Origin of the sequence: Cellulosimicrobium composti (genome assembly GCF_010287905.1) — a bacterium.
Lineage (GTDB): Bacteria > Actinomycetota > Actinomycetes > Actinomycetales > Cellulomonadaceae > Cellulosimicrobium > Cellulosimicrobium composti.
Genome location: NZ_JAAFAN010000005.1, coordinates 1 through 55754, shown reverse-complemented (window position 1 = coordinate 55754; position 55754 = coordinate 1). Strand labels below are relative to the sequence as shown.

Annotated in this window: 57 protein-coding genes and 1 riboswitch (1 of these 58 running past the window's edge); of the genes, 23 read left to right on the top strand and 34 right to left on the bottom strand. The window is 75.9% G+C overall.

The genetic code is table 11. The annotated features are described in order from the left end of the window. From GYH36_RS02390 to GYH36_RS02380, 3 genes are all read right to left on the bottom strand, one after another. On the bottom strand, nucleotides 1-128 hold the beginning of the coding sequence (locus GYH36_RS02390; protein WP_162288990.1) for a VOC family protein. 361 nt of this gene lie to the left of the window's left edge; only the first 128 of its 489 coding nucleotides appear in the window; it begins with the start codon at nucleotides 126-128; its stop codon lies beyond the left edge, outside the window. A 171-nt stretch (nucleotides 129-299) separates the two neighbouring features. Next, the gene (locus GYH36_RS02385; protein WP_024839704.1) at nucleotides 300-875 is read right to left on the bottom strand and encodes a Dps family protein; all 576 of its coding nucleotides are present in this window, start codon (nucleotides 873-875) and stop codon (nucleotides 300-302) included. Between the two features lie 190 nt (nucleotides 876-1065). After that, nucleotides 1066-2235, bottom strand: a complete 1170-nt coding sequence (locus GYH36_RS02380) for a DUF3866 family protein (protein WP_115942560.1) — start codon at nucleotides 2233-2235, stop codon at nucleotides 1066-1068. A gap of 159 nt (nucleotides 2236-2394) precedes the next feature. Between GYH36_RS02380 and GYH36_RS02375 the strand changes: the two genes are divergently transcribed. The 10 genes from GYH36_RS02375 (at nucleotide 2395) to GYH36_RS02330 (ending at nucleotide 14406) form a co-directional block, all read left to right on the top strand. Next, nucleotides 2395-3345, top strand: coding sequence for a helix-turn-helix transcriptional regulator (locus tag GYH36_RS02375; RefSeq protein ID WP_246209127.1), 951 nt, complete (start codon nucleotides 2395-2397; stop codon nucleotides 3343-3345). After that, nucleotides 3338-4342, top strand: a complete 1005-nt coding sequence (locus tag GYH36_RS02370; RefSeq protein ID WP_162288989.1) for a helix-turn-helix transcriptional regulator — start codon at nucleotides 3338-3340, stop codon at nucleotides 4340-4342. Before GYH36_RS02375 ends, GYH36_RS02370 begins: the two co-directional genes overlap by 8 nt. 10 nt (nucleotides 4343-4352) lie before the next feature. Then, nucleotides 4353-4679, top strand: coding sequence for a hypothetical protein (locus tag GYH36_RS02365; protein ID WP_162288988.1), 327 nt, complete (start codon nucleotides 4353-4355; stop codon nucleotides 4677-4679). A 44-nt stretch (nucleotides 4680-4723) separates the two neighbouring features. Further along, entirely contained in the window at nucleotides 4724-4987 is a 264-nt protein-coding gene (gene tatA / locus GYH36_RS02360; protein ID WP_024839699.1) for a Sec-independent protein translocase subunit TatA, read from the top strand. Nucleotides 4988-5023: 36 nt separating this feature from the next. Then, nucleotides 5024-5767 carry a twin-arginine translocase subunit TatC gene (tatC, locus tag GYH36_RS02355; protein ID WP_024839698.1) on the top strand — a complete coding sequence of 248 codons (744 nt, stop codon included), beginning with the start codon at nucleotides 5024-5026 and terminating at the stop codon, nucleotides 5765-5767. A gap of 43 nt (nucleotides 5768-5810) precedes the next feature. Next, on the top strand, nucleotides 5811-6884 hold the full coding sequence (locus GYH36_RS02350) for a diacylglycerol/lipid kinase family protein (RefSeq protein WP_162288987.1): 1074 nt from the start codon (nucleotides 5811-5813) through the stop codon (nucleotides 6882-6884). Nucleotides 6885-6946: 62 nt separating this feature from the next. Next, nucleotides 6947-9901, top strand: a complete 2955-nt coding sequence (locus GYH36_RS02345) for a DEAD/DEAH box helicase (protein ID WP_162288986.1) — start codon at nucleotides 6947-6949, stop codon at nucleotides 9899-9901. Nucleotides 9902-9999: 98 nt separating this feature from the next. Then, complete coding sequence (locus GYH36_RS02340; RefSeq protein ID WP_162288985.1) at nucleotides 10000-11640, top strand: amidohydrolase; 1641 nt, start codon at nucleotides 10000-10002, stop codon at nucleotides 11638-11640. A gap of 247 nt (nucleotides 11641-11887) precedes the next feature. Next, nucleotides 11888-13600: an apolipoprotein N-acyltransferase gene (lnt, locus tag GYH36_RS02335; protein ID WP_162288984.1), complete on the top strand. Its 1713-nt coding sequence runs from the start codon at nucleotides 11888-11890 to the stop codon at nucleotides 13598-13600. Nucleotides 13601-13617: 17 nt separating this feature from the next. After that, a complete protein-coding gene (locus tag GYH36_RS02330) occupies nucleotides 13618-14406 on the top strand; it encodes a polyprenol monophosphomannose synthase (protein ID WP_034603654.1) in 789 nt (262 codons plus the stop codon). Nucleotides 14407-14530: 124 nt separating this feature from the next. Here the strand turns inward: GYH36_RS02330 and GYH36_RS02325 are convergent, their stop codons facing one another. Further along, entirely contained in the window at nucleotides 14531-14875 is a 345-nt protein-coding gene (locus tag GYH36_RS02325; protein ID WP_021483180.1) for an RNA polymerase-binding protein RbpA, read from the bottom strand. A 349-nt stretch (nucleotides 14876-15224) separates the two neighbouring features. Here GYH36_RS02325 and GYH36_RS02320 point away from each other — a divergent pair, with 349 nt between their 5' ends. From GYH36_RS02320 to GYH36_RS02310, 3 genes are all read left to right on the top strand, one after another. Then, entirely contained in the window at nucleotides 15225-16412 is a 1188-nt protein-coding gene (locus GYH36_RS02320; protein ID WP_115942553.1) for an LLM class flavin-dependent oxidoreductase, read from the top strand. A 49-nt stretch (nucleotides 16413-16461) separates the two neighbouring features. Next, entirely contained in the window at nucleotides 16462-17100 is a 639-nt protein-coding gene (locus GYH36_RS02315; protein ID WP_162288983.1) for an FMN reductase, read from the top strand. A 143-nt stretch (nucleotides 17101-17243) separates the two neighbouring features. Beyond that, nucleotides 17244-17984 carry an SHOCT domain-containing protein gene (locus GYH36_RS02310; RefSeq protein WP_162288982.1) on the top strand — a complete coding sequence of 247 codons (741 nt, stop codon included), beginning with the start codon at nucleotides 17244-17246 and terminating at the stop codon, nucleotides 17982-17984. A gap of 16 nt (nucleotides 17985-18000) precedes the next feature. On the opposite strand, the gene GYH36_RS20210 is transcribed toward GYH36_RS02310, so the two are convergent. After that, a complete protein-coding gene (locus GYH36_RS20210) occupies nucleotides 18001-19011 on the bottom strand; it encodes an FUSC family protein (protein ID WP_162288981.1) in 1011 nt (336 codons plus the stop codon). Nucleotides 19012-19089: 78 nt separating this feature from the next. On the opposite strand from GYH36_RS20210, the gene GYH36_RS02300 reads away from it, so the two are divergent. Then, nucleotides 19090-19563 carry a hypothetical protein gene (locus tag GYH36_RS02300; RefSeq protein ID WP_162288980.1) on the top strand — a complete coding sequence of 158 codons (474 nt, stop codon included), beginning with the start codon at nucleotides 19090-19092 and terminating at the stop codon, nucleotides 19561-19563. A gap of 18 nt (nucleotides 19564-19581) precedes the next feature. Here the strand turns inward: GYH36_RS02300 and GYH36_RS02295 are convergent, their stop codons facing one another. Then, nucleotides 19582-20340 carry a DinB family protein gene (locus GYH36_RS02295; RefSeq protein ID WP_162288979.1) on the bottom strand — a complete coding sequence of 253 codons (759 nt, stop codon included), beginning with the start codon at nucleotides 20338-20340 and terminating at the stop codon, nucleotides 19582-19584. Nucleotides 20341-20636: 296 nt separating this feature from the next. On the opposite strand from GYH36_RS02295, the gene GYH36_RS02290 reads away from it, so the two are divergent. Next, on the top strand, nucleotides 20637-21161 hold the full coding sequence (locus GYH36_RS02290; protein WP_162288978.1) for a putative immunity protein: 525 nt from the start codon (nucleotides 20637-20639) through the stop codon (nucleotides 21159-21161). Nucleotides 21162-21180: 19 nt separating this feature from the next. Here the strand turns inward: GYH36_RS02290 and GYH36_RS02285 are convergent, their stop codons facing one another. Next, on the bottom strand, nucleotides 21181-21603 hold the full coding sequence (locus GYH36_RS02285) for a hypothetical protein (protein ID WP_162288977.1): 423 nt from the start codon (nucleotides 21601-21603) through the stop codon (nucleotides 21181-21183). Nucleotides 21604-21652: 49 nt separating this feature from the next. Further along, entirely contained in the window at nucleotides 21653-22537 is an 885-nt protein-coding gene (locus GYH36_RS02280) for an ArsR/SmtB family transcription factor (protein WP_312028471.1), read from the bottom strand. Nucleotides 22538-22687: 150 nt separating this feature from the next. Here GYH36_RS02280 and GYH36_RS02275 point away from each other — a divergent pair, with 150 nt between their 5' ends. The 4 genes from GYH36_RS02275 to GYH36_RS02260 all read left to right on the top strand — a co-directional run bounded on the left by GYH36_RS02275 (nucleotide 22688) and on the right by GYH36_RS02260 (nucleotide 25623). Beyond that, entirely contained in the window at nucleotides 22688-23134 is a 447-nt protein-coding gene (locus GYH36_RS02275) for a cupin domain-containing protein (RefSeq protein ID WP_162288975.1), read from the top strand. Further along, nucleotides 23131-23523 carry a DUF4267 domain-containing protein gene (locus tag GYH36_RS02270; protein WP_162288974.1) on the top strand — a complete coding sequence of 131 codons (393 nt, stop codon included), beginning with the start codon at nucleotides 23131-23133 and terminating at the stop codon, nucleotides 23521-23523. Before GYH36_RS02275 ends, GYH36_RS02270 begins: the two co-directional genes overlap by 4 nt. A 241-nt stretch (nucleotides 23524-23764) precedes the next feature. Next, complete coding sequence (locus GYH36_RS02265; protein ID WP_162288973.1) at nucleotides 23765-24175, top strand: hypothetical protein; 411 nt, start codon at nucleotides 23765-23767, stop codon at nucleotides 24173-24175. 386 nt (nucleotides 24176-24561) lie between these two features. Beyond that, a complete protein-coding gene (locus tag GYH36_RS02260) occupies nucleotides 24562-25623 on the top strand; it encodes a tyrosine-type recombinase/integrase (protein WP_155099074.1) in 1062 nt (353 codons plus the stop codon). Nucleotides 25624-25723: 100 nt separating this feature from the next. Here GYH36_RS02260 and GYH36_RS02255 read toward each other — a convergent pair whose 3' ends face one another. Next, nucleotides 25724-26311, bottom strand: coding sequence for a DUF6928 family protein (locus GYH36_RS02255; RefSeq protein WP_024839679.1), 588 nt, complete (start codon nucleotides 26309-26311; stop codon nucleotides 25724-25726). A gap of 167 nt (nucleotides 26312-26478) precedes the next feature. Here GYH36_RS02255 and GYH36_RS02250 point away from each other — a divergent pair, with 167 nt between their 5' ends. Together GYH36_RS02250 and GYH36_RS02245 are read left to right on the top strand one after the other, a co-directional pair. Then, nucleotides 26479-26748 carry a DUF7218 family protein gene (locus tag GYH36_RS02250; RefSeq protein WP_024839678.1) on the top strand — a complete coding sequence of 90 codons (270 nt, stop codon included), beginning with the start codon at nucleotides 26479-26481 and terminating at the stop codon, nucleotides 26746-26748. Between the two features lie 117 nt (nucleotides 26749-26865). Continuing rightward, the gene (locus GYH36_RS02245) at nucleotides 26866-28113 is read left to right on the top strand and encodes a phospholipase D-like domain-containing protein (RefSeq protein WP_203231500.1); all 1248 of its coding nucleotides are present in this window, start codon (nucleotides 26866-26868) and stop codon (nucleotides 28111-28113) included. 33 nt (nucleotides 28114-28146) lie between these two features. Here GYH36_RS02245 and GYH36_RS02240 read toward each other — a convergent pair whose 3' ends face one another. The 10 genes from GYH36_RS02240 to clsA all read right to left on the bottom strand — a co-directional run bounded on the left by GYH36_RS02240 (nucleotide 28147) and on the right by clsA (nucleotide 38734). After that, complete coding sequence (locus GYH36_RS02240; RefSeq protein ID WP_162288972.1) at nucleotides 28147-28989, bottom strand: MBL fold metallo-hydrolase; 843 nt, start codon at nucleotides 28987-28989, stop codon at nucleotides 28147-28149. 66 nt (nucleotides 28990-29055) lie between these two features. Continuing rightward, nucleotides 29056-32454 carry a pyruvate carboxylase gene (locus GYH36_RS02235; RefSeq protein WP_024839675.1) on the bottom strand — a complete coding sequence of 1133 codons (3399 nt, stop codon included), beginning with the start codon at nucleotides 32452-32454 and terminating at the stop codon, nucleotides 29056-29058. Between the two features lie 175 nt (nucleotides 32455-32629). Further along, nucleotides 32630-33217, bottom strand: a complete 588-nt coding sequence (locus GYH36_RS02230; protein ID WP_024839674.1) for a MerR family transcriptional regulator — start codon at nucleotides 33215-33217, stop codon at nucleotides 32630-32632. 204 nt (nucleotides 33218-33421) lie between these two features. Next, the gene (locus GYH36_RS02225) at nucleotides 33422-33895 is read right to left on the bottom strand and encodes a bifunctional nuclease family protein (protein ID WP_024839673.1); all 474 of its coding nucleotides are present in this window, start codon (nucleotides 33893-33895) and stop codon (nucleotides 33422-33424) included. A gap of 95 nt (nucleotides 33896-33990) precedes the next feature. Then, entirely contained in the window at nucleotides 33991-34752 is a 762-nt protein-coding gene (gene ftsR / locus GYH36_RS02220) for a transcriptional regulator FtsR (RefSeq protein WP_312028468.1), read from the bottom strand. Next, entirely contained in the window at nucleotides 34749-35231 is a 483-nt protein-coding gene (locus GYH36_RS02215) for an FHA domain-containing protein (protein ID WP_024839671.1), read from the bottom strand. The genes ftsR and GYH36_RS02215 overlap by 4 nt, the downstream gene beginning before the upstream one ends. A 176-nt stretch (nucleotides 35232-35407) precedes the next feature. After that, nucleotides 35408-36817, bottom strand: a complete 1410-nt coding sequence (locus GYH36_RS20205; RefSeq protein ID WP_162288971.1) for a DUF881 domain-containing protein — start codon at nucleotides 36815-36817, stop codon at nucleotides 35408-35410. A gap of 2 nt (nucleotides 36818-36819) precedes the next feature. Continuing rightward, nucleotides 36820-37152, bottom strand: a complete 333-nt coding sequence (locus tag GYH36_RS02205; protein ID WP_024839669.1) for a small basic family protein — start codon at nucleotides 37150-37152, stop codon at nucleotides 36820-36822. Further along, on the bottom strand, nucleotides 37149-38111 hold the full coding sequence (locus tag GYH36_RS02200) for a DUF881 domain-containing protein (protein WP_024839668.1): 963 nt from the start codon (nucleotides 38109-38111) through the stop codon (nucleotides 37149-37151). Before GYH36_RS02200 ends, GYH36_RS02205 begins: the two co-directional genes overlap by 4 nt. After that, complete coding sequence (gene clsA / locus GYH36_RS02195; RefSeq protein ID WP_024839667.1) at nucleotides 38108-38734, bottom strand: cardiolipin synthase ClsA; 627 nt, start codon at nucleotides 38732-38734, stop codon at nucleotides 38108-38110. The genes GYH36_RS02200 and clsA overlap by 4 nt, the downstream gene beginning before the upstream one ends. A gap of 409 nt (nucleotides 38735-39143) precedes the next feature. Here clsA and GYH36_RS02190 point away from each other — a divergent pair, with 409 nt between their 5' ends. Next, complete coding sequence (locus GYH36_RS02190; RefSeq protein ID WP_024839666.1) at nucleotides 39144-41042, top strand: DEAD/DEAH box helicase; 1899 nt, start codon at nucleotides 39144-39146, stop codon at nucleotides 41040-41042. Nucleotides 41043-41172: 130 nt separating this feature from the next. Here GYH36_RS02190 and GYH36_RS02185 read toward each other — a convergent pair whose 3' ends face one another. The 8 genes from GYH36_RS02185 to rpe all read right to left on the bottom strand — a co-directional run bounded on the left by GYH36_RS02185 (nucleotide 41173) and on the right by rpe (nucleotide 47770). Beyond that, nucleotides 41173-41661: a PH domain-containing protein gene (locus GYH36_RS02185; protein ID WP_081772210.1), complete on the bottom strand. Its 489-nt coding sequence runs from the start codon at nucleotides 41659-41661 to the stop codon at nucleotides 41173-41175. A 52-nt stretch (nucleotides 41662-41713) separates the two neighbouring features. Next, nucleotides 41714-42568: an ATP phosphoribosyltransferase gene (gene hisG / locus GYH36_RS02180; protein WP_024839664.1), complete on the bottom strand. Its 855-nt coding sequence runs from the start codon at nucleotides 42566-42568 to the stop codon at nucleotides 41714-41716. A 103-nt stretch (nucleotides 42569-42671) separates the two neighbouring features. Further along, nucleotides 42672-42935 (bottom strand): phosphoribosyl-ATP diphosphatase, encoded by a 264-nt coding sequence (locus GYH36_RS02175; protein WP_024839663.1) that lies wholly within the window; start codon nucleotides 42933-42935, stop codon nucleotides 42672-42674. A 74-nt stretch (nucleotides 42936-43009) separates the two neighbouring features. Further along, on the bottom strand, nucleotides 43010-43477 hold the full coding sequence (gene ribH, locus GYH36_RS02170; protein ID WP_162288970.1) for a 6,7-dimethyl-8-ribityllumazine synthase: 468 nt from the start codon (nucleotides 43475-43477) through the stop codon (nucleotides 43010-43012). Next, a complete protein-coding gene (ribB, locus tag GYH36_RS02165; RefSeq protein WP_312028467.1) occupies nucleotides 43474-44865 on the bottom strand; it encodes a 3,4-dihydroxy-2-butanone-4-phosphate synthase in 1392 nt (463 codons plus the stop codon). The genes ribH and ribB overlap by 4 nt, the downstream gene beginning before the upstream one ends. Continuing rightward, nucleotides 44862-45485, bottom strand: a complete 624-nt coding sequence (locus GYH36_RS02160; protein WP_162288969.1) for a riboflavin synthase — start codon at nucleotides 45483-45485, stop codon at nucleotides 44862-44864. Before GYH36_RS02160 ends, ribB begins: the two co-directional genes overlap by 4 nt. Next, nucleotides 45485-46609, bottom strand: a complete 1125-nt coding sequence (ribD, locus tag GYH36_RS02155; RefSeq protein ID WP_024839659.1) for a bifunctional diaminohydroxyphosphoribosylaminopyrimidine deaminase/5-amino-6-(5-phosphoribosylamino)uracil reductase RibD — start codon at nucleotides 46607-46609, stop codon at nucleotides 45485-45487. Before ribD ends, GYH36_RS02160 begins: the two co-directional genes overlap by 1 nt. 159 nt (nucleotides 46610-46768) lie before the next feature. Further along, nucleotides 46769-46892: riboswitch (FMN riboswitch) on the bottom strand. Between the two features lie 212 nt (nucleotides 46893-47104). Further along, nucleotides 47105-47770: a ribulose-phosphate 3-epimerase gene (gene rpe, locus GYH36_RS02150; protein WP_024839658.1), complete on the bottom strand. Its 666-nt coding sequence runs from the start codon at nucleotides 47768-47770 to the stop codon at nucleotides 47105-47107. A gap of 53 nt (nucleotides 47771-47823) precedes the next feature. Here rpe and GYH36_RS02145 point away from each other — a divergent pair, with 53 nt between their 5' ends. Further along, a complete protein-coding gene (locus GYH36_RS02145; protein ID WP_162288968.1) occupies nucleotides 47824-48405 on the top strand; it encodes a GNAT family N-acetyltransferase in 582 nt (193 codons plus the stop codon). 77 nt (nucleotides 48406-48482) lie between these two features. Here GYH36_RS02145 and GYH36_RS02140 read toward each other — a convergent pair whose 3' ends face one another. From GYH36_RS02140 to GYH36_RS02110, 7 genes are all read right to left on the bottom strand, one after another. After that, nucleotides 48483-49769, bottom strand: coding sequence for a type II toxin-antitoxin system HipA family toxin (locus tag GYH36_RS02140; RefSeq protein ID WP_162288967.1), 1287 nt, complete (start codon nucleotides 49767-49769; stop codon nucleotides 48483-48485). Beyond that, complete coding sequence (locus GYH36_RS02135) at nucleotides 49766-49993, bottom strand: helix-turn-helix domain-containing protein (RefSeq protein ID WP_162288966.1); 228 nt, start codon at nucleotides 49991-49993, stop codon at nucleotides 49766-49768. The genes GYH36_RS02140 and GYH36_RS02135 overlap by 4 nt, the downstream gene beginning before the upstream one ends. Before the next feature lie 123 nt (nucleotides 49994-50116). Next, complete coding sequence (locus GYH36_RS02130; protein ID WP_162288965.1) at nucleotides 50117-51820, bottom strand: RsmB/NOP family class I SAM-dependent RNA methyltransferase; 1704 nt, start codon at nucleotides 51818-51820, stop codon at nucleotides 50117-50119. Next, nucleotides 51817-52770: a methionyl-tRNA formyltransferase gene (gene fmt / locus GYH36_RS02125; protein WP_162288964.1), complete on the bottom strand. Its 954-nt coding sequence runs from the start codon at nucleotides 52768-52770 to the stop codon at nucleotides 51817-51819. Before fmt ends, GYH36_RS02130 begins: the two co-directional genes overlap by 4 nt. Before the next feature lie 63 nt (nucleotides 52771-52833). Next, entirely contained in the window at nucleotides 52834-53265 is a 432-nt protein-coding gene (locus GYH36_RS02120; protein WP_024839652.1) for a hypothetical protein, read from the bottom strand. After that, nucleotides 53262-53912 (bottom strand): HAD family hydrolase, encoded by a 651-nt coding sequence (locus GYH36_RS02115; RefSeq protein ID WP_162288963.1) that lies wholly within the window; start codon nucleotides 53910-53912, stop codon nucleotides 53262-53264. The genes GYH36_RS02120 and GYH36_RS02115 overlap by 4 nt, the downstream gene beginning before the upstream one ends. Beyond that, nucleotides 53909-55615: a primosomal protein N' gene (locus GYH36_RS02110; protein WP_312028466.1), complete on the bottom strand. Its 1707-nt coding sequence runs from the start codon at nucleotides 55613-55615 to the stop codon at nucleotides 53909-53911. Before GYH36_RS02110 ends, GYH36_RS02115 begins: the two co-directional genes overlap by 4 nt. Between the last annotated feature and the right edge of the window lie 139 nt (nucleotides 55616-55754).

Sequence of the window (55754 nt, the reverse complement as noted above, 5' to 3'; positions counted from 1 at the left end):
GTGTAGGCGATGCGCTCGGGGAGGCCCAGGACGTCGCGGTAGAAGGCGAGGGCGGCGTCGTAGTCCCCGGCCTCGACGACGAGGCGGAGCTGGCGGACGGCGGGCGGCGGGGTGGTCTCGTCGGTCATGCCCCGACTCTAGTGGTCTTGCGGAAAAAATAGTGTGCCAAGCACTTCATCCACATCATCACCACCGCGGACACCTCACCATCCGGCACGGACCACGAGGGGCCGCCACGGCGGTGCGTGACGGCCCCTCGCGACCCTGCCCGCGCTGGGGCGGCAGGGGAGCGGCTCGTGTCAGGGCTGGCCGGTGGCGGCTTCCTCGGCCTTGCGCGCGGCGCCCTTCTCGGTGCTCGCGCCCTCGGTGGACAGGTCGCCGCGCGTCGACTCGAGGTGCGCACGGACGAACCAGTGGAAGAGCTCGAGCTCGTGGAGGTGGCCGACGAGGAGGTCGTTCGTGACGTCGTCGAGCTCCTCGGTGGCGGTCGCGGCCTCGCGGTGCGCGGTGATGACGCCGACGTACACCTCGTCGAGCGCGCCGAGGTGCGCGATCGTCGACGCGCGGCCCAGCGAGTAGTCCTCCCAGCTGCGCGCGGCGACGAGCGCCCCGGGGGTGCCCTGCGGCGAGACGCCGAGGGTCGCGATGCGCTCGGCGGTCGCGTCGACCATCGCGCGCACGGCGTCGACCTGCGGGTCGAGCATCTCGTGCACCGCGATGAAGTGCGGACCGACGACGTTCCAGTGGATGTGCTTGAGCGTCAGCTGGAGGTCGTTGAGCGCGTGGAGACGCTCCTGGAGGATGCCGGCCACCTTCGCCCCTTCCTCCGGGGTGAGCGACGGGACCGTGTACTTGGGCAGGGGACGAGCGGCCATGGGTGCCTCCTCGGGTCGGGTGCGCGCGCCGCGTCGCGGCGGGGACGGCCGGCGGTGCCGTCCTGGCCCATCGTGGGGCGCCCGGGCGCTCCTCGCAGGACGAGCGCCCGACGCCGGGGACGCGGGCCGACCTCGCAGGAGGACCTCGCAGGGGCGACGGCGAGGAACCGTCGGCGCCCGTGCGGCCCGGTCAGGCGTGCCGCGACGCCTCGGCGTGCACCCCGGCGACGGCCGCCGCGACGAACGCGGCCGGGTCGGCGTCGAGTCCGCGCCCCATCGTCGACAGGCGGACGGGGGTCGCGCGCAGGGCGTCGACGAGGTCGGTCCCGGCGGGGACGTCGACGAGGTGATGACGCCCGTCCGGGGCTGCGAGCGACGCGGCCTGCCGGGCGACGCGGTGCGTGAGGTCCTGCCCCCACCCGGGGAGCGCCTCGACCTCGGGCGCGGGCACCGGCACGGGGATCTCGCTCGGGGCGAGCGCGACGCGGCCGTACGCGGTGAGCGAGTGGTGGGAGACGCCGAGGTGGCGGTCACGTGCGTCGGCGCCCGAGACGCGCAGCGAGGCGACGGGACGCCCGCCGAGAGCGCCGACCGCGTTGAGGGCCTCGCCCGCGGCGACGCCCGAGAAGCCCCAGCGCGTGCCGGTCCCGAGGTTGCCGGGCCCCTGGGCGACGACGACGAGGTCGGCGCCGACGACGTGGTGCGCGGCGAGCAGGCCGGTGTGCACCGTGACGGCCTCGAGGTCGCCGCCGAACGCCTGGCCGACGGTGACGCACGCGTCGATCCACCCCGCGTCGCGCAGCGTCGCGACGGTGCGGGAGAACGCGGCGGGGAGCGCGCCGCCGTCGGTCATGACGTACGCGACGCGCGGGGCCGGACGGTCCGCGAGCGCCGCGGCGTGCCGGGCGCCGGCGACGACGGCGGGCAGGGCGGAGTGGAGGTCGGCGACGACGACGGGGGTGCGGGCGAGGTCGTCGGCGTCGCGGAGGGTGTCGTGGTGGGGGGACTCCTGCTCGTCGACGCCGAGGACGAGGGCCTGCAGGGGCGTGTAGCGGGCCTTGACGAGGTGGCCGGGTCCGGGCGTGGGGTCGGGCGGGAGGGGGGTGCCGGGTCGGGCGGGGCCGACGACGAGGGCGTAGCCGCCGGTGCCGAGGCCGCGGGCGAGCGCGGAGACGTTGAGGAGGACGTGGTCGCCGGGGGCGGGGGTGCCGACGAGGTGGGTGTAGGCGAGGGCGCGCACGGTGGCGTCGGGGTCGTCGTCGCGCCCGGGGAGGGGTGCGTGGAGCCGGACGTGCAGCTCCTGGGCTCCGGTCCAGGCCTTCGCGTGCGACACCACGGTCGCGGTCCGCCACGTGATCACGCGGCACACCCTATCGACCGACTAGCGTGGTGCCCGATGTCCGCTCCCTCGCCCTCGTCCTCGTCGTCGTCCGCCGTGCCCGCGTCGGCGGGGTCGCCGACGAACCCGGCGGCGCGTCTGCTGAACCTGGTGATCGCGTTGGTGAACACGAACGCGTCGATGACGAAGCAGCAGATCCGGGCGAGCGTGGCGGGGTACGGGGATGCGCCGTCGCCGGACGCGTTCGAGCGGATGTTCGAGCGGGACAAGGACACGTTGCGCGAGCTGGGGATCCCGATCGTCACGGTGGACGCGGGTGGGCACGCGGACGAGGTGGGGTACCGGATCGACCAGGACGCGTACGCGCTGCCGGCGGTGGACCTGACGCCGGCGGAGCTGGGGGTGCTGGCGCTGGCGGCGCAGTTCTGGCAGGACAAGACGTTGCGGACGGACATCTCGCGGGCGTTGACGAAGCTGCGGGCGGCGGGTGCGGGTGAGACGGCGATGGACGTCGTGGCGGGTCTGGCGCCGCGGGTGCGTCCGGTGGGGGACGCGTACGGGACGTTGATGGACGCGATCTCGGCGCGGCGGGCGGTGTCGTTCACGTACCGGGCGGCGAGCACGGGTGAGGTGCGGTCGCGGCGGGTGCAGCCGTGGCGGATCGCGGCGCGGCGGGGCGGTTGGTACCTGGTGGGTTTCGACCTGGACCGGGGTGCGCCGCGGTCGTACCGGTTGAGCCGGGTGGAGGGGCGTGTGCGGGCGACTGGGCCGCGGGACGCGTTCGAGGTGCCGGTGGAAGTGGACGTGGACGCGGCGCTGGGGTCGCGGGACGCGGGGGGTGTGGCGCGGCTGGCGGTGGTGCCGGAGCGTGCGGGGGCGTTGCGGGCGCGGGGGACGGTCGTGGGGTCGGTGCCGGACGCGCGGGCGGGTGACGGTGCGGGTCGGGACGTGCTGGAGGTGCCGTACGACGTGCGGTACGCGATGGCGGACGAGGTCGTGGGGTACGGGGACGCGGTGCTGGTGCTGGGGCCGCCGGACCTGCGGGAGGCGGTGGTGCGCCGGTTGCGGGCCGCGGCGGCGCTCGTGCTGCCTGCGGGGTCGGGCTCGGCGGAGGTGGGGGAGCGTGGCTGAGCGCGCGGACGACCGGTTGGTGCGGCTGCTGGGCATCGTGGCGTACCTGGACGGTGCGGGGCCGGTGCCGGTGGGGGAGCTGGCGCGGCACTTCGGCGTGAGCGAGCGGCAGGTGCTGGACGACGTGGACGCCCTGTGGGTGTCGGGGACGCCGGGGTACTGGCCGGACGACCTCATCGACTTCGACGCGGACTCGTTCGAGCGTGGCGTGGTGCGGTTGACGGAGGCGCGCGGGATGACGCGCCCGTTGCGGTTGGGGACGCGTGAGGCGGTGGCGCTCATCGCGGCGTTGCGGGCGATGCGTGAGACGGCGGCGGTGCAGGCGGACCTGGAGCGTGCGGGCGTGGTGGAGTCGGTGCTGCGCAAGCTGACGGACGCGACGGGGGAGGCGGCGGCGGCGCTCGACGTGCAGCTCGCGCCGGAGGGGGACCGGCGGGTGGTGGCGGCGGTCACGAGCGCGCTCGTCGCGGGTCATCGCCTGCGGATCCGGTACGTCACGGCGGCGGACGAGGAGTCGGAGCGCGAGATCGACCCGGTGTCGCTGCACACGCAGGACGAGCACGCGTACCTCCTGGCGTGGTGCCACCGTGCGCGCGGGCGTCGCACGTTCCGCGTCGACCGCATCCTCGCCGCGACCGAGCTGGACCAGCCCGTGGAGGGGCACGACGTCGATCCCGACGTGGACTTCACCCCGACCGGCGACGCGCCGCTCGCGACGATCACGTTCGCGAGCCCGGCGCGCGCGGTGGCGGAGCAGGTGCCGGTGGAGTCGGTGCGGAACCTGCCGGACGGCGCGTTCGAGGTGCGGCTGCGCGTGACGAACCCGGTGTGGTTGCGTCAGCTGCTCACGGAGCGGGCGCGGCACGTGCTGGCGGTCGAGCCGGCGGCGGTCGCGCAGGACGTGCGCGAGGCCGCGAGCGCGGCGCTTGCGGCGTACGCGCACCTGCCGGCGGACCCCGTCGACGGGCCGGGCGCCGGTGCGCGGGCTGCTGGCTAGGGTGGGCGGCATGTGGTTCTGGGTCTGGACGGTGCTCGTGGTGGGCACGCTCGTGGGCGTGTTCTTCCTGGCCCGCCGGTTGTGGCGGTCGGTGAGGGGGCTGGGTCGCGAGCTGTCGCGTGCGTCGGAGGTGGCGGCGCGGATGGGCGCGCGCGCGGACGAGCTGTCGCGGGCGTTGGAGGAGGCGCAGCCGTCGACGGCGCCGACGCTGTTCGAGGACCCGGTGGTGCTGCAGGAGCGGGTGGACGTGCTGCGTGCGCGGCGCGTGGACCGCAGGGCGGACCGGCGTCGGCGCGACGAGTTGGTGTGGTCCCGCTGGCGCCGCTTCAACGCGTAGACTGCCGCGCGTAGCGCCGTCCCCCCCTGAGGAGGAGTTAGCCCATGGGCATGCTCAAGCCCTGGCACATCATCGTGCTGGTCGTCGTCATCCTGCTCCTCTTCGGCGCGCGCCGTCTGCCAGACCTGGCCCGGAGCGTCGGGCAGTCGCTGAAGATCTTCAAGAGCGAGGTCAAGGACCTGCGCGACGACGACGCGACGCCCCCCGCCTCCGGTGCCGCGGGCACGGGCTCGTCGACCTCGACCGGCTCGTCGACCGCCACCGGTGGGACGACCGCGCCCGTGCAGGACGACCCTCCGAAGGCGTAGGCGGTGTCACGTACGTCCCGTGACCCCGAGGGGCGGATGCCGCTCCGTGAGCACCTGCTGGAGCTGCGCAAGCGCCTGTTCCTCTCGGCGTGCGGTCTCGTCGTGGGCGCGGTCGTGGGGTGGTTCCTCTACGAGCCGCTGCTCGAGGCGTTGCAGGCCCCGCTGCTGAAGGCGGCGGAGGAGCAGGGGAAGGTCATCAGCCTGAACTTCTCGGGTCTGGCCTCGGCGCTCGACATGAAGGTGAAGGTCGCGCTGTTCCTCGGTGTGATCGTCACGTGCCCGTGGTGGTTGTACCAGCTGTGGGCGTTCATCACGCCGGGTCTGACGACGCGGGAGAAGCGGTACGCGTTCGCGTTCCTCGGTGCGTCGGTGCCGTTGTTCCTCGGTGGGGCGCTGCTCGCGTGGTGGGTGCTGCCGCACGCGGTGGACATCCTGGCGGGCTTCGTGCCGGAGGGGGCGACGAACCTGGCGGACGCGCAGGGGTACCTGAGCTTCGTCATGCGTCTCGTGCTGGCGTTCGGCCTGGCGTTCGTGCTGCCTGTCGTGCTGGTGGCGCTCAACGCGGCGGGCATGCTGCGTGCGTCGAGCATGGCGAAGGGCTGGCGGTGGGCGGTGCTCATCGCGTTCGTGTTCGCGGCCGTGATGACGCCGACGCCGGACGCGCTGACGATGATCTTCGTGGCGCTGCCGATCTGCGGCCTGTACTTCGCGGCGCTCGGCATCAGCTACCTCCACGACCGGCGCGTCGACAAGCGCGACGCCGCGCGGCTCGCCCTGTGACCGGTCGGGTCCGTCCGCGCCCTGCCGGGCGCGGCGCGCGGGCATGAGCACGGTCGCGCTCGTCGTCAACCCGACGGCGGGCCGGGGGCGCGGCCGTGCCGCGGGCGAGAGCACGGCACGCGCCCTGCGCGACGCCGGGTACGACGTCGTCGACCTGAGCGCCCCGAGCCTGCCCCTCGCGCAGGAGTCCGCGGACGCCGCCGTGCGCGGCGGCACGGGTGGCGGTTCCGCGGTCGGCGCGCTCGTCGTCGTCGGCGGGGACGGCATGGTGCACCTCGGGGTGAACGCGACCGCCGGGACCGGCGTGCCCCTCGGCGTCGTCGCGGTTGGCACGGGCAACGACTTCGCGCACGCCGTCGGCCTGCCGACCGGGCGCGCCGAGCGGTGCGTGGACGCGCTCCTCGCGGCCCTCGGCGCGGCGGGCGCCGACCCGGCCGTGCGCGCCGTCGACGCGGGCCGGGTCACGGGCGAGCACCTCGGGGCGCCGCGCTGGTACGCGGGCGTGCTGTCCGCCGGGATCGACGCCGCCGTGAACGCGCACGCGAACGCCGCCACGTGGCCGCGCGGCCGGGCCCGGTACGCGCGCTCCGCCCTCGCCGAGCTCTCCCGCTACCGCCCGTACGGGTACCGGGTCACGGTGCGCGGCGTCCCCGTGGGCGACGACGTGCCGGACGTCCTCGCGGGCGCTCCCCTCCTGCGCGACGGCCACCGCGCCGGGGCGGGCGCCGACACGCACGACGGCGGCACGCTCGTGTGGGAGTCGCCGGGCGCGCTCGTGTCGGTCGCGAACGGCCCGCGCTTCGGCGGCGGGGTGCGCATCGCGCCGGACGCCGCGCTCGACGACGGGCTCCTGGACCTCGTCGTCGCGGGCGCGTTCGGGCGGTGGGGTGCCACGCGCGTCTTCCCCGGCATGTACGCGGGGCGTCACCTCGCGCACCCGGCGGTCGGGACGCTGCGCGCGACGTCGGTGACGATCTCCCCGACCGCCGCCGGAGCGCCCCCGCCGCACGCGTTCGCCGACGGGGAGCACCTCGGCCCGCTGCCCGTGCGCGTGGACGTCGCCCCCGGCGCGGTGCGCGTGCTGCACGCGACCGGCACCGCCCCGCCCCGTCCCTGACCTGCCGGCGACGGACGGTCGCCGCGACCTGCGAGGGCGCCGCCGGACCGTAGGCTGGCCCCATGACGGCCGCCGACTCGCCCGCCGCCCGCTACGCCGCGTCCCGGGCCCGCCAGGCGGCGTCCCGCACGCGGCTCGCGGAGTTCCGCGCCATCCTCGACTTCCCGCTCGACGACTTCCAGGAGCGCGCGTGCGAGGCGCTCGAGGAGGGCCGGGGCGTGCTCGTCGCCGCCCCCACCGGCGCCGGCAAGACCGTCGTGGGGGAGTTCGCCGTGCACCTCGCCCTCGCCGGCGGTCGCAAGGCGTTCTACACGACGCCCATCAAGGCGCTGTCCAACCAGAAGTACGGCGACCTCGTGCGCCGTTACGGCGCGGACTCCGTGGGGCTGCTCACGGGCGACACCACCATCAACGGCAACGCGCCCGTCGTCGTCATGACGACCGAGGTGCTGCGCAACATGCTGTACGCGGGGTCGAGCACGCTCGACGGCCTCGCGTTCGTCGTCATGGACGAGGTGCACTACCTCGCCGACCGGTTCCGCGGGCCCGTGTGGGAAGAGGTCATCATCCACCTGCCCGACGACGTGCAGCTCGTGTCCCTGTCCGCGACCGTGTCCAACGCGGAGGAGTTCGGCGACTGGCTCGAGATGGTGCGCGGCGACACGACCGTCGTCGTCAGCGAGCGCCGACCCGTCCCGTTGTGGCAGCACGTGCTCGTCGCGTCGGCGAACCCGGCGGCGGGCGTCGCGCACGCGGGGGGCGGGCGCGCGCTCGGCGCGGACCTGCTCGACCTGTACGCGGGGCACGTGGACCCGACCGACCCGGGCGTGAACCCGCCGATCAACCCGGACCTGCTGGCCGCGTTCCGCGCGGCCCCGCGCACGAGCGCGTCGGGCCCGGGCGGGCGGCGCGGCCCCGGGGACCGCGGGTACCGGGGGCGCGGTGGGCGACGCCCCGGCCCGGACCGTGCCGTCGGGACGCGGCGCACCCCGGCGCGGTTCGCGGTCGTGGACGCCCTCGACGCGGACGGGCTGCTGCCCGCGATCTACTTCATCTTCTCCCGCGCGGGGTGCGAGGGCGCCGTGCAGCAGTGCCTCGCGGCGGGTCTGCGCCTGACGTCGCCCGCGGAGGAGGCCGAGATCCGGCGCGTCGCGGAGGAGCGGACGCAGACCATCCCGGCGGAGGACCTCGAGGTGCTCGGCTACTGGACGTGGACGGAGTCGCTCGCGCGCGGGATCGCGGCCCACCACGCGGGGATGCTGCCGGTGTTCAAGGAGACCGTGGAGGAGCTGTTCAGCCGTGGGCTGGTGAAGGTCGTGTTCGCGACCGAGACGCTCGCGCTCGGCATCAACATGCCTGCGCGCTCGGTCGCGCTGGAGAAGCTCGTCAAGTGGGACGGGACGGCGCACGTGGACGTCACTCCCGGCGAGTACACACAGCTCACCGGGCGCGCGGGGCGGCGCGGCATCGACGTCGAGGGGCACGCCGTCGTCGTCGACCACGCGGGCCTGGACCCCGTGCACCTCGCGGGCCTGGCGTCCAAGCGCCTGTACCCGCTGCGGTCGAGCTTCCGGCCCACGTACAACATGGCGGTCAACCTCGTCGCGCAGGTGGGGCGGGACCGGGCGCGGGAGGTGCTGGAGACGTCGTTCGCGCAGTTCCAGGCCGACCGCGGCGTCGTCGGGCTCGCGAAGCAGGCGCAGGCGCACGCGGAGGCCCTCGACGGGTACGCGCGCGCGATGACGTGCGACCGGGGCGACTTCGCCCAGTACGCGGCGCTGCGGCGACGCATCACCGCGCGCGAGGGCGACCTGTCGCGTGCCGCGAGCCGGGCGCGGCGCGCCGAGGTCGTGGCCGCGTTCGAGCGGCTGCGTCCGGGAGACGTCGTGGAGGTGCCGTCGGGGCGGCGCGCGGGCTTCGTCGTCGTGCTCGACCCGGGGGAGGGAGCCGGGTTCGACGGGCCGCGCCCCACGGTGCTCACGCAGGACCGGCAGGTCAAGAAACTCACCGTCGCCGACGCCCCGGGCGGCATCCGCACCGTGGCGAAGGTCCGCATCCCCAAGGCGTTCAACCCGCGCGTCCCGGCGCAGCGGCGCGACCTCGCGTCCACGCTGCGCAACGCCCTCGGGGCGCTCGACGAGCCCGGTACCCGGCCCGGCCGCACGACCCGCGCCCGCTCGGGCGCGGCGGACGACGCCGAGCTGTCGCGCCTGCGCGCCCAGCTGCGTGCGCACCCCTGCCACGACTGCCCCGACCGGGAGGACCACGCCCGCTGGGCGGAGCGGTGGGCGCGGCTGAAGAAGGAGCACGACCAGCTCGTGCGCCGCGTCGAGGGTCGCACGGGCTCGATCGCGCGCGTGTTCGACCGCATCTGCGACGTCCTCCTCACGCTCGGGTACCTCGCCCCCGGCGACGTCGAGGACGACCCGGCCGCGCCGCTCGAGGACGCGCTCGACGCCGAGGAGCCCACGGACGACGCCCGGGCGTCGCGCGGCGGGCTGCGCGTCACCCGCGACGGGCGGTGGCTGCGGCGCCTGTACGCGGAGAACGACCTGCTGCTCGCCGAGTGCCTGCGCCGCGGCGTGTGGGAGGACCTCGACGCGCCCGCCCTCGCCGCCGTCGTGTCCACGTGCGTGTACGCGGGGCGGCGCGACGACCACCACGGCGAGCCCGACGTGCCCGGCGGCCCGCACGGGAAGCTGGCCCGCGCGCTCGAGGCGACGACGCGCGTGTGGTCCGAGGTGGACGATCTCGAGGAGGAGCACGACATCGACGCGACGGGGCCGCTCGACGAGGGTCTCGTGACCGCCGTGCACCGGTGGGCCGTGGGCCGCAGCCTCGACGCGGTGCTGCGCGGCTCGGAGATCGCCGCGGGCGACTTCGTGCGCTGGTGCAAGCAGGTCATCGACGTGCTCGACCAGGTCGCGGGCGCCGCCCCCACGCCCGAGGTGCGGCGCACCGCCCGCCAGGCGATCGACCGGCTGCGCCGCGGCGTCGTCGCGTACTCCAGCGTGTGAGCCGCCGCGCGTGACGTGCGCGACACCCGCCGCGACCTGCGCGGACGCCGGACCGGGAGGGTGAGTTTCGTACGGTTGTGGCGGTATCGTGAAGGATTGTGGCCTCAACCCTGTACCGCGGTGGCGTGATCCATTCCTCGGCCGACCCCTTCGCCGAGGCCCTCCTCGTCGACGACGGCGTGATCGCCTGGATCGGCGCCGACGACACTGCCGACGGGCTCGCAGCCCGCGCCGACCGCGTGATCGACCTCGACGGCGCGCTCGTCGCGCCCGGCTTCGTCGATGCCCACGTCCACCTGTTCGAGGTCGGGCTCGCCCTCGCGGGCGTCGACCTGTCCGCGAGCGCCGGCGTCACGTCGCTCGCGGCCGCGCTGGAGGCGGTCGCGAAGGCGGCGGCCGCGTCCGGGGACGACGACGTGGTGCTCGCGTTCGGGTGGGACGAGCGCGCGTGGCCGGAGGGGCGCCCGCCGACGCGCGAGGAGCTGGACGCGGCCGCGGGCGGGCGTGCGGTGTACGCGGCGCGCGTGGACGTGCACTCGGCGGTGGTGTCGAGCGAGCTCGCGCGTCGGTGCGGCCTGGAGGGGCGCGCGGGCTGGGACGCGTCGGGCTGGGTGTCCGGGGAGGCGCACCACGTGGCGCGGGACGTGGCGCGCGACGTGTCGCCGGCGCGGCGCACGGAGCTGTACCGGTCGGCGCTGCGCGCGGCGGCGGAGCAGGGCGTGGTGTCGGTGCACGAGATGAGCGCCCCGTACATCGACACGCGTGCGGGGCTGCGCGAGCTGCTGGAGCTCACGGCGGACGCGGCCTCGGGGCTGGCGCACGTCGTGGGGTACCGGGGCGAGCTGTGCACGACGGTCGACGACGCGCGCGCGCTGCTCGCGGACGTGCCGGGCCTGACGGGGATCGCGGGCGACCTCAACGTGGACGGGTCGATCGGGTCGCGGACGGCGGCGATGCGCCTGCCGTACCAGGACGGGCCGGACCGGTCCGCCCGGGGGTCGCTCTACCTGAGCGCGGAGCAGATCGCGAACCACCTGTCCGCGGTCGGGGCGGCGGGCACGCAGGGCGGGTTCCACGTCATCGGGGACCGGGCCATGGACGAGCTGGTGCTGGGCCTGAAGGTCGCGGCGGAGGTGCACGGGCAGGGCGCGGTGCGTGCGGCGCACCACCGGGTGGAGCACGCGCTGTTCGTGGACGCGACGGCGCTGGCGACGCTGCTGCTGTTCGGGGTGAGCCTGAGCATCCAGCCGGCGTTCGACGCGGCGTGGGGCGGCCCGGACGGCATGTACGCGGCGCGCGTGGGCGCGATGCGCGCGCAGGGGCTGAGCCCGTTCGCGGACCTCGCGGGCGCGGGCGTGCCGCTCGCGTTCGGGTCGGACGCTCCGGTGACGCGGATCGACCCGTGGGCGGGGGTGCTGGCGGCGATGTCGCACGTGGACCCGGACCAGCAGATCTCGGCGCGGGCGGCGTTCCGGGCGCACACGCGCGGCGGGTGGCGCATCGCGGGGCTGGACCACACGGGTGCGGGGCAGCTGCGGGTGGGGGCGCCGGCGCACCTGGCGGTGTGGCAGGGCGAGCACCTGGTGGTGCAGGGCGCGCTCGGGCGTCAGACGTCGTCGTGGAGCACGGACGCGCGTGCGGGACAGCCGCTGCTGCCCGAGCTCGGGCCGGACGTGCCGCGGCCTCGGTGCCTGCAGACGGTGCGGGCGGGCGTGCCGCTGTACGACACGTTCGTCTGAGCGCCACCGCTTGACAGGGGCGTGAGCCGGAGTAGTTTCGTGGGGGTGTTCCGGCCCCCGCGGCCGCAGGGGGATCAGCCACCGACGACGACCCCTCGGCGTGCCGCGCCGGGTACCTGGCCGGGCTCGCGCGCTCAGTAGAAAACGTGCTGCGTCGGTGGCGGCGTCGTACGGGCCGAAGGGCGCGCGAGCCCGCACGCACCGCCCGACCCGGGTCGTGTGCAGGTGCGTGGCGTAAGGTGCACCCGTGCACGCCCCCGAGCCCACGGCCGCCCCGGCCGGGAGGTCCCGCCCCTCGGCGCCGGGCGCTCCCGACCCGGCCCCCGCCGCGTCCGACCGTCACGACCCCGGCGCCGCGGGCTCCCGCACCCCCGCCTCGCCCCCGTCGCTCCCGCTCGCGCTGCTGCTCGCGGCCGCGGGCGGCCTCGTCACCGACGCGGCGTTCCCCGACCGCGGCTGGTGGCCGCTCGCGTTCGTGGGCGTGGCCGCGCTGTTCGTGGCCCTCCGTGCCGGGGGCGCGCGGCGCGGGTTCCTCGTCGGGCTCGTGTGGGGCCTCGCGTTCTTCCTGCCGCACCTGTGGTGGGCCCGGTACGCGACGGAGACCGTGCCGTGGGTCGCGCTGTCCGTGATGGAGGCGTGCTTCGTCGGCGTGGTGGGCGCGGCGTGGGCCCTGGTGCGGCGCCGGTCCTGGCTGGCGGACCGCCCGGGCCGGCAGGCCGTGGCGTTCGCGGTCCTGTTCGTCGCGGCCGAGCAGGCGCGCAGCGAGGTCCCGTTCGGCGGGTTCCCGTGGGGGCGGCTCGCGTTCTCCCAGGCCGGCTCCCCGCTCGGGCGTGCCGCATGGCTGGGCGGGGAGGTCCTCGTGTCCCTCCTCGTCGCGCTGGGCGGCTCCCTCCTCGCGGTCGCGGTGCTCGCGCTCGCGGCGCGTCGCGACGTCGTGCGGCGGGCCGTCGTGCCCGTCGCGGTCGCGGGCGCGCTCGTCGCGGCGCCCCTCCTCGTGCCGCTCGACACGCGCGCGCAGGCGGGCACGCTCGCGGTGGGGGCCGTGCAGGGCAACGTGGGCGAACCGGGCCTGGGGTCGTTCGCGAACCGGGCCGAGGTGCTCGACAACCACCTGCAGGGCACGCTCGCGCTCCTGGACCAGGTCGAGCCGGGCGACCTCGACGTCGTGCTGTGGCCCGAGAACGGGTCCGACCTCGACCCGCAGACCGCTCCCGACGTGAGCCGCGCGATCGACGACGCCGCACGGGAGGTCGGGGCGCCGATCCTCGTCGGCGCGCAGGAGTACCCCGAGACCGGCGGCCGCTACAACGTCGCGCTGCTGTGGGAGCCGGGCGCGGGCGTCGTGGACCGGTACGCCAAGCAGCACCCCGCCCCGTTCGGGGAGTACATCCCGCTGCGGTCGCTGCTGCGCGTGTTCTCCGACCAGGTGGACCGCGTGACGATCGACATGATCCCGGGCGTCGGGACGGGCGTCGTCGACCTCGCGTCGGACCGGCTCGGGCGCACCGTGCCGCTCGGCGTCGTCATCTGCTTCGAGGTCGCGTACGCCGGGCTCGTCGACGACGCCGTCGCCGCGGGCGCCGAGGTGCTCGTCGTGCCCACGAACAACGCGTCCTTCGGGTACACCGCCGAGTCGACGCAGCAGCTCGCGATGTCGCGCCTGCGCGCGATCTCCACGGGGCGCGCGACCGTGCAGGTCTCGACCGTCGGCGTGAGCGGCGTCATCGCGCCCGACGGCACGCTGCTGCAGAGCACGGGGCTGTTCACCGCCGACCAGGTGGTCGCCGACCTGCCGCTGCGCACGAGCCTCACCCCGGCCGTGCGGGCCGGGGCGTGGCCGGGACGCGTCGTCGAGCTCCTCGCGCTCGGGGCGCTGGCCGCCGCCGGGGTGGCCGCGGTCCGCGAGCGCCGCGCGTCGCGCACGGACGGCGGCGACGCGCCCCGGGGCGGGGCCGCGTGAGCGCGCACCCCGAGGGGATGCCCGGCCGGGTGCTCGTCGTCGTGCCCACGTACGACGAGGCGCTGACGCTGCCGGGCACGCTCGCGCGGCTGCGCGCCGCGGTGCCGGACGCGGACGTGCTCGTGGTCGACGACGCGAGCCCCGACGGGACGGGCGACCTCGCCGACGCCGCGGCCGCCGCGGACCCGGGGGTGCACGTGCTGCACCGTGCGGGCAAGGAGGGGCTCGGCGCGGCGTACGTCGCGGGGTTCGGGTGGGGGCTGGCCGCCGGGTATGACGTGCTCGTGGAGATGGACGCCGACGGGTCGCACCGGCCGGAGCAGCTGCCGTCGCTGCTCGCCGCGCTGGGCCCGGCGGGCGAGGCCGTGGGGGAGCGCGGGGGAGCGGACCTCGTCATCGGGTCGCGCTGGGTGCCGGGGGGCCGGGTGGAGAACTGGCCGCGGCACCGTGAGCTGCTCTCGCGGGCGGGCAACGCGTACGTGCGGCTCGCGCTGGGGCTGCGCCTGGGCGACGCGACGGCGGGGTTCCGCGCCTACCGGGCGGCGGCGCTGCGGGCGGTGGACCTCGCGAGCGTCGAGTCGCACGGGTACTGCTTCCAGGTCGACATGGCGTGGCGCGTCGCGCGCGGGGGCGGGCGCGTCGTGGAGGTGCCGATCACGTTCGTCGAGCGGACGGCGGGGCGGTCGAAGATGAGCCGCGCGATCGTCACCGAGGCGCTGTGGAAGGTCACGGCGTGGGGGGTGCGCCGGCGCGCGGACGCGGTCGTCGCGGCGCTGCGGCCCCGCGCCCGGCGGGGCGTGCGCTGACGCGGGCGACCGGCGGGCACCGCCTCTGCGGGCCGCGTGGTCGCGAGCGGAGCGGTCCGGACGTGCGAGAGGCCCGGAACCCCTTCGGGGGTCCGGGCCTCTGGCGCGTCTCGCGGCGGGCGGCTCAGGCGCTGCGGCGCAGCTTGCCGGCGCGCAGCAGGCCGAGGCGCTCGTCGAGCAGCTCCTCGAGCTCGGAGATGGTGCGGCGCTCGAGCAGCATGTCCCAGTGGGTGCGGGCGGGCTTGCCGGCCTTGGGCTCGGGGCGCTCGGCGTCGCGCAGCAGCGCCTCGGCGCCGCAGCGGCACTCCCACACCGGGGGGACCTCGGCGTCGGTGGAGAACGGCAGGATGATGGTGTGCCCGTTGGGGCAGTCGTAGTGCGCCTGGAAGCGGGGGGCGAAGTCGACGCCCTCGTCCGACTCCATGCTCTTGGCACCGATGCTCATCCCGCGCAGCGAACGGTCGGCCATGGTGTCCTCCTGAGGGGGTCTTCGGGGGTGGGTGGGCGCGCCCGGTGGGGTGCCGGCGGCGGCCCGGTCTACGGAAGGCAACGCCTTACCGTCGGTCGGTGTTCCGACGTGCCGTGAAGGTCCGGTGAACGTCGCAGGGATGGTCGTCGCCCCCGCGGCGCCGGGCCGGGCCGCCTCGGCGCGTCGCCGTCCCAGGCTCCCGGGTTTCGATGCCCGACGCAACTCGTCGGGCCCCTCGCGGGGGCAGACGTGCGCACGCTCACACCCGGGCGGGAACAAACGGCCGGGGAGCCGGGTTGAGCGGCATGTACATGCAAACGCATCGACCCAGGACCCACGGGAGCGCACCATGCAGTTCGGCATCTTCACCGTCGGCGACGTGACGACGGACCCCACGACGGGCCGGACCCCGGACGACACCGAGCGGGTCCGGGCCATGCTCACCATCGCCCGGCACGCCGACGAGGCGGGCCTCGACGTCTTCGCGACGGGCGAGCACCACAACCCGCCGTTCGTGCCGTCGTCCCCGACGACGATGCTCGGCTACCTCACGGGCGTGACGAAGAACATCGTGCTGTCGACGTCGACGACGCTCATCACGACGAACGACCCGGTGCGCCTCGCCGAGGAGTACGCGATGCTCCAGGTCATCTCCGACGGGCGCATGGACCTCATGATGGGCCGCGGCAACACCGGCCCGGTGTACCCGTGGTTCGGGCAGGACATCCGCAACGGCATCCCGCTCGCGATCGAGAACTACGCGCTCCTGCGCCGCCTGTGGACCGAGGACGTCGTGGACTGGGAAGGCAAGTTCCGCACCCCGCTGCAGGGGTTCACGTCCACCCCGCGCCCGCTGGACGGGGTGCCGCCGTTCGTGTGGCACGGGTCGATCCGCAGCCCCGAGATCGCGGAGCAGGCCGCCTACTACGGCGACGGGTTCTTCCACAACAACATCTTCTGGCCGATGAGCCACACGCGGCAGATGGTGCAGTTCTACCGGCAGCGCTGGGAGCACCACGGGCACGGGCCCGCGGACACCGCGATCGTCGGTCTCGGCGGTCAGGTCTTCATGCGCAAGGACTCCCAGAAGGCGTGGGACGAGTTCCGCCCCTACTTCGACAACGCGCCCGTCTACGGGCACGGCCCGTCGATGGAGGACTTCACGCGCGAGACCCCGCTCACCGTGGGCTCGCCGCAGCAGGTGATCGACCGGTACGCCACGATGCGCGAGCACGTGGGCGACTACCAGCGCCAGCTGTTCCTCATCGACCACGCCGGCCTGCCGCTGAAGACGGTGCTCGAGCAGATCGACCTCCTCGCGGGCGAGGTCGTGCCCGTGCTCCGCCAGGAGATGGAGGCCGTGCGCCCCGCGCGCGTCCCGGCGAACCCGCCGAGCCACGCCGAGCGCGTCGCCGCCGCCCGGGCCGCCGGGACCGACGGCGCCGCGCACGTCGGCGGCAGCGAGGACCGCTGGACCGGGCGCACCGCCGAGGACGACCCGCAGCCCGCGCCGGCGGGCGCCGCGTTCGGGCTGTAGTCCGCGACGCGCCCACCGCACCGCACACCAGGAGCACCAGGAGCACCGCATGACCACCAGCACCCCCGCCCCGGACCGCCGCCTCGTCGTGGTGTCCGCCGGGCTGTCCAAGCCGTCCTCCACGCGCCTGCTCGCCGACCGGCTCGGCGACGCCGCGGTGCGCGAGCTGCAGGGCCTCGGCCTGACCGCCGAGGTCGAGACCGTCGAGCTGCGCGACCACGCGCACGCCGTCGTCGACGCCATGCTCACCGGGTTCCCCTCGGGCGAGCTCGCCGGCGTCCTCGAGCGGCTCACCGCCGCGGACGGGATCGTCGTGGCCACCCCGCTGTTCACCACCACGTACTCGGGGCTGCTCAAGTCGTTCGTCGACGTCCTCGACAAGGACTCGCTCACCGGCACGCCGGTGCTGCTCGGCGCGACCGGCGGCACCGCCCGCCACTCGCTCGCGCTCGAGTACTCCCTGCGCCCGCTGTTCACCTACCTGCGGGCCGACGTCACCACGACGTCCGTGTTCGCGGCCACGGACGACTGGGCCGCCGCGGAGGGCGAGGACGGCGGCGGGCTGCCTGTGCGCATCACCCGGGCGGGCCGCGAGCTCGCGGAGAAGGTCGCGCTGCGCCGCAACGAGGGCCCCGCGGACCCGTTCGCCGGGACCCCGGACTTCACGGCCCTGCTCGGCGGGCTCTGACCCGCCGCCCCCGCACGCCCCGGCCGCCGGTGCTCCGGCCGGGGCGTCGCCGTGCCCTGACCTGCGCCGACGCCCACGGCGAGGCTTGCCCCGGGCGGCGACGCGCGGCAGGATCGGGGGACCGACGACGACGGGGGAGCACGATGGGCACGAGCGCGACCGAGCACCAGGCGGCGACCTCCTCGACGGGGGCCGTCGCGACCGGGGCGGTCGCCCCCGAGACCCTCGCGGTGCCCGTCGTCGAGGCCCTCGCCGAGCGTCGACCCGCGGCGCCGCCCGAGCGGCGTCCCGTCGGCGTCGTCACGGTGCCCGGCCGCGCCCCGGACACGTCCCGCTTCGCCGCCGCGCCGCGCTACCCCGCCATGTTCCACGTCGCGGGCGGGCGCCTCGTGTGGGACGGCGCGCGGCTGCGCCTCGCGCGCGGGGACGGGACCGTCCTCGAGCCCGCCGGCGTGCCCGTCGTGACCGTCAGCGGGGACGGGCCGACCGTCGTCGTGACGTGGCGCGACGAGCGGCACCCGACCGCCCGCACGACCCGCGCCGTCCTCCTCGACGGGTCGTCGGCGCGCTTCGCCCGGTTCGCCCGGTCGCTCGCCGCCACCCGCCCCGGGAGCGTCGTCCTCGACGACCGCACCGTCCCGTCGCCGCGCGTGCCGCGCCTGCGACCCGGCCGGGCGGGCACCGCACGCCGGCCCGGCGTCTTCGCGCGCACCCTGTGGCGCGTCGTCGGGCGCGCCACGCCCGCCACGCCAGCCGCGAGCGCCACGACGGGCGACGGGGGAGCCGAGCTCGTCGCGCGCCTCGAGCGGCTCGCCGCCCTGCACCGCGCGGGCGACCTCGCCGACGCCGAGTACGCGCGCGCCAAGCAGGCACTGCTCGGCTGAGCACCCGCACCCCGGGTCACGGGGTGGTGCGGTCCTCGTCCGCGACGGGGTCACGCACGTCACGCAGCACCGGCAGGGACGCGTCGCCCGACGCGGGGACGAGGCGCGGCGCCCACCACGCGAGCAGCGCCCCGCCGGTCAGCACGAGCGCGGCCGCGGCCGCCGTCGCGACGAGCCGCTCCTCACCGACGACGAGCCCCGTCCCACCCGGGTCGAGCACGAGCATGAGGGTCACGGTGGTCGCCGTCGCGTTCGCCCACACCGGCCGGCGCACCGCGACCGTGACCGTCGCCGCCACGACCGCCAGGCCCAGCCGCACCGGCGCCGTCGTGACCACGGCCGCGAGCGCCCCGCCCACGGCCACGCCCGCGACCGTCCCGAGGACGCGCGAGCGCGCGGCGCGCGACCACCGGATCCCCGCGGTGGGCAGCACGAGCAGGAACACGGTCGTCGGCAGCCAGTACGCGAGCCGCGCCCCCCACTGCTGCGCCAGCACCGCCGCAACCGCGACGACCGCACCGAGCAGCAGGGAGACCGCGGCCGCGACCCGGCCCGGGACCCGGACGCCCTCGACCACGGCGGGCAGCCCCAGCAGGCGCGCGACGACCACCGCGTACGCCGCGGCGCCCGCGACCCACGCGAACCGCAGCATCACGGGCGCGCCGGTCGGCAGCGGGGGAGCGGACGCCGCGGCCGCCCCCACGAGTGCCAGGACCGGCGACCAGCCCCACCGTGCCGACCACCCCGTCGCGAGCCCGAGGACCCCGAGCACCACGACCCACCACACCGAACCGGCGGACGACGCCGCCGCGACCGACACGACGACGAGGACCGGGACCACCGCGAGCGCCCGACGCCACCCCGCGCGCAGCGCGAGCAGCACCCCGTAGACCGCGCCCACCGCCGTCACCGACGCCGTCGCCGCGTCCCCGAGCACCAGCCCCGCGGCCACGGGCACGGCGACCACCACGAGGAGCAGCACCACCGCCTGCCCCAGCGCGCGCACCGCCCCGCCGCCGGCTGTCACATCTCGAGCGTACGCACTCGACGTGCCGACGGCCGGGCACGCCCCCGGACGCGCACCGCGCCGTGATATCCATCGTCGATGGACCACCGCCACCGCCGGGCCCGGACCATCCCCTGCGCCGCCGCCGCGCTCGTCGCGCTCGCCGCCTGCGCCGGGCCCGTGACGCCACCTGACCTCGTGACGCGTCTCGCCGACGAGCCCACGTCCGCCGACTCCCTGCCCGGGACGCTGGTCCCCGTCGAGATGGACCCCGGCTCGGCGCGACGCCTGGGCGAGCTCGACGGCGTCGTCTTCTACGCCGGCTCCGGCACCCGTGACGGAGAGGATCTCGTCTGTCTCGTCGTCGCCCTCCCGGGGGACACCCCGACGGGCGACTCCGGCGCGTCGACGTGCGGCCCGGTCACCGACCTCGACGACGCCGACCTCCCCCTCGCGGTGCAGATGTCGGGTGTGCGGGTGACGGCCACGCTCGTCCCCGACGGGCTCCCCACGGACGGCGGCCTCACCCGGGTGACGCCCAACCTCGCCGCCGCGGTCGACCGCACCCCCTGATCGTCGCCCCGCCCGGGCTCACGCCCCGGACGCGCGCTCGATCGTGTCGAGGTCGCGCACCGCGAACCGGTGGTGCTCCCACTCCTCCTCGAGGATCACGTGCAGGCACGACAGCATCGTCTCCGGGTACTGCGGCGACCACGGGTTGGACCGCACCGCGGCGAGCTCCGCCTCCGTCACCCGCGCGAGGACGTCCCGCACCATCGCGACCCGGCCCGCCCGCGCGTCGAGCACGTCGTCGAACGCGGGCGTGCCCGTGACGAACAGCGACAGGTCCAGGCCGTCGTCCGCCGCCTGGGGGCCCGCCTGCCCGAGCGGGTGGAACGGGTGCTCCAGCCCCAGGACCGCGCGCCCCAGCCACGCGTCCGTCGCGAGCACCAGGTGCCGCAGCGTCTGCGCGAACGACCACTCGCCGTCGACCGACACGTCGACCGTGCCGGGCGGCATCGCCACCGCGCGCTCCACGGTCGCCGCCCACGTCGACTCCAGCGCCGCCCACGCCGCGCGCAGCCCCTCGGGGTCCGCCGCCCGGCGCAGCTCGCGCCCCGGGAACCGGCGGTCCAGCTCCGCCTCCACGAAACCCACCACGTCGACCCCGTTGACCCGCAACGGCACGTCGCCGTCCGGCAGCCAGGGCGCGTCGACGTCCATGCCCTCCACCTGGACGCCGCGCATCACCACGCCCGCAAGATCCGCGTCCACGAACCGCGCACCCCGCAGGTCCGCACCCTCGAACGTCGCACCCCGCAGGTCGTCGGAGCGGGAGAACCGTGCCACGCGCACCTCCTCGCCTCGCGTCCGCCCCGCGCACCCCCAGCGGAGTGGGGGAGCGGCACCGGTGCGGCGACCGCCCGCACCGGCCCGGACCGGGACCGCTCCGTGCGGAGCCCCGGACCGGGTGACGGGACGCCTCGCACCGTACGCCCGCCCGAGCCCGCGCACCAGCACCCTGCCGGACGACCGCACGACGCACACGACCGGCCACACTTGGGGGAGCGACGCACCCGACACCGGGACCGTGGCACGACCGGAACGACTCGCCCGCGCACCGGCGCGTGCGGGACCATCGGGGCATGCCGATCCTGCCCGCCGACCGCGACCCCCGCCTCGTCACCGTCCGCCGCGGCGGCACCCTCACCGACGAGCACCACCACGACCTCGCCCGTTGGGCCGTCGCCTGCGCCGAGCACGTCCTGCCCCTGTTCGAGCAGGCCCGGCCCGACGACACCCGGCCCCGCGACGCGCTCGACGTCGCCCGCGCCTGGATCCGCGGCGACGTCCCCATGAAGACCGCCCACCGCACCGCGTTCACCGCGAACGCCGCAGGCCGCGACCAGCCCCCGCCCGTGAAGTACGCGGCGCTCGCGGCCGGCCAGGCGGTCGCCGTCGCGCACGTCGCCGCGCACGACCTCGGCGCCGCCGCCTACGCGATCCGCGCCGCCACGGCCGACGCCGCCGCACGCGGCGAGGACCCGGAGGCGGCGCGCCTCGCCGAGCGCGACTGGCAGCGCGCCCGCGTCCCGGCCGCCCTGCGCGAGCTCGTGCTCGACGACCAGAGGCGACGCAGCGCCCTCTGCTGGCACGTGTTCGACGACTGACGCCCCGTGGTGCGTTTGGTCAGCGCAGCAGGTCCTCGTACGCGACGAGCGGCACCCGGCCCTCCGCCGCGGCCGCCACGTCCGCGTCGCCCGCCACGAGCACGTCCGCCTGCAGCATCGCGACCGCCACGTACTCCGCGACCGCGGTGTCCGGCGCGTCGAGCTCGCGCGCGACCCGCCACGCCACCGCCCGGGACGCGCGGTCACCGAGCAGGCGCATCTTCAGCGTCGCGACACCGTCCAGGTGGGCGCGCGCCGTCGCCTCGTCCAGCACACCCCGGCGCACGTCGCCGTAGAGGATCGACAGCGCGTGGCTGCGCAGCACCGACGGCCCCACGAGCGGGCGCCGCCCACCCAGACCCGGGTCCTCCCGCACGACACGCAGCGCCGTCACCGCGTCGATCGCCCAGCGCGTCCCAGGGCCCAGCACCGGAGAGCTCATGGGACCTAGTAGACACCCCGCGACCGCAGCCGACGACCCCGCCACCCCGCTACGCCGTGCCCGCCCCGCCCGCAGCGGCCAGCAGCGCCCGGCCCGCGTCCGTGAGCTCGTGCGTGACCGTGCGCCCCGCACGCGTGCTGTCCACCAGGCCCGCGTCACGCAGCACCGCGAGGTGCTCGCTCGCCGTCGACGCCGCCACCCCCAGCAGGCCCGCGACCGCCGTCGTCTGCAGGGGAGTGGCGAGCGACGCGAGGATCCGCGCCCGGCTCGCCCCCACCAACCGGTCCAACGACCGCGGCGCCGGCGGCGGCGACCACAGGTAACGCCCCGACGCCGGGTAGAACACCGCGGGCGACCAGTGGTCCGACGTCGCGCACTGCACCCGGTTCGTGATGAACAACGACGGCACCAGGACCAGCCCGCCGCGCCCCGCGACCTCGACGTCCACCGCCGAGCGCACCGCGACCGTTCCCTCCGCGAACGTCAACGACCCGTGCAACCGCGGCAGCACCGCCCCCAGCCCCTCACGACCCACCTGCAGCGCCCGGTCCACCAGCTCCGCACGCAACGCACGACGCATCGACACCCACTCCGGCTCCACCGCCGCCTCCCACAACCGGCGCACCGCGTCCGCAGCCGCCGACCGCGCACCCTCCGGGTCACCCAGCAGCCGAGCCCGCACCGCCGGCGAGCACCGCCGCGTCGCGTCCACCAGCTCCGCACGCACCTGCTCCACCGGCGCCGCCAGCACCGCCGCCAACCCGTCCTCGAACGACGGCTCGTCCGACGCCGGCGGCGGGTCCAGGAAGTCCGGCCGGTACGCGCCGTCCGCCATGAACACCGTCAACGCCGACAGGTCCAGACCCGCCCACCGCTCCCGACGCCGCCGCAACCACGGACCGAACCCCGCGTGCCGCCCCGGCTGCGTCAGCACCCGCGCCAGGCTCACCACCTCGTGCACCGGCGACATCGCCCACCGCACACCCGACGCACCAGGCCCCAGCCGATACCGGATCACCCGCACATTGTGCGGCCACGACCGAAACGAGCACCAGCACCCGCGCCGCACGCGAAGACTCCCACCATGACCCACACCGACACCCGCACCATCGCCCTCGGAGCCAACGGCTCCACCGTCGAGATCCTCGCCCGACCCACCCAGACCGGCGGCGCCGCCAGCCTCTACCGGTGGCGCCTCGCACCCACCAGTCGCGGCCCCGCACCCCACCGGCACACCACCTTCGACGAGACGTTCGTCGTCGAGACGGGGGAGATCGACTACTACGACGGCACCACCTGGCGCACCCTGCGACCCGGCGACACCGCCCACGCACCCCGCGGGGGAGTGCACGCCCTGCGCAAGACCCGCCCCGAGCCCGCCACGGTCCTCATGCTCCTCACACCCGGAGTCCCGCGCGAGGACTACTTCGCCGCGCTCGCCACCACCGACGAGCACGACCTCCCGCAGCTCCACGCACACCACGACAACCACCCGGCCGACGAGCACCCAGCCGACGAGCACCACCGATGACCGGCACCACGACGCTCGTCCACGTCGCGACGGCGCTCGCGGGCCTGGTCGCCCTCGGCGTCGTCGCGCTGGGCGTGCACGGGTGGCGCGCGCCCCGCACGGCGGCCGGCTTCGGCATCCCCGGCACGACGACCGACGACCCCGCCGTGCGTGCCTGGCTGCGCGTCAAGGCCGTCCGGGACGTCGGCAGCGGCCTGCTCCTGCTCGTCGTCCTCGCCGCCGGGTCACCCGGCCTGCTCGGCGCGTGCCTCCTCGTCGCCGCGGCGATACCTGCCGGTGACGCGGTCGTCGTCGTGCGCTCCGGTGGACCCCGGCGCACGGCCTGGGGCGTGCACGGCAGCACCGCGGCGGTCATGGCCGCCGCGGCCGTGCCGCTGCACGCCGCCTGACGCGCCGGGGAGGCGACAGGCGACGCCGCCGGTCGAGCAGGCGGACCCGGTGCGTGAGCACGGACGGACGAACCACGACCATCTGCTCGACACGAGAGAGGCCCGAGAGGGGCTCGTGGAGCGCTGCACCTGTTCTGACGAACCCTTCCGCGTTGCGCCGATAATGTACATTATGTCATTTCGGCGCATCGAGAGCCCTCGGAGCGCATCAGGCAGGTGGCTCGCGCGCTCCCCTTCAGGCATGAGCACGACGACCTCCGCACCTCGGCTTCCCGGCCTCGCATCCCCGCGGGATCGCCGCTGGGCGACGCCCGGACGGGGCGCACCGTTCGCCACGTCGACCCTGACGGCGCCGTTCGCCAGGCTCGCTCCGGACGGCCGGCGGCGCCCGCGAGGCGTCGTCGTCACGGTGCTCGCGACGCTCGGATGGCTCCCGGTGCTCGCGCTGACCGTCGTGGCGTTCCTCGTCGTCGGGGTCGTCGCGGGCGTCGCGGCGGCGTCCGTGTGGGCCTGGCGCTCGGTGTCCCCCGGGCAGGCGCGACCTGCCGCGCCCGAGGGTGACGCACCGCGCCCGGCGTCCGCGCCGAACGGCTCGCAGGACCGCCCGCGGCGGCGCCTGGTGCGCGACCGCACCCTCGGCTACGATGCCTAGCATCGGACATACGGTTCAAACCATTGTGTTTAGGTCAACAGCGTGGTGACACGTAGGTCGTGACCGGTCGTGCTGCGAGACGGCGCAGCCCCCACGACGTGTCGACGTCTGACCGCCCACCGGCGCGGGCTCACCCACCAGGCTGGGCTCGCCCGTCACGTCGGGCTCGCACCGCGCCACCAGGTCCCTCCCCGCGCACGTGCCGCAGGTGCGCCGTCCGCCCACCGGTCCCCCTCGGCACCGACCCCCTCGGCTCCGACCCGCTCCCCCGGATGCCGCGTCGACGCAGGTCACGGCGCCGTGGGACGGTCCGGGCGTGTCGGTGCCCCGGCCTAGGCTGACGCCACGACCCGACACGCCGACGACCGACACGACGAGGAGGCCCCATGGTCGCCCCGCCCCGCCTCGAGCGGATCACCGTCGCCGAGGCCGCCGACCGCTACCTCGCGTCCGTCGCGGCGCAGACGCTGCGCGGCGTGCTGTCCCCGACGACGCGCCGCAGCTACGAGCGCGACGTCGCCGAGTTCGCCCGCCTCGCCGGGCCCGCGCGGGTGCTGGACGACGTCAGCGGCGAGGACGTCGACGACGTGCTCCTGCGCTACCAGATCACGCCCGACGGCCGGTACGCGGACGCGTCCCGCAAGCCCGGGACCACGGGTCGCTCCGCCGCGACGGTGAACCGCTTCCGCCAGTCCGTGACCCGCTTCTTCGCGCACGCCGCGCGCGAGGGCTGGGTGCAGGCCGACCCGATGCAGTGGGCCGCTCCCCCGGCGCGTCTGCGTGACGGGCTGCGCGTGGCCCGCACCGCGCTGTCCGCGGGGTCGGCGGCGTCGCTGCTGGAGGTGTCCGCCGCCCGCTCGCCCGGCACCGCGGCGGCGTCGCGGCGCGACCAGGACCTCCAGCTGCGCGACCGCCTCGTCGTCGCGCTCCTCCTCGTCCTCGGGCCGCGCGTGTCCGAGCTCGAGCGCGCGAACCTCGACGACTTCTCCCGCGGGCCGGACCAGACGCGGTGGCGCATCCAGGGCAAGGGCGGTCACGTGCGCACCGTCACGCTCTCGCCCCCGCTCGCCGACGCGCTCGAGGAGTACCTCGCGCGGCTGCGGCCCGCGCTCCTCGCGCGGCGCCCCGACGACCCGGACGCCCAGCGCGCGCTCCTGCTGTCGTGGCGCGGGCGGCGCATCGACGCGCAGGCCGTGCGGGGACTCCTGCGTCGGTGCGTCGAGCGCATGCCCGCGCAGTACCGCCGCGAGGCCACGCCGCACGCCCTGCGTCACACGACCGCGACGCTGCTCGCCGCCGAGGGCTGGGACGTCAAGGTCGTGGCCGAGCTCCTCGGGCACGCGTCCATCGCGACGACGGGCGTGTACCTCGACCGCATCGAGGGCGAGCTCGCGGCCGCGATCCGCGCCCACCCGCTGACGGCCGCGCTCGAGCCCACGCAAGCCTGACGTCCTGCACCCGCGGAGACGCAGCGTCGTCTCGGTGCGGCGCGGTCGAGGTGGAGCGGCTCGACCGACGGTTCACCGGGAGCGCAGGTCCGGTGCCGGTTCACGACGCGGGTGGTACCGACCGCGCGAAAGCGTGCAGGGCGACGTCCTCCCAGGGCACCGGTTGCGCGACCGGTGGAGCCGCGTCCCCCTCGAGCGCCAGCACCGAGGCCAGCGCCGCGTTGCACAGGTCGAGCCACCTCTGAGGCGTCACCAGGTCGTCGCCCGGGAAGGCGCCTGGCGTTCCTCGGTCGGACCACACCCCGGCCACGGCGTTGACCGAGAGGGAGCGTGACAGCGCACCGGACAACCACCGGCCGTAGGCGAACATGTCGTTCGACGACGACGCGGTGAGCAGCTGCACGTCGGGCCACTCGGCGAGCTTGAGGTACCGCGCGTGGAGCATGGACGGGTCGTACAGGTGGGCGTCCCTCGTCGCGATGAGCACCCCGTCGTCGAACACCCCCACCGCAGGTCTCTCCCGCGGCGGGAAACAGGTCTCGAGCAGGGGGCGCAGCCCCACCAGGCGGTAGGGGGTTCGCGGGAAGAGGCGCCGCATCACGGACTCGGCGTCCGCCTCGCCGGCAGGCCTCGTGAGGTCGAGCGCGCCGTCCCGCGAGTACGCCAGCAGAGAGAAGCTCAGACCCATCCGGAGAGCGTAGGGGACCGCACGTCGGCGTCGGGCGCACCCGGCCCGGACGCCGCGGCCCGTCGTCGTGCACGAGCGACCTCCGCGTGCGAGCACCACCGGTCGGCGAGAGCCTGGCGAGGAGCCGGCGCCGACCGGGTTGCCGGACCGACGGGAGGGAGGCCGACGTGCCGAAGCGCAAGCCGGGCCCGAGCGTGAAGGACCCCGAGCTGTACGAGAAGCTGCGCGACGAGGGCGACTCGAAGGAGAAGGCGGCCCGCATCGCGAACGCCGCAGCGGGGTCGTCCCGCTCGAGCGTCGGGCGCAAGGGCGGGAAGTCGGGCGACTACGACGACTGGACCGTCGACGAGCTGCGCAAGCGGGCCGCCGAGATCGGCATCGACGGCCGGTCCTCGATGCGCAAGGCGGAGCTCGTGCGCGCCCTGCGCTCGCACTGACGGTCGGGGCGCCGCACCGCGGCCGCGCGCGAGCCGCGGTGCGGCGGATCTCACCCGCGCCCCCGCTCGCGCCCGGGTCGCGCCGTGGAGGCCGCCCGCTACGGTGAGTGCGTGCACCTGTCCGCCGACGCCGTCCTGCGCACCACCCGCCGCCTGCTCTCCCGCGCGCTCGTGCTCGCCGTCGCGGCGCCGGTCACCGTCGCGGGCGTGCTCGTCGCCACCGACGCGGTGCGCAAGCGCCGCAACACGGTCGAGGCGACGTTCCCCCGCTCCTCCCCCGCCGACGTCGAGGTCGCGGGCACCACGACGACCGTCTTCACGTACGGCGAGGACGTGTACCGCGAGATGCTCGCCGCGATCCGCGGCGCCCGCCGCCGCATCCTCTTCGAGACGTACATCTGGAAGGCCGACGCGCTCGGCGAGGAGTTCAAGCGCGCGCTGGTCGAGGCGAGCGAGCGCGGCGTCGAGGTGTTCGTCGTCTACGACGGGTTCGCCAACCTCGTCGTGCCGCAGTCGTTCTTCGACCTGCCCGCCCCGATCCACGTCATCCGCTACCCCGTGTTCCGGCCCGGCGTGCTGCTGCTCAACGTGCGCAAGTCGGGCCGCGACCACCGCAAGATCCTCGTCGTCGACGACGAGATCGCGTTCGTCGGCGGGTACAACATCGGCGCCCTGTACGCGACGCAGTGGCGCGACACCCACGTCCGGCTCGTCGGCCCCAGCGCGTGGGAGCTGCGCAACGCGTTCGTCGACTTCTGGAACGCGAACCGCGCGTCCGACCAGCCGCTGCTCGCCGACCCGGGTTCGGTGCACTGGGAGCCGCGGCTGCGCGCGGCCCGCAACGCGCCGGCGCACCTCGTGTTCCCCATCCGTGGGATCTACCTCGACGCGATCGACCGCGCGAGCTCCCACGTCTACATCACGCAGGCGTACTTCATCCCCGACCGCGAGATCCTCGCCGCGCTCCTCGCGGCCGCGGCCCGCGGCGTCGACGTGCGGGTCCTCGTGCCGGAACGCTCCAACCACGTGCTCGCCGACTGGCTCTCCCGCGGCCTCTACACGGCGCTGCTCAAGGGCGGGGTGCGCATCCACCTGTACGAGGACGCGATGGTGCACGCCAAGACCGCGACCATCGACGGCGCGTGGACGACGATCGGGACGGCCAACATCGACCGGCTGTCCCTCACCGGCAACTACGAGGTCAACCTCGAGATCACCGACCCCGGCGTCGCCGAGCAGATGGAGAAGGTGTTCGAGGTCGACCTGTCGAACTCGCGCGAGCTCACCCTCGCCGAGTGGGAGTCGCGGTCGCTCGCCGCAAAGCTCAGCGAGATCGTCCTCACGCCGCTGCGCCCGCTCCTGTAGCACCCGGGCGCGGGCCGCAGCCCGTCGACGGCGTCACCGGGCGGGGTCGGACCGCGCCACGTCCGCGACGGCCTCCTCGGGGCGCGGCGGCACCGTCTCGTCCGCCTCGAGCAGGGCGACCTCCCCGAACTCGGGGTGCTCCCGCCGCAGGGCCCCCGCCGCGGCGTCCGCGGCGCCGTCCAGGCTCCCCGCCGCGACGTCGAGCGACTCCCCGACCGCGAGCGGGCGGTACGCGTACGTCCCGCCCGTGCGCTGCTCCCCCAGCAGCCGGTCCACCAGGGCGTGCCCCGCGTCCGACAGCACCGCGTCGTGGACCGGCACCACGACCCACGGATCCAGGGACCGCACGAAGTCGATCGTCTCGCCGAGCCGGAGCCACGGCGCGGACACCGGCGCGAGGAGCACGTCGAGCCGCTCACCCCTGAGCAGACCGGGCGCGGGCTCGTCGAACGAGTCGCCCGGGTGCCACAGCGCGCCGCCGTCCCCGCGCACGAGGTACGCGAGGTTCGTCAGCCGCGGCACGTCGTCGTGGATCACGGCGTGCAGCCCGCCGCCCACCACGACCTCCAGCCCGCCGAGGTCGAGCCGGTCGCCCGGTGCGACGACGTGCACGCGCGACGTCGTGTCCGTCGGCAGCGCGCCGCGCAGCACGTCCGCGACCGCCTCGGACCCCCACACCGCGAGCGACGGCCGGGACGCCAGCGCCGCGCCGAGGGCCGCCACGTCGAGGTGGTCCGGGTGCTGGTGCGTCAGGAGCACCGTGTCCGCGTCGCGCAGCGCACCCGCGGCGTCGCTGAACGCGCCCGGGTCGACCGCGACCACCTGCCCGCCGTGGCGCACCGTGACGCACGCGTGGCCGTGGAACGTGACGCGCATGGAACCTCCTCGACTCGCCCTCTCACCCGGCCGGCCCGTCGCGAGCCGGCCGCCGTCCTGCTGCGGTCAGCCCACCACGAGGACCAGGTCGCCACCCTCGAGCTGCTGCACCGCACCCACCGCGACACGCTGGACCGTGCCCGCGACCGGCGTCGTGATCGCCGCCTCCATCTTCATCGCCTCGACCGTCGCGACCGTCTGGCCCGCCTCGACGACGTCGCCCACCGCGACCACCGGCGTCACCGCGCCCGCAAACGGCGCCGCGACCTGCCCCGGCTGCGTCGGGTCCGCCTTCTCCGCGGTGCGCACGTCCACGTCGACCGACCGGTCGCGCACCTGGATCGGGCGCAGCTGACCGTTCAGGGTGAACATCACCGTACGCATGCCGCGCTCGTCCGGCGTCCCGATCGCCTCCAGGCCCACGAGCAGACGCACGCCCTTGCCCAGCGAGACCGCGACCTCCTGACCCGGCTCCAACCCGTACAGGTACGTCGGGGTGTCCAGCACCGACACGTCCCCGTACGTCTGGCGCACCTGCTCGAACTCCTTCGTCGGCCCCGCGAACAGCAGGTGGTTGAGCCGACGACGGCGCACCTCCCCCGGCTGCGCGAGCTCCGCCTCGTCCTCCGGCGCCAACGGCGTCACGCCGCCGCGCGCAGCACGCCCCGCCAGCGCACGCGACCGGAACGGCTCCGGCCACCCGCCGGGCGGGTCACCGAGCTCGCCGCCGAGGAACCCGACGACCGAGTCCGGGATGTCGAACGCCTGCGGGTCCGCCGCGAACTCCGCCGGGTCCGCACCCACCGCCACCAGGTGCAGCGCGAGGTCGCCCACGACCTTCGACGACGGCGTCACCTTGACCAGACGCCCGAGGATGCGGTCCGCCGCCGCGTACATCGCCTCGACCTGCTCGAACTTGTCCCCCAGACCCAGCGCGATCGCCTGCTGCCGCAGGTTCGACAGCTGCCCGCCCGGGATCTCGTGCTCGTACACGCGCCCCGTCGGCCCCGGCAGACCCGACTCGAACGGCGCGTACACGCGGCGCACCGCCTCCCAGTACGGCTCGAGGTCCGCGACCGCCGCGAGCGACAGTCCCGTGTCACGCTCCGTGTGCTCCAGCCCCGCGACCAGCGCCGACAGCGACGGCTGGCTCGTCGTCCCGGCCATCGCGGCGCTCGCGGCGTCCACGGCGTCGACGCCCGCCGCGGCGGCGGCGAGGAGCGTCGCCATCTGCCCGCCGGACGTGTCGTGCGTGTGCAGGTGCACGGGCAGGTCGAACCGCTCGCGCAGCGCGCTCACGAGGCGCGTCGCGGCGGCGGGGCGCAGCAGCCCCGCCATGTCCTTGATCGCGAGCACGTGCGCGCCCGCCTCGACGATGCGGTCGGCGAGGCGCAGGTAGTAGTCGAGCGTGTACAGGTCCTCGGCCGGGTCGAGGAGGTTGCCCGTGTAGCACAGGGCGACCTCCGCGACCGTGGTGCCGGTCGCGCGCACGGCCTCGATCGCGGGGCGCATCTGGTCGACGTCGTTGAGCGCGTCGAAGATGCGGAACACGTCGATCCCGGTCGCCGCGGCCTCCTCGACGAACGCCTCCGTGACGCGGCGCGGGTACGGCGTGTAGCCGACGGTGTTGCGCCCGCGCAGCAGCATCTGGATCGCGAGGTTCGGCATCGCCTCGCGCAGCGCGGCGAGCCGCTCCCACGGGTCCTCGCCGAGGAAGCGCAGCGCGACGTCGTACGTGGCGCCGCCCCAGGCCTCGACGGACCACAGCTGCGGGGTGGCTCGCGCGACGTACGGCGCGACGGCCGCGAGGTCGTGGGTGCGCACGCGCGTCGCGAGCAGCGACTGGTGGGCGTCGCGGAACGTGGTGTCGGTAACGCGCAGCCGCTGCTCGGCGCGCAGGGCGCGGGCGAAGCCCTCGGGGCCGAGCTCGAGGAGCTGCTGGCGCGACCCGGGCGGGGGCGCGACGGCGAGGTCGAGCGCGGGCAGCTTCGTCGCGGGGTCGATCGTGCGCCGCGGCTCGCCGTGCGGGCGGTTGACCGTCGTGTCGCCGACGTGGGCGAGCAGGCGCGTGCCCCGGTCGGCGCTCTCGCGCGCGGCGAGCAGCTCGGGGCGCTCGTCGATGAACGACGTCGCGACGTTCCCGGCGACGAACTCGGGGTCGGCGAGGACGGCCTGCAGGAACGGGATGTTCGTCCGGATACCGCGGATGCGGAACTCGGCGAGCGCGCGCCGGGCGCGGCGCACCGCCGTCGGGAAGTCGCGCCCGCGGCACGTGAGCTTGACGAGCATCGAGTCGAAGTGGCCGGAGACGACGGACCCGGCGGTCGCGGTCGCGCCGTCGAGCCGGACGCCCGCGCCGCCCGGGGAGCGGTAGGCGATGATGCGGCCCGTGTCGGGGCGGAACCCGTTCGCCGGGTCCTCGGTCGTGATGCGGGTCTGCAGGGCGGCGCCGTTGACGCGCACGTCCTCCTGGCGGATGCCGAGGTCCTCGAGCGTCTCGCCGGACGCGATGCGCATCTGCGCGGAGACGAGGTCGACGTCGGTGACCTCCTCGGTCACGGTGTGCTCGACCTGGATGCGCGGGTTCATCTCGATGAACACGTGCTGCCCGGCGCGCTCCCCGACCGTGTCGACGAGGAACTCGACCGTGCCCGCGTTCTGGTACCCGATGTGGCGCGCGAACCGCACGGCGTCGGCGCACAGCGCGTCGCGGATCGCGGGGTCGAGGTTCGGCGCGGGCGCGATCTCGACGACCTTCTGGTGGCGGCGCTGCAGCGAGCAGTCGCGCTCGTACAGGTGCACGACGTTCCCGGCGCCGTCGGCGAGGATCTGCACCTCGATGTGGCGCGGGCGCAGCACGGCCTGCTCGAGGAACACGGTCGGGTCGCCGAACGCGCCGTCGGCCTCGCGCATCGCCGCGGCCAGCGCCTCGGGGAGCTCCTCGCGCGTGTCGACGCGCCGCATGCCGCGCCCGCCGCCGCCGGCGACGGCCTTGACGAACACGGGGAAGCCGACGGCGTCGGCGGCCGCGACGAGCTCGTCGACGTCGGACGACGGCTCGCTCGACGCGAGGACGGGGAGCCCTGCCTCGCGGGCGGCCTTGAGCGCGCGGACCTTGTTGCCGGCGAGCTCGAGCACCTCGGGCGGGGGGCCGACGAAGGTCAGGCCGGCGTCGGCGCACGCCCGCGCGAGGTCCGGGTTCTCGGACAGGAAGCCGTAGCCGGGGTAGACGGCGTCCGCGCCGGCCTCGCGCGCGACGCGCACGATCTCGTCGATGTCGAGGTAGGCGCGCACGGGGTGGCCGGGCTCCCCGATGAGGTAGGCCTCGTCGGCCTTGAGGCGGTGCTCGGAGTTCCGGTCCTCCTGCGGGAAGACTGCGACCGTGCGGGCCCCCAGCTCGTAGGCGGCGCGGAACGCCCTGACGGCGATCTCCGCGCGGTTGGCGACCAGGACCTTCGAGAACACCGGGACTCCATCCCTCGACCGGCGGCGCCGACGCACCGGGGAGGGCGCGACGCACCACGTACCGGGCGATCCTCCCACGGCCTCGCAGGGCAGGCCGCCGCACCGGCTGTGACGTGGTCCACAGCCGTCGGGCGGGTCCGGGGCGCCCGACCGCAGCGGGCGCTCGTGGGCGGCGTCAGCCGGCGGAGCGCGCGCGACGGCGCTGGGCGAGCTCGTCCTGCGGGCTCGCCGTGGCGTCGTCGTCCTCGAGCGACTCGGTCGGCAGCTCCGCGAGCGTGCCCTCGACCTCGCGCCAGACCCGGCCGACCGCGATGCCGAACACGCCCTGCCCGCCCTGCACGAGGTCGACGACCTCGTCGGGCGACGTGCACTCGTACACGCTCGCGCCGTCGCTCATGAGCGTGATCTGCGCGAGGTCGTCGACCCCGCGCTCGCGCAGGTGCTCGACGGCCTGGCGGATCTGCTGCAGGGAGACCCCGGTGTCCAGGAGCCGCTTGACGACCTTGAGCACGAGGATGTCGCGAAAGCTGTAGAGCCGGTGGGAGCCGGAACCGGACGCCGGGCGCACGGTGGGCTCGACGAGCCCGGTGCGGGCCCAGTAGTCGAGCTGGCGGTACGTGATGCCGGCGGCGCGGCACGCGGTGGGTCCGCGGTAGCCCGTCGTGGTGTCCTGCTCGGTGATGTCCTCCCCGAAGAGGAGACCCTGCGCACCCTGCGGAACTGCCGCGCCGGCACCGACGCTCGCCTCACCGCTGCTGTTCACTGTCGCCTCCTGGGGTGATGTCCACGACCACGCTATGGGCGCCGCCGGGGGCCGTCAACGACCGACCGCCCGAGCGTGGGGGTGTGTCGCGCCGCGCGTGCGCCGACCCGACCGCCCAACCCTCGACCTGAGGTCGAAGGTCCGCTTCGTCCGTTGTGCCCGGAGGTCTCGACCTGTCCTGGAGGTCGAGCGTGCCGGGCTCCCCTACTCGTCCACCGAGAAGTCCTCGGGCTGGACGTGGTCGAGGAAGTCACGGAACTTCTCGACCTCCTCCTGCTGGGCGACGTCCACGACCTCGACGCCCGCGGTCGCGACGACCTCCGCCGAGCACAGCACGGGGCTGCCGGTGCGGACCGCGACCGCGATCGCGTCCGACGCGCGCGAGTCGAGCCGCACGCCGTTGCTCAGGACGAGCTCGGCGAAGAAGATCCCGCCGTCGAGCGCGACGATCTCCGCCCGCTCGAGCCGGACCCCGACCGCGTCGAGGAGGTCGCGCAGCAGGTCGTGCGTCATGGGTCGCGGCGTGGGCAGCCCGGCCTGGGCCATCGCGATCGCGCTGGCCTCGCGCGGCCCGATGACGATCGGGACGACGAGCTCGGACGCGTCGTCGAGCAGCAGCACCACGATCTCCTGGTCGCGCTGCTGCTGACGGACCCCCAGCACCTCGACCGGGACCATCGGGACGTCGTCGCTCACCCCTCCACGGTACGACTCCGCCCGGCATCCGGCAGGGGGTGCGGCCGACTCGTCGTGACGCGGGCGCGTCCCGGCGATCAGCGGGTGAGGTCGTCGATGCCCTGCCGCACGAACACGGTGTGCAGCTGGGCGCAGAGCTCCCCGACCTCCGACGCGACGGTCCCCGCGTGGGCGCGGGCGGACGCGCTCTGCTGGCCGCGCCACGGCGAGACGACCTGGTGCACGAGGCTCACGTGGCGGTCGGCGGCGGTGCGCAGGGAGCGCAGGTGGCGCGGCTCGATGCCGTACTCGGCGAGGCCCGCGGCGAGCACGACGACGTCGAGCGACCGCGCGTCGAGCTGACCGCCCGGCGCCTGCCGCAGCACGCCCGCCTCGATGAGGCCCTCGACGAGCTCGCGCTCGACGCCCGCCGCGGACACGAGCGCGTCGACCGTGTACCGCTGGCGCACGGCCGCGGAGCCGGGCTCGCCGTCGCTCGTCGCGAGGCGCGGGACGAGCTGCTCGACCTCGGTGCCCGCGTCGAGCGCGGCGAGGCGCTCCTTGATGACCTTCAGCGGGAGGTACCGGTCACGCTGCTCGACGAGCACGAAGCGCAGGCGCTCCACGTCCGCGGGGCTGTACTGCCGGTACCCCGACGCGGTGCGCACGGGCTCGATGAGCCCCTGCTCTTCGAGGAAGCGCAGCTTGGAGTGGCTGACGTTGGGGAACTCGGCGCGCAGCGCCCGCAGCACGTCGGAGATCCGCATGGTCGCGCGCCGCGAGATGCCCTGCGGCCACGGCTCGGGGCCGCCCGCGGGCTCGGGCACCGTGGCGTGCGCGGCTCCCGTCGAGGCGCTCACGACCGCGGTGCCGTGCCGCCCGCCGGGGCCCCCGCGTGCGGGCTGGCGTGGAACGTGAGCCGGTACTTGCCGATCTGCACCTCGTCGCCCGTCGAGAGCGCGACGGCGTCGATGCGGCTGCGGTTCACGTACGTGCCGTTCAGCGACCCGACGTCGCGCACGACGAACCGCTCGCCCTCGCGCACGAACTCGGCGTGCTTGCGCGAGACGGTGACGTCGTCGAGGAAGATGTCCGCGTGCTCGGACCGGCCGGCGACGGTGCGCTCGGCGTCGAGGAGGAAGCGCGACCCCTGCCCGGGGCCGCGCTGCATGATGAGCAGGGCGGAGTGGCGCGGCAGGGCCGCGACCGCGGCGTGCTCCTCGGGGCTCAGGCCACCGGGCTGCACGCCCTCCTCGATCGGGGCCTCGATCCGGCCGAAGCTGACCGTCGTGTCGCTACCCGCCCGGTTCGGCACCTCAGGACCGCCTGGGACACTCATCTCGCCTCCTCGGGGCTCACGCACGTCGTGCTCGACCTCGGAAATCCCGCACCGGAGGGCACCGGCCCTCGTGCGGGGAATCGTGCTCGAAAACTACTACACCCGCAGGTCACACGGTGCACGCGACCCGCAGTCGTCCCAACCTACCCCGGCCCACGGGCTGCGTGAAGCCGCGGTCACTCGTCGGCCGGGACGGGGGTCGCGTACTCGGGCGCACGGGGCTCGACGGTCGCGCCGACCTCGACCCGGTCCTCCTGCGTGACCGTGGTGCGCGCGCCGTCGGCACGCAGCGACGCCATGGCGCCACCCGGGATCTCGAGCGCGGTCTCGAGCGTCGACGGGTCGCCGATCACCGACCACCGGTACGGGGACTCGATCGTCTGCCCGTCGACGACGACGCCGTCCGCCGAGTCCTCGAAGTAGCTGCTCGCGACGAGCCGGACCCCGTTGACCTCCATGGCCTCCGCGCCGGCGTTGCGCAGCTCCTCGAGCACGTTGAAGAGCGCGAACGCGTCGAGCGCCTCGGGACCCTCGACGACGTCGATCGTCACCCCCGGCCCCTCGGCGGGCAGGCGCCCCGACAGGATCCCGAGCGTCTGCGCCTGCTCCTCCGCGAGCTCGAGCGCCGCGCGCTCGCGGCCGGAGCCGGACTGCAGCTCGTCGCGCGTCGCCTCGAGCGACGACACCTGGTCCTCGAGCTCGCCCGAGCGCTGCGTCACGTCGTCGAGCAGTCGCACGAGGTCGCTCTGGCGCAGCGAGGACAGCTGGTCCTCCTGCGTCTGGCTCACCTGGACGACGAGCGCGAACCCGAGCAGCGCGCACAGCACGCCGACGACGATCTGCGACCGGGACGCGCGGGGCCGCAGCGCGCTGCCGAGGCCGCGCAGGCCGCGGGGCTCGGGCCTGCTGGGCGTGCCGTGCCGCCCGACCGCGCCGATCGCGCCCGTCGTGGTCGGCGGCTCCGGTTGGCCCGGTGTCGTCGCGGCTCCGGGCGCCGCGGTCGCGTCGCCGGGCTCGTCCGCGTCCGCGGCCTGCCGAGCGTCGGAAGGGTCCGTGGCGGCGTCGTCGTGCGTCGCGTGGTCGTCGACCGCGGTGCCGGGGTCGTCGTCCTCGGTGGCGGTGTCCACGTTTGCGGTGTGCACGTCCGCGGTGTCCACGTCTGCAGCGTCCGCGTCTGCAGCGTCCGGTGCGGACGCGACCGCCCCGCCGTCCTCGCCCGTGTCCTCGTCGTCCGGGTCCGTCGGCGCCGGCTCCTGCGCCGGTGCGGGAGCGTCCGGCTCGGTGGCGGCCGTCCCCACGGCGTCAGCAGCCTCGTCGGCCGGCTCGGTCGCGGCGTCGGCAGCTTCGCGCGCGTCGTCGGGCGCGGAGCCGTCGGCCGGGACGTCCTCGTCAGGGGCCGGGGCGTCGTCCGAGGACGTCTCGGCGACGGGCGTGTCGGTGGTGCGGCCGTCGTCGGTCCGTCCCGCGTCGGCCGTGGCGTCGGTGGGGGCGGGCGGGCCGGTCTCGGCCACGTCGGGGTCGACGGCGGCCGGGGTCTGGTCCTGGGGCGTGTCGGCGCCGGTCCGGTCGCGGGGGTCGGGGCTCACGCTCACGCCTTGAAGATGTGGCGCCGGATCGCGGCGGCGTTGGAGAAGATGCGGATGCCGAGCACGACGACGACCGCCGTGGACAGCTGGCTCCCGACGCCGAGCTGGTCGCCGAGGAACACGATGAGCGCGGCCACGACGACGTTCGACAGGAACGACACGAGGAAGACCTTGTCGTCGAACAGGCCGTCGAGCCGGGCGCGCAGACCGCCGAACAGGGCGTCGAGCGCGGCGACGACGGCGATCGGCAGGTAGGGCTGCAGCGACACGGGCACGGTGGGTTGCAGGACGAGCCCCGCGACGATGCCCACCACCAGTCCGACTGCTGCGATCATTCGACGATCTCCTGCCCTGTCTCGTGCGCGTCCGGGCCCGCCCCGGACCCGTCGGTCGTGGTGCCGTCGGTGGTCCCGGCGGGTGCGTCGGAGTCTACGGTCGCGTCCGGCGGCTGCGCGAAGAACAGCGTCGGGGCGGAGCGGCCCGGCAGGTCGATGCGGCTCTGCGTGGTCACGCTCGACCGGATGCCGTACTGGGTGCCGAGCAGCTGCAGGAAGTCGGACGTGCCGGAGCGCAGGAGCGAGGTGCGCAGCGCGTCGGGGTCGCCGACGGCCTCGACCCGGTAGGGGCCGACGAGCGGCTGGAGGTCGACGAGCACGGCGTCGCCGGCGCTGCGGATCGCGGACAGCCCGGTGAGGCGCTGGTCGTTGATGGCGACGGCCTCGGCGCCCCCGGCCCAGAGCGCGTTGACGACGCGCTGCAGGTCGGAGTCGTGCACGAGCGAGCTGGCGTCGACGTCGTCGGACGACAGGCCGCCGCTCGTGTCGTCGAGCGTGACGACGACGCCCTCCCCCTCGACGGCCTGCGTGCCGGTGAGCGCGCCCTCCGCCTGCAGGCCCTGCAGCACGTCGGCGCTCGCGCCGGTGAGCGCCTCGCCCTGCAGCTGCTCGATCTCCGCGGAGAGCGCCGCGCCCCGCGCGGACAGCTCCTCGGCGACGCCCTGCCGGGTGAGGATCTCCTGCTCGAGCGTCTCGCGGGCGGCGATCACCCCGGGCTGCGGGGCGCGCAGCTGCACGGCGGCGGCCGTCGTCACGAGCCCGAGCACGACCGCGAGGGCGACGAGACCGACCGCGCCGGCCCGGCCGCGCGGCGGCGCTCCCCCGGCGGCGCGGCGCGCGGCCGCGTCGGCGTACCCGGGGTCGAGCGGGCGGAACATGACCTCGTTGAGCAGCGTCATGGACGCGTCGACCGGTGCCCGGCGCACGCCCGGTCGCTGCTCGGGTCGCTGCGGGGTCACGGCGCCTCCTCCGTCGCGGGGCCCGCGTCCTCGCCCCGGCGGGACGCGGCGCGGTCGCTGATCACGAGGGCCCGGGTCTGCAGCACGTACTGCGCGCCCGCGAGCCAGTACAGGCCGACGCCCCACCACGTGAACGCCCACGCGGTGACGGCGGCGACGTCGCCGACCCAGCCCGGCATCTCCGCGAGCAGCAGCAGCGGGAACGCGTACAGCAGCGCGAACGTCCCCGCCTTGCCGGCGAAGCTCACCGGGAGCGGGCCGTACCCGTGGTGGGCGAGGAGCGGCATGAGGCCGGCGAGCAGCACGTCGCGCGCGACGATGACGACGACGAGCCACACGGGCACGACGTCGCGCCACGCGAGGCCGAGGAGGGTGACGAGGATGAAGAGGCGGTCCGCGGCGGGGTCGAGCGCCTGACCGAGGCGGCTCACCTGGTCCAGGCGCCGCGCGAGCACGCCGTCGAGCCAGTCCGACGCCCCGGACACGGCGAGCACGACCAGCGCCCACACGTCGTGGCCGTTCACGATGAGCACCGCGAACACCGGCACGAGGAGCAGCCGCACGAGGCTGATGACGTTCGGGACGGTCAGGACGCGGGAGCTGACCTGCTGCCCTGCTGCCACACCCACCGCCCCGAGCTCACGTCGCGCCGCCGCGGCGACCTGCCGCGCGCGACCATCCTACGTACGGGCCCACCGGCCCCCGCCCCTCATTTCCCGGCGCGGCGCCCGGGACGGGGGAAATCACCCGCTTCGCTCGACACCTCCCTGCCGGGGCGACGCCCGGGCGCGGGTCGCGGTGAGGGACGTCACCCGGGCCTCGCCCCCGAGCGCCGCGCGCGCTCCGGTAGGATGGGTGGCACCTCTGGAGTTCGTCGCTCGTCCCGCGTGTGTCCGTGAGAGTGGCCGTCCCCGTCCGATCGTTCGATCGACGCGGTGCCCGGCCTGGTGTGTTCGGGAGTGCGACCTGCGAGAACCGACCCGGTGACCGCACGCCACTCCACACCCCGAAACGAACGGTCCTCACCCCTTCATGACTGCTGACGTCGTCGCGCCCACGCACGCCCTCGACCACTCCACCACCCCCGACACCCGCCCGGAGCCCGCCGCCCCGACCGGCCCCGTGTTCGCCGACCTCGGCCTGCCCGCGCCGCTCGAGCGCGCCGTCGCCGACCTCGGGTTCGTCACCCCGTCCGCGATCCAGGCCGAGGCCATCCCCGCGCTCCTCGCGGGCCGCGACATCACCGGCGTCGCCCAGACCGGCACCGGCAAGACCGCCGCGTTCGGCCTCCCGCTGCTCGCCGCGATCGACCCCGCGCAGCGCCGCGTCCAGGCCGTCGTCCTCACCCCGACCCGCGAGCTCGCGATGCAGGTCGCCGACGCCGTCGAGTCCTTCGCGACGCACCTGCCCAAGGTCGACGTCGTCGCCGTCTACGGCGGCTCCCCCTACCAGCCGCAGCAGCGGGCGCTCGCGGCCGGCGCGCAGGTCGTCGTCGGCACGCCCGGGCGCGTCATCGACCACATCGAGCGCGGCACCCTCGTGCTCGACGACGTGCGCTTCCTCGTGCTCGACGAGGCCGACGAGATGCTGCGCATGGGCTTCGCGGAGGACGTCGACACGATCTTCTCCCGCGCCCCGCGCGAGCGTCAGGTCGCCCTGTTCTCCGCGACGATGCCCGGCCCGATCCGCCGCGTCGCGAACGAGCACCTCACCGACCCGGTCGAGATCGCGGTCGCCCGCCAGTCCTCCACGGTGACGAGCGTGCGCCAGACGTACGCCGTCGTGCCGTTCCGCCACAAGACCGGCTCGCTCGTGCGCGTCCTCGCCACGTCCGACGCCGAGGCCGCGATCGTGTTCACCCGCACGCGCGGCGCCGCGGAGGAGGTCGGGTCCGCCCTCGTCGAGCGCGGCATCTCCGCCGCGACCATCTCGGGCGACGTCGCGCAGAAGGAGCGCGAGAAGATCGTCGAGCGCCTGCGCTCCGGCGCGCTCGACGTCCTCGTCGCGACCGACGTCGCCGCGCGCGGCCTCGACGTCGACCGCATCGGCCTCGTCGTGAACTTCGACCTGCCGGGCGAGCCCGAGGCGTACGTGCACCGCATCGGCCGCACCGGCCGCGCGGGACGCACCGGCGAGGCCCTGAGCTTCGTCACCCCGCACGAGCGCGGGCGCCTGCGCGCCATCGAGCGCACCACGCGCACCCCGCTCGAGGAGGTCGAGATCCCCTCCCCCGCGGACGTGTCCGCGCACAAGGTCCGCACCCTCCTCGGCCAGGTGCCCGCGCGCCGCGAGGCCGGCCGCCTGTCCATGTACGCCGACATGATCCGCACGTTCCTCGCCGAGCACGACGTCGACCCGGTCGACCTCGCCGCGGCCATGGCGGCGCTCGCGGTCGGGGACGACGGGCCGCGCGCCCGCGAGGAGCAGGAGCGGTTCGAGGCGGAGCGCGCCGCGGCGCGCGAGCAGGCGAAGGCGCGTCGCACGGAGCGCACGGGCGAGCGCCCGTCGCGCGGCGACCGTGCGTCGGGCCGGCGCGAGGGTGACGGGACGCGCGGCATCCGTCGCGACGCCGTCGGCACGCGCTACCGCCTGTCGGTCGGGCACAAGGACGGCGTGATGCCCGGCGGCATCGTCGGCGCCCTGACGAACGAGGCCGGCCTGGCCGGGTCGGACGTCGGCAAGATCGACATCTTCCCGTCGTTCTCCCTCGTGGACATCACCGCGCCGCTCGACGCCGACACGATGGACCGCATCTCGCGCGCCCGGGTCGCCGGGAAGGCGCTGCGCATCCGCGTCGACGAGGGCGCGCCCGCGTCCCGCGGCCCGCGTGCCGGGCACGGCCCGTCGGGTCGTCGTGACGAGCGGCGCGACCGCTTCGACCGCGCCGACGACCGCGGGGAGCGCAAGCCCCGCCACCGCGCGTCGTACTGACGGCCCCGGGCGACACCGTCGCCGCGAACGAGGACGGCCCCCGCACCCAGGTGGATGCGGGGGCCGTCCTCGTCGTGGTGGGATCGCCGTCCCCGGCGCCCGGTTCCGGAGCCCGCGCGGGCCGGGCGCGTCAGGGACGTTCGGGCGCCTCGCCGTGCGCCTGCACGAGCGCGGCGAGGCGCCGCGCCTCCGCCTCCCCGCGGGCACCGTCCGCCCGCTGGATGCCCATGACCGCCAGGGTCGACCCGTCCGCGAGGTCCAGGCGCACCCACGCGTCACCGGAGCCGAACCGCACCGACACGACCTGCGCCCACGCGAGCCGCCGCGTGTAGATGACGTTGCGCACCCGCAGCCCCTCGCGCGTCGGGACGGCGTGCACGCCGCCGAGCCGCCACAGCAGCCACGCCGCGAACAGCGCGAACGCCGCCAGGGACAACCGGTTCACCCACGACGTGCCGAGCGGGCCCGTCGCGGACACGCCCACCAGGACGCACCCGCCGACCACCACGACGCCCGTCGCCCACGCCGACACCAGCCCGAACCTCGGGCGGAACGTGCGGTACGGGTCGTCGTCGCGGTCACCCGGCAGGCCGGGGTCGGGGAACGGGTCGGTGCTCATGCCGCCACCGTCTCACACCCCCGCGCACCACGCGGCGGGCCGTCGCCCGTGGTCAGAGGCGCGACGCGTGGATCCGCGTCACGAGGATCGCGCGCGCCCCCACCTCGTACAGGGCGTCCATCACCTGGTTCGTGCGGTCCCGGCGCACCATCGCGCGCACCGCCGCCCAGTCCCGGTCGTGCAGCGGCGACACCGTCGGCGACTCCAGGCCCGGCGTGATCGCCACCGCCCGCTCCACCAGCGCCACCGGCACGTCGTAGTCCATGAGCACGTACTCGTGCGCCGTCAGCACCCCCTGCAGGCGACGGCTCAGCACCTCCACGCCCGCCGGCACGTCCTCCTCCGCGACCGCGCGCGGACGGATCAGCACCGCCTCCGACACGAGGATCGGGTCACCGAACACCTCCAGGCCCGCACCCCGCAACGTCGTGCCCGTCGACACCACGTCCGCGACGACGTCCGCCACCCCGAGCTGCACCGCCGACTCCACCGCACCGTCCAGGTGCACGACCGTCGCCTCCACGCCGTGCGCCCGCAGGTGCCCCTCCACGAGCACCTCGTACGACGTCGCGACCCGCAGCCCCTGCACCTGCTCCAACGACGTGATCGTCCCCGCCGGCGCCGCGTACCGGAACGTCGACCCCCCGAACCCGAGCTGCATGTGCTCCACCGCGTCCGCACCCGAGTCCAGCAGCAGGTCACGACCCGTGATGCCCACGTCCACCGTGCCCGACCCCACGTACACCGCGATGTCGCGCGGACGCAGGAAGAAGAACTCGACGTCGTTGTCCGGGTCGGCCAGCACCAGCTCGCGCGAGTCACGACGCTGGCGGTACCCCGCCTCGCGCAGCATCTCGACGGCGGGCTCGGACAGGGACCCCTTGTTGGGGACGGCGATACGCAGCATGACAGGACCTTCGCTTCAGGGGATCAGGGGAGACGGGGGCAGGGACGAGCAGGAACGAGCGGCGCTCGCGGCCGGGCGCACGTCGCGCGCCGGCGCGGGCCGCTCACAGATGCTCGTACACGTCCTGCAGGCTCAGACCCTTCGCCAGCATGAGGACCTGCAGGTGGTACAGGAGCTGCGAGATCTCCTCCGCCGTCTTCACGTCGCCCTCGTACTCGGCGGCCATCCACACCTCGGCGGCCTCCTCGACCACCTTCTTCCCGATCGCGTGCACGCCGGCGTCCAGCTCCGCGACCGTGCCGGAACCGGCAGGTCGCGTCGTGGCCTTCTCGGACAGCTCCGCGAACAGGGACTCGAACGTCTTCACACGTCCCAGGGTATCCGCCACCCGGACGAGGCCGGGGCGCGGTCCGCCCAGCGGGCACGCCCCGACCACCCCCGTCACAGGCCCCGCAACGCCACCACCGTCGCGACCGCGGCCTCCGCCGCCTCCGCGCCCTTGTCCTCGCGCGACCCCTCCAGGCCCGCACGGTCCAGCGCCTGCTGCTCGTCGTCGCACGTCAGCACCCCGAACCCCACCGGCACACCCGTGCGCACGCTCACCTCCGTCAGGCCCGACGTCGCCGCCTGGCACACGTACTCGAAGTGCGGCGTCCCCCCACGGATCACCACCCCCAGCGCCACCACCGCGTCCGCCCCGTGCTCCACCGCCCGCGCCGCCGCCACCGGCAGCTCGAACGACCCCGGCACCCGCACCTCCGTCACGTGCGACGCGTTCGCCGCCGCCAGGGCGCGCCGCGCCCCCGCCAGCAACCCGTCCATCACCTGCGTGTGCCAGCTCGCCGCGACCACGGTCACCCGCAGCCCCGTCCCGTTCACGCTGATCGTCGGCGCACCCGCCCCGCTCATCCCTCGTCCTCCTCCGACTCGTCCGCACGAACCCCGTCCGGGACCCGCACCGTGTCCAGCAGATGACCCATCGCCACCTTCTTCGTCACCAGGTACGCCCGGTTGAACTCCCCGTGACCCACCTCGATCCGCTCCGTCCCCGCCACGTCGATGCCCGAGGCCACGAGCCCCGTCACCTTCGCCGGGTTGTTCGTCAGCAACCGCACCCGCGACAGGCCCAGGTCCGCCAGGATCGCCGCCGCCGCCCCGTACTCCCGACGATCCACCGGCCACCCCAGCTCCAGGTTCGCCTGCACCGTGTCCAGACCCGCGTCCTGCAGCTCGTACGCGCCGATCTTCGCCAGCAGCCCGATCCCGCGCCCCTCATGCCCCCGCAGGTACACCACCGCGCCACCCTCCGCCGCGACCCGCTCCATCGCCGCCCGCAGCTGCGGACCGCAGTCGCACCGCAACGACCCGAACGCATCACCCGTCAGGCACTCCGAGTGCACCCGCACCACCGGCACGACCTCCCGCCCGACGGCGCTCGCGGACTCCGTGCCCGCCTCACCCAGATCCGCGGCACCGGGAGGGGGGACCGCCGGCACCAGGGCCACGTGCTCCGCCCCCGTACGCAGGTCCCGGTACCCGATCACCCGGAACCGGCCGTGCGCCGTCGGCAGGTCCGCCTCCGCCGTCCGGTGCACCCGCCGCGCCAGACCCTCCCGGTCCGCCGCCACCGGCACGTCCACCGGCACCGGGTCGTGCACCAGCCGCCACGCCACCAGGTCCGCGATCGTCAGCAGCACCAGACCGTCCCGCTCCGCCAACGCCGCCGCGTCCTGCAGACGCATCATCGTGCCGTCGTCGTGCACCAGCTCCGCGATCCCCCCGACCTCGCCCGCACCCGCCAGCCGCACCAGGTCCACCGCCGCCTCCGTGTGCCCCGCACGATGCAGCACACCCCCCGGCACCGCCCGCAACGGCAGCACGTGACCCGGCCGGATCAGGTCCACCGGACCCGACGCCGGGTCCGCCAGCACCCGCAACGTCCGCGCCCGGTCCTCCGCCGAGATCCCCGTCGTCACCCCCGTCGCCGCATCCACCGTCACCGTGTACGCCGTCCGCCGCGGGTCCTGGCTGTGCGGCACCATCAACGGCAGCTCCAACGCATCAGCCCGCGCCGCCGGCATCGGCGCGCACAGGTACCCCGACGAGTGCCGGATCGTCCACGCCACCCACTCCGCCGACACTCCCTGCGCCGCGAACACCACGTCCGCCTCGTTCTCCCGGTCCGGGGAGTCCGCCACCAGCACCGGACGACCCGCCCGGATCTCCGCCAGCGCCTCCTCCACCGTGCCCAGCCGCACACCCGGCACCGCGGCGCTCGCGGACGGCTCGCGCGTCACGACGCCCTCCCCGCCACCACGCCCGACACGAGCAGGCGCTCCACGTACTTCGCGAGCACGTCCACCTCCAGGTTCACCCGGTCCCCCGGGGTCAGCCCGCCGAGGATCGTCGCCTCCAGCGTCGTCGGGATGAGCGAGACGCCGAACGTCTCGTCGTCCACGTGCGTCACCGTGAGCGAGACGCCGCTCACCGCGATCGAGCCCTTCTCCGCGACGTACCGCGTCAGGCCCTCCGGCGCCGAGAACACCAGGTCGTCCCAGCGCTCCCCCGGCGACCGGCTCACGAGCGCGCCCACTCCGTCCACGTGCCCCTGCACCACGTGACCGCCCAGCCGCGCGTCCGCCCGCACCGCACGCTCCAGGTTCACCGGCGAACCCGCCACCAGGTCCCCCAGCGCCGTGCGCCGCAACGACTCCGGCATGACGTCCGCCGTGAACGACCCGTCGCCACCCAGGCTCGTCACCGTCAGGCACACCCCGTTCACCGCGATCGAGTCACCCAGACCCGCGTCCGACGTCGCGAGCGGCCCCTCGACCGTCAGCACCGCGTCCCGCCCCGCACCGTCCGGGAACTCGATCCCCCGGACCCTCCCGATCTCCTCCACGATCCCCGTGAACATCAGCCGACCCGTCCTTCCACGCTCTTCCTCGACACCACCAGCGCGTCGTCCCCGACGCGCCGCACCTCGACCGTGCGGAACCGGTGCGCGTCGGCGATCGTCGCCACGCCCAGCCCGCCCACCACGCGCCGCCCGCCCCCCAGCAGCACCGGCGCCACGTACGCGTGCAGCTCGTCCACCGCCCCCGCGGCGAGGAACGCCGTCGCGAGCGTCGGACCGCCCTCCACGAGCACGTGCCGCACCTCCCGCTCCGCGAGCCGCCCCAGCACCTGCGAGACGTCGCGCGACAGCACGTGCAGCAGCTCGCCCCCCGGCCCCCGCACCCGCGCCGTCGGAGGGATGCCGCGCAACCCCACGACCACCCGCAACGGCTGGTGCTCCGCGAGAGCCTCGGCGCTCGCGGCACCGTGCGCCCGGACGCGCGCGGTGAGGGCCGGGTCGTCCGCGAGGAGCGTGCCCGTGCCGACCGCGATCGCGTCGACCTCGGCACGCACGCGGTGCGCGTGCTCGCGCGCCGCGGTCCCGGTGATCCACCGGCTCGTCCCGTCCTGCGCCGCGACGTACCCGTCGAGGGTCGTCGCGGTCTTGAGCGTCACGTACGGCGTGCCGCGACGCACCGCGGTCAGCCACACCCGCAGGAGCTCCTCGCCCTCGGCGGCGCGCAGGCCCCGCACGACGCGGACCCCGGCGGCGCGCAGGCGGTGGGCGCCACCGGTCGCGGCGGGGTTCGGGTCGTCGACGGCGTGGACGACCTCGGCCACCCCCGCGGCGACGAGCGCGTCGGCGCACGGCGGCGTGCGTCCCGTGTGCGCGCACGGCTCGAGCGTCACGACGGCGGTCGCGCCCGTGACGTCGATCCCGCGGGCGCGCGCGTCCGCGAGGGCGGCCGCCTCCGCGTGCGGCGTGCCCGCGCCCTGGTGGTAGCCCTCGGCGAGCACCGCGCGGGGGTGTGGGTCGAGGGAGTCCGGGGAGGCGCCGTCGGGCAGACCCGTGCCGTGCGGTGCGGGTGCGAGGAGCACGCAGCCGACGCGCGGGTTCGGCCCGTGCGCGGGCCCTCGGGCCGCGAGCTCGAGCGCGCGCGACATCGCGGCGTCGATCGTCAGGGTGCGGGGGTGCTCGCCCATCGTCCTCCTCCCGGGCACGGGTGCTCCGGGGTGAGGGCGGGCGGCGTGCCGGGCGCTCGTGCGGCCCGACGGCGTCGCTCACCACGGCGAGGCCGTCGCCTCGGGGCCGGGTGCCACGGCGGGTCGCCGGAGCACCACGCCCGGGGCGTGGCCGCGCCGCACGTGCTTCCTCCCATCCGGACTGTCACCGTCGGTCCTGGAGTTCCACCAGGTCAACCGCGCGTGGGCGCGGGTCGCGGACTGTCACCGCCGGCTCGGAATTGCACCGACCCCGGAGCACGTTCGTGCGTACTGCTGCTTCCAACGGAGCATGCTACTCGCGCATTCCCCCGCGTCCCGCCGGTCCACCGGTCGGACGCGCGTGAACGACCCCGCACCTCCCTGCCGGGTGGTGAGGTGTCCGCGGCGGTGGGACGGGTGAGGCGTGCGCTTGGCACACTATTTTTTAGAAGGAGACGAAAGGGGCCCACGTCGCCGTGGGCCCCTCCTGTCAGGTCAGTGGGCGTGCGCGGCGTCCGCCAGCGCGCGCAGCGCCTCGATCTCGCCCGGGACGCTCTCGGCGCCGTAGACCGCCGAGCCGGCGACGAAGACGTTCGCCCCCGCGTCCGCGGCCCGCTCGATCGTCGAGCGCGACACTCCCCCGTCGACCTGGATCCAGACGTCGAGCCCCGATGCGCTCACCGCCTCGCGGGCACGGCGGATCTTCGGCAGGGTGCCCTCGATGAACGACTGGCCCCCGAACCCGGGCTCGACCGTCATGACGAGGATCATGTCGACCTCCGCCAGGAGGTCCAGGAAGGGCTCCACGGGCGTCGCAGGGCGCAGCGCGAGCCCCGCCCGGGCTCCGAGGCGCCGCAGCTCGCGGGCGAGCCGCACCGGGGCCGCAGCGGCCTCGGCGTGGAACGTCACGGACGCCGCGCCGGCCTCCGCGTACGCGGGCGCCCAGCGGTCCGGGTCCTCGATCATGAGGTGCGCGTCGATCGGGACGGGCGACACCTGGGCGAGGCGCTCGAACACCGGCAGCCCGAGCGTGAGGTTCGGCACGAAGTGGTTGTCCATGACGTCGACGTGCGCGTAGTCGGCGGTCGAGATCGCGTTCAGGTCGCGCTCGAGGTTCGCGAAGTCGGCGGACAGGATGCTCGGTGCGATGAGGGCTGCCATGGCCCACAGCCTAGGGCGCCGGTCCCCGCGACGCGGCGCCCTAGGCTCCTGCCGTGAGCACCCTCCCCTCCCCCGCCGGTCCCGTCCCGCCCCCGTCCGGACGGCCGGGCGTCACGGTGCGCCCCGCCACCCGGGGCGACCTCGCGCGCGTCGCCGAGATCGCCGCCCCGTTCGTCCGCGACACGTGCGTGACGTTCGAGGAGGAGGTCTGGGACGTCGCGGCGTGGGAGCGCAAGCTCGAGGACGTCACGGGCCGCGGGATGCCGTTCCTCGTCGCGGAGGTCGGCGGCCCCGCGGGCCCGGACGGCCGCGGCACCCCGGTCGTCGTGGGGTACGCCTACGCGGCGCCGTGGCGTCCGAAGCCCGCCTACCGGCACACCGCCGAGGACACGATCTACCTCGACCCCGCGTACGCCGGTCGCGGCGTCGGCACCGCCCTCCTGGGCGCGCTCCTCGACGCGTGCGCGCGAGCCGGGGTCCGCCAGGTGGTGTCCGTCGTCGCCGACGTCCCCGAGGCCGCAGGGTCGCTCCCCCTGCACCGCCGGTTCGGCTTCGCCGAGGCCGGCCGCCTCACCGCCGTCGGCTTCAAGCACGGCCGGTGGGTCGACACGATCCTGCTCCAGCACTCCCTCTGAGCGCCGAGCATGCCCCTACCGGCCGTCCGGTGCCAGAGACGGGCGACGACCGCATGGTCGTCGTGACCGGGCGCCGCTCAGGCGACGAGGCCGCGGCGGAGGTCGGCGGTGCGCTGCTCGACCGTGCGCCACGCGTGGCGGCTCACGCCCGGGTGGGCGTCGCGGTCGACGTCCGCGAGCGCCGCGAGGAGGGCGTCGAGGGTCTGGGCGACGGCGCGCTGGGCGCGGCGTCGGGGCAGTCCCCAGGTGGTGCCCTCGGTGACGAGGTGGTCGGCGGTGAGGCGGTCCATGTCGCGTTCGCCGGCGACGTCCATGGCGAAGACGCGGGAGGCGTGGTCGTGGTGGAGGTGCATGGCGACGTCGTAGGCGGGGGCGAGGCGGACGGTGCCGTCGGCGTGGCGGAGGATCGAGATGTTCTTGGCGTGGGCGTCGGTGTTGCCGATGGCGAGGTTGAAGGTCGTGAGGGCGAGGAGGGGGTCGGGTCGGGTGCCGTCGTCGCGGAGGGTGCGGGCGATGGCGGCGAGGGAGGGGAGGCGGCGTCCGTGCTGGAACTTGCGTTCGGGGTCGCGGGTGTTGATGCCGAGGGCTTGTGCGGTGTCCTCCTGGTGGAGGCGTGCGGTGCCGCCGGGTGCGGTGGGGTCGGGGATGCGGTCGTAGCGGGTGACGACGATGGCGCGTTCGCCGTCGAGCTCGGTGACGTGGGCGTCGATGGTGGTGAGTCCGGTGCGGCGGGCGAGGTCGAGGGCGGCGGCTTCGGTGTTGACGAGGTCGGCGGTGGGTGAGTCGGAGGGTCGGGCGACCTTGAGGATGTGGGTGGTGGGGGCGGTGCCGTGGGGTCGGGCCCAGCCGTGCTCGTCGTGGAGGAGGGTGATCTTGGGTTCCATGCCGGGCAGGGAGCTGGTGAGGTGGTCGGTGCGTCCTTCTCCTCCGCTGCGGGCGACGGCGGCGCGCAGGAGGCGGGCGACGGCGGCGTCGTCGAGGCGTTCGGGTGTGCCGGGGGTGGGGAGGGGCTGGCCTTCGGGTGCGAGGAGGACGGCGCCCGCGGTGTCGTGGCCGTAGTGGACGAGGAAGGCGAGGGCGTCGTCGGGGTCGATGCCGGCGTCGATGGCCATGGCGTCGCGGGTGCGGCCTTCGGGGAGGAGGCCGTCGAGCCAGGCGGCGACGCGGGCGGGGTGGGGTCCGGGTTCGTCGGGTGGGGTGATGGGGAGCAGGTGGGAGAGGACGCGGGCGTCGTGTCCCCAGCGGTCGAGGGCGTCGGTGGTCCAGGTGAGGGTGACGCGGGGGGTGTTGTCGGTGGTGCGCGTGCTGGCGGGTGCGAGGGTGGCGACGGGGGTGTCGTAGAGCCAGGCGGTGACGGTGGTCATGGGCGCTCCTGGAGCCGCAGGTCGACGTCGAGGGCGTCGAGGAGCTCGAAGAGCCGTTGGACCCAGAGGTTCTCGACGCCGTTCTCGAGCTCGGAGAGGTACTGGCGGGTGATGCCGAGCTCGTCGGCGACCTGGGCCTGGGTGAGTCCGCGGGCGCGGCGGACGCGGCCGAGGTAGGCGCCGAGGTCGCGGGGGCTGCGAGGGGTCGTCCAGGTGTCGGCCATGGGTTCTCCTGGGGTCGGGTGTCCCTGTCTCCGCGGCGTGTCAGGTTTCTCCGACACGGCACGGTGTCAGGTTACTCCGACACCATGCCGTTGTCGAGATATGACGACATGACTGGGGCGTCGTCAGCCGTCCTTGCGGCGCACGAGCGTGAGGTGCATCGCGTCGGTGCCGTGGACGTGCGGCCAGAGCTGGACGTCCAGGCGGTCGCCGAGCTCGATCGCGTCGCGCGCCTCGGGGCGCACGACGTCGCGGACGACCGCCGGTGCGTCGAGCAGCTCGACGTCGTCGCGGCGGCGCAGCACGTCGGCGACGACGACCTGGGTCTCGGCGAGGTGGGGCGAGCACGTGACGTAGCCGACCACTCCCCCGGGCCGGACGGCGTCCAGGGCCGAGTCGAGGAGCTCGCGCTGGAGCCCGGTGAGGGTCGCGAGGTCGGCGGGGGTGCGCCGCCAGCGGGACTCGGGACGACGGCGCAGCGCACCGAGGCCGGTGCAGGGAGCGTCGAGGAGCACGCGGTCGTAGGCGCCCGGCTCGTCCTGCCCGACGGCGCGGCCGTCGCCCGTGCGGACGGCCTCCACGGCGTCGGCCGGGACGGCGGCGAGCGCCTTCTCCACGAGGCGTGCGCGGTGCGGCTGGACCTCGTTGGCGACGAGCCGGGCCCCCCGCTCGGCCGCGAGCGCCGCGAGGAGCGCTGCCTTGCCCCCGGGGCCGGCGCACAGGTCGAGCCAGCGCGCGTCGGGACCGGTCAGCGGTGCGGCGGCGAGGGCGAGGGCGACGAGCTGGCTGCCCTCGTCCTGGACGCCGGCGCGGCCGTCGCGCACGGCGCCGAACGCGGCGGGGTCGCCCCCCTCGAGGCGCAGCGCGGTGGGTGCCCAGCGCGAGGGCGTGACGCGGTCGTCGCCGTCGGCCAGCTCGTCGGGGTCGGCGAGGCCGGGGCGGGCGACGAGCGTGACGCGGGGGGCGTCGTTGTCGGCGGCGAGGAGCGCGTCGAGCTCGGCGACGGGGCGTCCGTTGCCGGCGAGCGCGTCGCGCAGGGCGCGGGCGATCCAGACGGGGTGGCTCTGGGTGGCCGCGAGCGCCGCGAGGTCGTCGGGGGCGTCGTCGGCGAGGGTGGTGAGCCAGTCGTCGAGGGGGGTGCGCGCGACGCGGCGCAGGACGGCGTTGACGAGCTGGGCGCTGCCGGCGCCGGTGCGCTCCCTGGCCAGGCCGACGGTCTCGGACACGGCGGCGTGCTGGGGCACGCGCATGCCCAGGAGCTGGTGCGCGCCGAGCCGCAGGACGTCGAGCACGGGCGGGTCGAGGCGGTCGAGGGGCCGGTCGAGGCACAGCGCGAGGGCGGCGTCGTAGCGACCGCGCAGGCGCAGGGTGCCGTAGGCGAGCTCGGTGGCGAACCCGGCGTCGCGGCCGCGGATGCCGCGCTCGCGCAGCAGCGGGGGCAGGACGAGGTTGGCGTAGGCGTCGGAGCCGTCGACCTGACGCAGGACGTCGAACGCGACGGCGCGGGCCGGGTCGGTGCCCTTGCGCCGCTGGGACGGCGCGTTCGAGCTGCGGGACGTCTCGCCGCGGGAGCGCGCGGCGCCGCGCTGGCGGCCTCGGGCGTCGCGGCGCTCGTCGGCACGGCGGTCCTGGCCACCGTCCGACCTGTTCGAACGGGCGTTCGAGCCATCGCGCCCCGTCTCTCCGCGCGCGTTCGAACGCGCGTTCGACTCGCGGTCGTCCCGTGCGGATCCGCCCGCCCGGCCGCTCGAACGTGCGTTCGATCCCCTGGTCGACGGCCGGCGGTCCGCGGCGTCGCGGTCGCGGTCCGGGGGCGTGCCGCCGCTCATCGGGCGACCTCCGTGCCGAGCACGAGGTCCTCGGGGAGGCGGGCCCCGCGCGCCCAGTCGGCGGCCGGCATCTGCTTCTTGCCCACGGGCGCGACGTCCCCGAGCCGGACGGCGTGCGTCGCGGTGCCGACGAGCACCTCCTTCTTCCCGGCGCGCACCTGCCCGGGGGCGAGGTCCGTGACGTCGGGGCGCGGCGTCACCGGGCCGAGCCCGAGGCGGACGGGCGCGCCGTCCGGACCGGGGACCGTGGTCCACGAGCCCGGTGCGGGGGTGCAGCCGCGCACGAGACGGTCGACCGCGAGCGCCGGGTGGTCCCAGCGCACCTCCGCGTCGGCGGGCGTGAGCTTCGCGGCGTGGGAGACGCCGTCGGCGGGCTGGGGCTGCGGGCGCAGCGTCCCGTCCTCGAGCGCGTCGAGCGTCGCGACGAGCAGGCCCGCGCCGGACACGGCGAGGCGGCCGAGGAGGTCACCGGCGGTGTCGCGGGGGCGGATGGTCTCGGTCGTCGTGCCGAGCGTGGGGCCGGAGTCAAGGCCCTCTTCGATGAGGAACGTCGTGGCACCGGTGACCTCGTCGCCGGCGATGATCGCGCGCTGCACGGGGGCCGCGCCGCGCCAGGCGGGCAGGACGGAGAAGTGCAGGTTCACCCACCCGTGCCGGGGCACCGCGAGGACGTCGGGTCGCAGGATCTCCCCGTACGCGACGACGGGTGCCGCGTCGACCTCGAGGGCGGCGAGGCGCGCGAGGAAGTCCTCCCCGCGCGGGCGGTCGGTGATGACCGGGATCCCGGCCTCCTCGGCGCGCACGCGCACCGGGCTCGGGGTCAGGCGCCGGCCGCGGCCCGACGGGGCGTCGGCGCGCGTGAGCACGGCGACCACGTCGTGGCGGGAGTCGAGGAGGGCGTCGAGGGACGGGACCGCGGTATCCGGGGTCCCCGCGAACAGCAGGCGCATGGGCCCGAGTCTAGGTGGCGTCGCGCGGCCGTCCCGCGGCGGCCCGGGTCCCCGGCCATCACCTCAGCCGGGGTCCGGTGCCTCCGTGTGCCCGGGGCCGTCCACGGTCCGCGTGCCGAGCGGCGCGCCCAGCGGCACCTCGACGGTGCGCGCGGTCGCGACGTCCGGGCACGCCGACCCGGCGTCGGTCGCGCGCACGTCGACCCGCACCGTGATCGTCACCGCGTCGTCGCTCTCGACGACGTCGACGCCCTGGTACGTCTCGCAGCGGGCCCGGTGCTCGACCACGATCGGCACCGCGCTCGCCCCCGGGTCCGCGTCGGGCGCGACGTGCCACCGAGCGGTCCCGGTCGTCTCCTGGCCGCCGCACGCTGTGAGCGTCGCAGCAGCCAGCAGGGCCGCGAGCGCCGCGAACGGGCTGGACGAGCGTGCTCCCTGCGCGGCGGGAGGCCCGCCACGACGACCCCTGCGCGGCCGGCGGACGCCGGGGGTCACGGTCCGACGGCGACCCCGAGGTCGCGCAGCGCGGCGCGCAGGCCCGCGGTGCCCTCGAACAGGTGGGTGCGCAGGCCGAGCCGCGCCGCGGCGTCGACGTTGGCCGGGCTGTCGTCGGTGAACAGCGTGCGCGCCGGGTCGAGCCCGAACCGGTCGATCGCGAGCGCGAAGATCGCCGGGTCCGGTTTGGCGAGTCCCTCGCGGCCGGAGACGAGGACGTCCCGCATGAGGGTCGTCGCGGGCGCGGCGGGCGCGGCGTGGGGGTAGAGCTCGGCCGACCAGTTCGTCAGCCCGTACAGCCGCAGGCCGAGGTCGTGCAGCTCGCGCACGAGCTCGGCCGAGCCCTCGACCGGGCCGGTGAGCGTCGCGGGGAACTGCTCGACGTACCGGTCCAGGAGCGCCACGTGGTGCGGGTGCGACGCCGCGACCCGGGCCCGCGCGTCGGCCCACGTCGCGCCCGCGTCGCGCTCGTGGTTGAGCACGAGGAAGTCGACGTCGGCGAAGAACGCGTCCACGTCGCGGCGGTCCAGGCCCGCGAACGCGCCGTACGGGTCCCAGCCGACGAGCACGTTGCCGAAGTCGTACAGCACCGCGTCGACCGCGGGCTCGGGGGCGCCCTCGGGCGCGGGGACGGGGCGGTGGCTCACAGGATCTCCTTCGGGTCGAGCTCCACCCGCACGCTACCCGGCTCGCGCCGCGCGGACCGGACGGCGAGCGACGCGGCGAGCTCGCGCGCGAGGCGCCGACCGTCGCGCACCGGCACGCGCACGACGGCGCGCACGGGCGGGGCGTCGACCATCGCCGGGGCCGGCCCGTCGCCCTCGCCGCGACCGCGCGCCGGCGCGGGCACCTCGACGGGTCCCAGCACGGTGTCCGGCCCCGCGAGCCCGACCCGCCCCAGGACCGCCGCGACCGCGGGCCGGTCCCCCGTCACCGCCGCGACCCGCACCGCCGGGGGCAGCGCGAGCTCGGCCCGCTCGTCGAGCTCACGGTCGGCGAGGAGCGCCGGGTCCCAGCGCACGAGCGCGTTCGTCGGCGCGGGCGCGGCGTCGCCCACGAGCAGCACCTGCCCGCCCGTGGTCGCGGGCCGCACGAGCGCCGCGGCCGCGAGCCACCGGGCGAGCGCGTCCTGGGCCACGTCGAGGCCCACGTGCGCGGTGCTCACCGCCGCGTCGAGCAGGAGCGCGGCCGCGTACCCGCCCTCGGCGACCGGCTCGGCACCCGGTGTCGCCACGACGAGCGCGGGCCGCGACGACACCGCGCCCAGCACGCCGCCCGCCGCCCCGGCGCCCGACACCTGCACCGGCACCCCCGCGAACGCGCGCCCCAGCTCCTCCGCCGTGCGCTGCGACCCCACCCGCACCGACCGCAGGCCCGTCCAGTGGCACTCCGCGCACGACCACCCGCCCGCGAGCGCCCCGCACCACGCGCACTGCGGGGTCGCCTGCGGGCCGGACAGCGCGAGCGGGCCGTGGCACACCGTGCAGCGCGCGGGGGTGCGGCACCGCGCGCACGCGACGACGGGCACGTACCCGGACCGCGGCACCTGCACCAGCACCGGCCCCTGCGCGCGCGCGGCGCGCGCCGCGCGCCACGCCGCCGTGGGGATGCGCGCCGCCGCGCCCGGGCCCTCCGCCGCGAGCTCGACCGACGTCAGCGCCCGCACCCGGGGCGCGCGGGCGCGCACGACGTCGCGCGGCGCGGCGAGGTCGTGCGCCCAGCCGCGCGCCACGAGGGCGTGCGCCGCGACCGTGCGCCCGTGCGAGCCGAGGAGGAACGCCGCCCCCTCCAGCTCGCTGCGCAGCGCGAGCACCTCGCGCGCGTGCGGGTAGGGCGCGCGCGGCTCGGCGAGCGTGTCCTCGCCGTCGTTCCAGCACACCACGAGGCCGAGGTCGACGACGGGCGCGAACGCGGCCGCGCGCGTCCCCACGACCACGCGCGCGCTGCCGTGCAGCACCGCGAGGAACGCGCGGTACCGGGGGGCGGGGCCCTCGTCCGCGGTGAGGCGCACGACCTCGCCGCCCGTCGCGGCGTCCCACGCGGGCAGCCCGGCCGCCGCGAGCGCCGCGCACACCTGGTCGACGTCGCGCGCGTCCGGCACGACGACGAGCGCCCCCCGCCCGCCGGACCTCGCCGCACGGACCGCCTCGGCGACCGCCGCCGCCCAGTGCGTCACGGGCGGCGCGTCCGGGGCGGGGCGGGCGCGGGCCGTCGTGCGCTCCGGTGTCGTGCCGGGTGCGGGCGGGCGCGGGGTCGCGAGGCCGGGCAGCGCCGTCCACACGGCGCGCGGCGCGCCCCCGCCCGCGACGTGGGCGAGGAACGCGGCGCCGGCGCGGTACGGGGCCCACACGGAGCCCGCGTCGACGCCCGGCGCCCCCGGGGGCGCCCCCCCCCCCCCCCCCGCGCGCGGGGCCCCCCCCCCCCCCCCCCCCCCCCCCGGCCCCCGCCCCGACGCCCTCCCGCGAAAGAGACCGTCATGACCACCCGCA

Excerpts from the sequence above, each read along its gene's own strand:
- GYH36_RS02385 (WP_024839704.1), bottom strand. The coding sequence starts at position 875 with ATGGCCGCTCGTCCCCTGCCCAAGTACACGGTCCCGTCGCTCACCCCG.
- GYH36_RS02375 (WP_246209127.1), top strand. The coding sequence starts at position 2,395 with ATGACGAAGCAGCAGATCCGGGCGAGCGTGGCGGGGTACGGGGATGCG.
- GYH36_RS02365 (WP_162288988.1), top strand. The coding sequence starts at position 4,353 with ATGTGGTTCTGGGTCTGGACGGTGCTCGTGGTGGGCACGCTCGTGGGC.
- tatA (WP_024839699.1), top strand. The coding sequence starts at position 4,724 with ATGGGCATGCTCAAGCCCTGGCACATCATCGTGCTGGTCGTCGTCATC.
- tatC (WP_024839698.1), top strand. The coding sequence starts at position 5,024 with ATGCCGCTCCGTGAGCACCTGCTGGAGCTGCGCAAGCGCCTGTTCCTC.
- GYH36_RS02350 (WP_162288987.1), top strand. The coding sequence starts at position 5,811 with ATGAGCACGGTCGCGCTCGTCGTCAACCCGACGGCGGGCCGGGGGCGC.
- GYH36_RS02345 (WP_162288986.1), top strand. The coding sequence starts at position 6,947 with ATGACGGCCGCCGACTCGCCCGCCGCCCGCTACGCCGCGTCCCGGGCC.
- GYH36_RS02330 (WP_034603654.1), top strand. The coding sequence starts at position 13,618 with ATGCCCGGCCGGGTGCTCGTCGTCGTGCCCACGTACGACGAGGCGCTG.
- GYH36_RS02325 (WP_021483180.1), bottom strand. The coding sequence starts at position 14,875 with ATGGCCGACCGTTCGCTGCGCGGGATGAGCATCGGTGCCAAGAGCATG.
- GYH36_RS02320 (WP_115942553.1), top strand. The coding sequence starts at position 15,225 with ATGCAGTTCGGCATCTTCACCGTCGGCGACGTGACGACGGACCCCACG.
- GYH36_RS02315 (WP_162288983.1), top strand. The coding sequence starts at position 16,462 with ATGACCACCAGCACCCCCGCCCCGGACCGCCGCCTCGTCGTGGTGTCC.
- GYH36_RS02310 (WP_162288982.1), top strand. The coding sequence starts at position 17,244 with ATGGGCACGAGCGCGACCGAGCACCAGGCGGCGACCTCCTCGACGGGG.
- GYH36_RS02300 (WP_162288980.1), top strand. The coding sequence starts at position 19,090 with ATGGACCACCGCCACCGCCGGGCCCGGACCATCCCCTGCGCCGCCGCC.
- GYH36_RS02290 (WP_162288978.1), top strand. The coding sequence starts at position 20,637 with ATGCCGATCCTGCCCGCCGACCGCGACCCCCGCCTCGTCACCGTCCGC.
- GYH36_RS02285 (WP_162288977.1), bottom strand. The coding sequence starts at position 21,603 with ATGAGCTCTCCGGTGCTGGGCCCTGGGACGCGCTGGGCGATCGACGCG.
- GYH36_RS02275 (WP_162288975.1), top strand. The coding sequence starts at position 22,688 with ATGACCCACACCGACACCCGCACCATCGCCCTCGGAGCCAACGGCTCC.
- GYH36_RS02270 (WP_162288974.1), top strand. The coding sequence starts at position 23,131 with ATGACCGGCACCACGACGCTCGTCCACGTCGCGACGGCGCTCGCGGGC.
- GYH36_RS02265 (WP_162288973.1), top strand. The coding sequence starts at position 23,765 with ATGAGCACGACGACCTCCGCACCTCGGCTTCCCGGCCTCGCATCCCCG.
- GYH36_RS02260 (WP_155099074.1), top strand. The coding sequence starts at position 24,562 with ATGGTCGCCCCGCCCCGCCTCGAGCGGATCACCGTCGCCGAGGCCGCC.
- GYH36_RS02255 (WP_024839679.1), bottom strand. The coding sequence starts at position 26,311 with ATGGGTCTGAGCTTCTCTCTGCTGGCGTACTCGCGGGACGGCGCGCTC.
- GYH36_RS02240 (WP_162288972.1), bottom strand. The coding sequence starts at position 28,989 with ATGCGCGTCACGTTCCACGGCCACGCGTGCGTCACGGTGCGCCACGGC.
- GYH36_RS02225 (WP_024839673.1), bottom strand. The coding sequence starts at position 33,895 with ATGGTCCCGGTCGAGGTGCTGGGGGTCCGTCAGCAGCAGCGCGACCAG.
- GYH36_RS02215 (WP_024839671.1), bottom strand. The coding sequence starts at position 35,231 with ATGAGTGTCCCAGGCGGTCCTGAGGTGCCGAACCGGGCGGGTAGCGAC.
- GYH36_RS02205 (WP_024839669.1), bottom strand. The coding sequence starts at position 37,152 with ATGATCGCAGCAGTCGGACTGGTGGTGGGCATCGTCGCGGGGCTCGTC.
- GYH36_RS02190 (WP_024839666.1), top strand. The coding sequence starts at position 39,144 with ATGACTGCTGACGTCGTCGCGCCCACGCACGCCCTCGACCACTCCACC.
- GYH36_RS02185 (WP_081772210.1), bottom strand. The coding sequence starts at position 41,661 with ATGAGCACCGACCCGTTCCCCGACCCCGGCCTGCCGGGTGACCGCGAC.
- hisG (WP_024839664.1), bottom strand. The coding sequence starts at position 42,568 with ATGCTGCGTATCGCCGTCCCCAACAAGGGGTCCCTGTCCGAGCCCGCC.
- ribH (WP_162288970.1), bottom strand. The coding sequence starts at position 43,477 with ATGAGCGGGGCGGGTGCGCCGACGATCAGCGTGAACGGGACGGGGCTG.
- GYH36_RS02160 (WP_162288969.1), bottom strand. The coding sequence starts at position 45,485 with ATGTTCACGGGGATCGTGGAGGAGATCGGGAGGGTCCGGGGGATCGAG.
- ribD (WP_024839659.1), bottom strand. The coding sequence starts at position 46,609 with ATGGGCGAGCACCCCCGCACCCTGACGATCGACGCCGCGATGTCGCGC.
- rpe (WP_024839658.1), bottom strand. The coding sequence starts at position 47,770 with ATGGCAGCCCTCATCGCACCGAGCATCCTGTCCGCCGACTTCGCGAAC.
- GYH36_RS02140 (WP_162288967.1), bottom strand. The coding sequence starts at position 49,769 with ATGACCACCGTCACCGCCTGGCTCTACGACACCCCCGTCGCCACCCTC.
- GYH36_RS02135 (WP_162288966.1), bottom strand. The coding sequence starts at position 49,993 with ATGGCCGACACCTGGACGACCCCTCGCAGCCCCCGCGACCTCGGCGCC.
- GYH36_RS02130 (WP_162288965.1), bottom strand. The coding sequence starts at position 51,820 with ATGAGCGGCGGCACGCCCCCGGACCGCGACCGCGACGCCGCGGACCGC.
- fmt (WP_162288964.1), bottom strand. The coding sequence starts at position 52,770 with ATGCGCCTGCTGTTCGCGGGGACCCCGGATACCGCGGTCCCGTCCCTC.